General features: G+C 67.8%; 55 protein-coding genes (2 of these 55 cut by a window edge). 17 read left to right on the top strand and 38 right to left on the bottom strand.

Annotated elements, in window-relative coordinates; all coding sequences use genetic code 11:
* Positions 1-117 carry the end of a signal recognition particle-docking protein FtsY gene (gene ftsY, locus FB600_RS04115; RefSeq protein WP_096750174.1) on the top strand. Its footprint begins 1,068 nt before the window's first position, so the window shows 117 of its 1,185 coding nt (coding positions 1,069-1,185); its start codon lies beyond the left edge, outside the window; its stop codon occupies positions 115-117.
* 72 nt (positions 118-189) lie between these two features.
* Here ftsY and maiA read toward each other — a convergent pair whose 3' ends face one another.
* Entirely contained in the window at positions 190-834 is a 645-nt protein-coding gene (gene maiA / locus FB600_RS04120; RefSeq protein ID WP_145756288.1) for a maleylacetoacetate isomerase, read from the bottom strand.
* 213 nt (positions 835-1,047) lie between these two features.
* Here maiA and ybiB point away from each other — a divergent pair, with 213 nt between their 5' ends.
* Together ybiB and leuA are read left to right on the top strand one after the other, a co-directional pair.
* A complete protein-coding gene (gene ybiB, locus FB600_RS04125) occupies positions 1,048-2,028 on the top strand; it encodes a DNA-binding protein YbiB (protein ID WP_098181561.1) in 981 nt (326 codons plus the stop codon).
* A gap of 499 nt (positions 2,029-2,527) precedes the next feature.
* Entirely contained in the window at positions 2,528-4,180 is a 1,653-nt protein-coding gene (leuA, locus tag FB600_RS04135; RefSeq protein ID WP_096750171.1) for a 2-isopropylmalate synthase, read from the top strand.
* Between the two features lie 182 nt (positions 4,181-4,362).
* Here leuA and FB600_RS04140 read toward each other — a convergent pair whose 3' ends face one another.
* Positions 4,363-4,749 carry a nuclear transport factor 2 family protein gene (locus FB600_RS04140; RefSeq protein ID WP_013699429.1) on the bottom strand — a complete coding sequence of 129 codons (387 nt, stop codon included), beginning with the start codon at positions 4,747-4,749 and terminating at the stop codon, positions 4,363-4,365.
* Between the two features lie 39 nt (positions 4,750-4,788).
* Entirely contained in the window at positions 4,789-5,358 is a 570-nt protein-coding gene (locus FB600_RS04145; RefSeq protein WP_096750170.1) for an acyloxyacyl hydrolase, read from the bottom strand.
* Positions 5,359-5,734: 376 nt separating this feature from the next.
* Here FB600_RS04145 and rpoH point away from each other — a divergent pair, with 376 nt between their 5' ends.
* From rpoH to cydX, 5 genes are all read left to right on the top strand, one after another.
* Positions 5,735-6,670: an RNA polymerase sigma factor RpoH gene (gene rpoH, locus FB600_RS04150; protein ID WP_013699431.1), complete on the top strand. Its 936-nt coding sequence runs from the start codon at positions 5,735-5,737 to the stop codon at positions 6,668-6,670.
* 386 nt (positions 6,671-7,056) lie between these two features.
* Positions 7,057-7,326, top strand: a complete 270-nt coding sequence (cydP, locus tag FB600_RS04155) for a cytochrome oxidase putative small subunit CydP (RefSeq protein WP_013699432.1) — start codon at positions 7,057-7,059, stop codon at positions 7,324-7,326.
* Positions 7,316-8,887, top strand: coding sequence for a cytochrome ubiquinol oxidase subunit I (locus FB600_RS04160; protein ID WP_036049121.1), 1,572 nt, complete (start codon positions 7,316-7,318; stop codon positions 8,885-8,887). Before cydP ends, FB600_RS04160 begins: the two co-directional genes overlap by 11 nt.
* Before the next feature lie 37 nt (positions 8,888-8,924).
* Positions 8,925-10,061, top strand: coding sequence for a cytochrome d ubiquinol oxidase subunit II (cydB, locus tag FB600_RS04165; protein WP_096750168.1), 1,137 nt, complete (start codon positions 8,925-8,927; stop codon positions 10,059-10,061).
* A 66-nt stretch (positions 10,062-10,127) separates the two neighbouring features.
* Entirely contained in the window at positions 10,128-10,247 is a 120-nt protein-coding gene (cydX, locus tag FB600_RS04170; RefSeq protein WP_013699435.1) for a cytochrome bd-I oxidase subunit CydX, read from the top strand.
* 119 nt (positions 10,248-10,366) lie between these two features.
* Here the strand turns inward: cydX and nagE are convergent, their stop codons facing one another.
* From nagE to FB600_RS04220, 10 genes are all read right to left on the bottom strand, one after another.
* On the bottom strand, positions 10,367-12,136 hold the full coding sequence (gene nagE, locus FB600_RS04175) for an N-acetylglucosamine-specific PTS transporter subunit IIBC (RefSeq protein WP_096750167.1): 1,770 nt from the start codon (positions 12,134-12,136) through the stop codon (positions 10,367-10,369).
* Positions 12,137-12,223: 87 nt separating this feature from the next.
* A complete protein-coding gene (gene ptsP, locus FB600_RS04180) occupies positions 12,224-14,806 on the bottom strand; it encodes a phosphoenolpyruvate--protein phosphotransferase (protein ID WP_145756289.1) in 2,583 nt (860 codons plus the stop codon).
* Positions 14,807-14,822: 16 nt separating this feature from the next.
* Positions 14,823-15,830: an SIS domain-containing protein gene (locus FB600_RS04185; protein WP_036036238.1), complete on the bottom strand. Its 1,008-nt coding sequence runs from the start codon at positions 15,828-15,830 to the stop codon at positions 14,823-14,825.
* On the bottom strand, positions 15,823-16,926 hold the full coding sequence (gene nagA, locus FB600_RS04190) for an N-acetylglucosamine-6-phosphate deacetylase (protein WP_013699439.1): 1,104 nt from the start codon (positions 16,924-16,926) through the stop codon (positions 15,823-15,825). The genes FB600_RS04185 and nagA overlap by 8 nt, the downstream gene beginning before the upstream one ends.
* A gap of 509 nt (positions 16,927-17,435) precedes the next feature.
* Entirely contained in the window at positions 17,436-18,350 is a 915-nt protein-coding gene (locus FB600_RS04195; RefSeq protein ID WP_186047129.1) for a helix-turn-helix transcriptional regulator, read from the bottom strand.
* A gap of 2 nt (positions 18,351-18,352) precedes the next feature.
* The gene (locus FB600_RS04200) at positions 18,353-18,988 is read right to left on the bottom strand and encodes a YbhB/YbcL family Raf kinase inhibitor-like protein (RefSeq protein ID WP_046579742.1); all 636 of its coding nucleotides are present in this window, start codon (positions 18,986-18,988) and stop codon (positions 18,353-18,355) included.
* A gap of 149 nt (positions 18,989-19,137) precedes the next feature.
* Complete coding sequence (locus FB600_RS04205; protein ID WP_145756290.1) at positions 19,138-22,380, bottom strand: error-prone DNA polymerase; 3,243 nt, start codon at positions 22,378-22,380, stop codon at positions 19,138-19,140.
* A 4-nt stretch (positions 22,381-22,384) separates the two neighbouring features.
* Entirely contained in the window at positions 22,385-23,851 is a 1,467-nt protein-coding gene (locus FB600_RS04210) for a Y-family DNA polymerase (RefSeq protein WP_096750164.1), read from the bottom strand.
* Positions 23,787-24,497 carry a translesion DNA synthesis-associated protein ImuA gene (imuA, locus tag FB600_RS04215; protein ID WP_047836685.1) on the bottom strand — a complete coding sequence of 237 codons (711 nt, stop codon included), beginning with the start codon at positions 24,495-24,497 and terminating at the stop codon, positions 23,787-23,789. Before imuA ends, FB600_RS04210 begins: the two co-directional genes overlap by 65 nt.
* 161 nt (positions 24,498-24,658) lie before the next feature.
* Entirely contained in the window at positions 24,659-25,474 is an 816-nt protein-coding gene (locus tag FB600_RS04220) for a MetQ/NlpA family ABC transporter substrate-binding protein (RefSeq protein ID WP_096750162.1), read from the bottom strand.
* A gap of 248 nt (positions 25,475-25,722) precedes the next feature.
* Here FB600_RS04220 and FB600_RS04225 point away from each other — a divergent pair, with 248 nt between their 5' ends.
* A complete protein-coding gene (locus FB600_RS04225) occupies positions 25,723-26,013 on the top strand; it encodes a YciI family protein (protein WP_098153587.1) in 291 nt (96 codons plus the stop codon).
* Positions 26,014-26,029: 16 nt separating this feature from the next.
* Here FB600_RS04225 and FB600_RS04230 read toward each other — a convergent pair whose 3' ends face one another.
* The 5 genes from FB600_RS04230 to FB600_RS04250 are packed head-to-tail and all read right to left on the bottom strand — an operon-like array spanning position 26,030 to position 30,138.
* Positions 26,030-26,644 (bottom strand): SCO family protein, encoded by a 615-nt coding sequence (locus FB600_RS04230; RefSeq protein ID WP_145756291.1) that lies wholly within the window; start codon positions 26,642-26,644, stop codon positions 26,030-26,032.
* 8 nt (positions 26,645-26,652) lie between these two features.
* On the bottom strand, positions 26,653-27,555 hold the full coding sequence (gene cyoE / locus FB600_RS04235) for a heme o synthase (RefSeq protein WP_145756292.1): 903 nt from the start codon (positions 27,553-27,555) through the stop codon (positions 26,653-26,655).
* A gap of 12 nt (positions 27,556-27,567) precedes the next feature.
* Positions 27,568-28,677: a COX15/CtaA family protein gene (locus FB600_RS04240; RefSeq protein ID WP_096750159.1), complete on the bottom strand. Its 1,110-nt coding sequence runs from the start codon at positions 28,675-28,677 to the stop codon at positions 27,568-27,570.
* Between the two features lie 37 nt (positions 28,678-28,714).
* Positions 28,715-29,374, bottom strand: a complete 660-nt coding sequence (locus FB600_RS04245; RefSeq protein ID WP_036036262.1) for an SCO family protein — start codon at positions 29,372-29,374, stop codon at positions 28,715-28,717.
* A 35-nt stretch (positions 29,375-29,409) separates the two neighbouring features.
* Positions 29,410-30,138, bottom strand: a complete 729-nt coding sequence (locus FB600_RS04250; RefSeq protein WP_096750158.1) for an SURF1 family protein — start codon at positions 30,136-30,138, stop codon at positions 29,410-29,412.
* Between the two features lie 87 nt (positions 30,139-30,225).
* Here FB600_RS04250 and FB600_RS04255 point away from each other — a divergent pair, with 87 nt between their 5' ends.
* The gene (locus tag FB600_RS04255; RefSeq protein WP_013699452.1) at positions 30,226-30,435 is read left to right on the top strand and encodes a twin transmembrane helix small protein; all 210 of its coding nucleotides are present in this window, start codon (positions 30,226-30,228) and stop codon (positions 30,433-30,435) included.
* Between the two features lie 78 nt (positions 30,436-30,513).
* On the opposite strand, the gene FB600_RS04260 is transcribed toward FB600_RS04255, so the two are convergent.
* The 8 genes from FB600_RS04260 to FB600_RS04295 all read right to left on the bottom strand — a co-directional run bounded on the left by FB600_RS04260 (position 30,514) and on the right by FB600_RS04295 (position 37,522).
* Positions 30,514-31,374, bottom strand: a complete 861-nt coding sequence (locus tag FB600_RS04260; protein ID WP_096750157.1) for a cytochrome c oxidase subunit 3 — start codon at positions 31,372-31,374, stop codon at positions 30,514-30,516.
* Between the two features lie 99 nt (positions 31,375-31,473).
* Entirely contained in the window at positions 31,474-31,662 is a 189-nt protein-coding gene (locus tag FB600_RS04265; RefSeq protein ID WP_025097040.1) for a DUF2970 domain-containing protein, read from the bottom strand.
* Between the two features lie 29 nt (positions 31,663-31,691).
* Positions 31,692-32,276 carry a cytochrome c oxidase assembly protein gene (locus FB600_RS04270; protein ID WP_105819370.1) on the bottom strand — a complete coding sequence of 195 codons (585 nt, stop codon included), beginning with the start codon at positions 32,274-32,276 and terminating at the stop codon, positions 31,692-31,694.
* Between the two features lie 37 nt (positions 32,277-32,313).
* Positions 32,314-32,457, bottom strand: coding sequence for a cytochrome oxidase small assembly protein (locus tag FB600_RS04275; protein WP_013699456.1), 144 nt, complete (start codon positions 32,455-32,457; stop codon positions 32,314-32,316).
* A gap of 69 nt (positions 32,458-32,526) precedes the next feature.
* Positions 32,527-34,134, bottom strand: a complete 1,608-nt coding sequence (ctaD, locus tag FB600_RS04280) for a cytochrome c oxidase subunit I (RefSeq protein WP_013699457.1) — start codon at positions 34,132-34,134, stop codon at positions 32,527-32,529.
* 55 nt (positions 34,135-34,189) lie between these two features.
* A complete protein-coding gene (gene coxB / locus FB600_RS04285; RefSeq protein WP_013699458.1) occupies positions 34,190-35,803 on the bottom strand; it encodes a cytochrome c oxidase subunit II in 1,614 nt (537 codons plus the stop codon).
* Positions 35,804-35,846: 43 nt separating this feature from the next.
* Positions 35,847-36,323, bottom strand: a complete 477-nt coding sequence (locus FB600_RS04290; protein WP_013699459.1) for a DUF2244 domain-containing protein — start codon at positions 36,321-36,323, stop codon at positions 35,847-35,849.
* Positions 36,324-36,559: 236 nt separating this feature from the next.
* A complete protein-coding gene (locus tag FB600_RS04295) occupies positions 36,560-37,522 on the bottom strand; it encodes a methyltransferase domain-containing protein (RefSeq protein WP_046579754.1) in 963 nt (320 codons plus the stop codon).
* An 82-nt stretch (positions 37,523-37,604) separates the two neighbouring features.
* Between FB600_RS04295 and FB600_RS04300 the strand changes: the two genes are divergently transcribed.
* Together FB600_RS04300 and trmL are read left to right on the top strand one after the other, a co-directional pair.
* Complete coding sequence (locus tag FB600_RS04300) at positions 37,605-38,387, top strand: ComF family protein (RefSeq protein WP_052747444.1); 783 nt, start codon at positions 37,605-37,607, stop codon at positions 38,385-38,387.
* Positions 38,388-38,575: 188 nt separating this feature from the next.
* On the top strand, positions 38,576-39,046 hold the full coding sequence (gene trmL, locus FB600_RS04305) for a tRNA (uridine(34)/cytosine(34)/5-carboxymethylaminomethyluridine(34)-2'-O)-methyltransferase TrmL (RefSeq protein ID WP_046580026.1): 471 nt from the start codon (positions 38,576-38,578) through the stop codon (positions 39,044-39,046).
* A gap of 46 nt (positions 39,047-39,092) precedes the next feature.
* Here trmL and FB600_RS04310 read toward each other — a convergent pair whose 3' ends face one another.
* The 5 genes from FB600_RS04310 to FB600_RS04330 all read right to left on the bottom strand — a co-directional run bounded on the left by FB600_RS04310 (position 39,093) and on the right by FB600_RS04330 (position 42,164).
* Positions 39,093-39,614: an O-acetyl-ADP-ribose deacetylase gene (locus FB600_RS04310; RefSeq protein WP_046579756.1), complete on the bottom strand. Its 522-nt coding sequence runs from the start codon at positions 39,612-39,614 to the stop codon at positions 39,093-39,095.
* Between the two features lie 239 nt (positions 39,615-39,853).
* The gene (locus FB600_RS04315; RefSeq protein WP_025097046.1) at positions 39,854-40,852 is read right to left on the bottom strand and encodes an NAD(P)H-dependent glycerol-3-phosphate dehydrogenase; all 999 of its coding nucleotides are present in this window, start codon (positions 40,850-40,852) and stop codon (positions 39,854-39,856) included.
* Between the two features lie 28 nt (positions 40,853-40,880).
* On the bottom strand, positions 40,881-41,363 hold the full coding sequence (gene secB / locus FB600_RS04320; RefSeq protein WP_013699465.1) for a protein-export chaperone SecB: 483 nt from the start codon (positions 41,361-41,363) through the stop codon (positions 40,881-40,883).
* Between the two features lie 121 nt (positions 41,364-41,484).
* Positions 41,485-41,745 (bottom strand): glutaredoxin 3, encoded by a 261-nt coding sequence (grxC, locus tag FB600_RS04325; RefSeq protein WP_013699466.1) that lies wholly within the window; start codon positions 41,743-41,745, stop codon positions 41,485-41,487.
* On the bottom strand, positions 41,742-42,164 hold the full coding sequence (locus FB600_RS04330) for a rhodanese-like domain-containing protein (RefSeq protein WP_025097047.1): 423 nt from the start codon (positions 42,162-42,164) through the stop codon (positions 41,742-41,744). The genes grxC and FB600_RS04330 overlap by 4 nt, the downstream gene beginning before the upstream one ends.
* 136 nt (positions 42,165-42,300) lie before the next feature.
* Between FB600_RS04330 and gpmA the strand changes: the two genes are divergently transcribed.
* The 3 genes from gpmA to FB600_RS04345 all read left to right on the top strand — a co-directional run bounded on the left by gpmA (position 42,301) and on the right by FB600_RS04345 (position 45,925).
* Positions 42,301-43,047: a 2,3-diphosphoglycerate-dependent phosphoglycerate mutase gene (gene gpmA / locus FB600_RS04335; RefSeq protein WP_046579759.1), complete on the top strand. Its 747-nt coding sequence runs from the start codon at positions 42,301-42,303 to the stop codon at positions 43,045-43,047.
* A 420-nt stretch (positions 43,048-43,467) separates the two neighbouring features.
* Positions 43,468-45,030, top strand: coding sequence for a S41 family peptidase (locus tag FB600_RS04340; protein WP_098181548.1), 1,563 nt, complete (start codon positions 43,468-43,470; stop codon positions 45,028-45,030).
* Positions 45,031-45,172: 142 nt separating this feature from the next.
* Positions 45,173-45,925: a HesA/MoeB/ThiF family protein gene (locus FB600_RS04345; protein ID WP_013699470.1), complete on the top strand. Its 753-nt coding sequence runs from the start codon at positions 45,173-45,175 to the stop codon at positions 45,923-45,925.
* 96 nt (positions 45,926-46,021) lie between these two features.
* Here the strand turns inward: FB600_RS04345 and ptsP (FB600_RS04350) are convergent, their stop codons facing one another.
* The 7 genes from ptsP (FB600_RS04350) to FB600_RS04385 all read right to left on the bottom strand — a co-directional run bounded on the left by ptsP (FB600_RS04350) (position 46,022) and on the right by FB600_RS04385 (position 53,505).
* Positions 46,022-47,794, bottom strand: coding sequence for a phosphoenolpyruvate--protein phosphotransferase (ptsP, locus tag FB600_RS04350; protein WP_145756293.1), 1,773 nt, complete (start codon positions 47,792-47,794; stop codon positions 46,022-46,024).
* A 201-nt stretch (positions 47,795-47,995) separates the two neighbouring features.
* A complete protein-coding gene (locus tag FB600_RS04355; RefSeq protein WP_013699472.1) occupies positions 47,996-48,265 on the bottom strand; it encodes an HPr family phosphocarrier protein in 270 nt (89 codons plus the stop codon).
* Between the two features lie 81 nt (positions 48,266-48,346).
* Positions 48,347-48,817, bottom strand: coding sequence for a PTS sugar transporter subunit IIA (locus FB600_RS04360; protein ID WP_013699473.1), 471 nt, complete (start codon positions 48,815-48,817; stop codon positions 48,347-48,349).
* Positions 48,818-48,992: 175 nt separating this feature from the next.
* A complete protein-coding gene (gene gshB, locus FB600_RS04365) occupies positions 48,993-49,949 on the bottom strand; it encodes a glutathione synthase (RefSeq protein ID WP_013699474.1) in 957 nt (318 codons plus the stop codon).
* A 60-nt stretch (positions 49,950-50,009) separates the two neighbouring features.
* Entirely contained in the window at positions 50,010-51,299 is a 1,290-nt protein-coding gene (gene gshA / locus FB600_RS04370; protein WP_013699475.1) for a glutamate--cysteine ligase, read from the bottom strand.
* Positions 51,300-51,633: 334 nt separating this feature from the next.
* Entirely contained in the window at positions 51,634-53,130 is a 1,497-nt protein-coding gene (locus FB600_RS04380) for an ammonium transporter (RefSeq protein WP_175427764.1), read from the bottom strand.
* Positions 53,131-53,166: 36 nt separating this feature from the next.
* A complete protein-coding gene (locus tag FB600_RS04385) occupies positions 53,167-53,505 on the bottom strand; it encodes a P-II family nitrogen regulator (RefSeq protein ID WP_006398175.1) in 339 nt (112 codons plus the stop codon).
* A gap of 348 nt (positions 53,506-53,853) precedes the next feature.
* Between FB600_RS04385 and FB600_RS04390 the strand changes: the two genes are divergently transcribed.
* Both FB600_RS04390 and FB600_RS04395 read left to right on the top strand, forming a co-directional pair.
* A complete protein-coding gene (locus FB600_RS04390; protein WP_013699477.1) occupies positions 53,854-54,111 on the top strand; it encodes an accessory factor UbiK family protein in 258 nt (85 codons plus the stop codon).
* A gap of 129 nt (positions 54,112-54,240) precedes the next feature.
* Positions 54,241-55,334, top strand: the 5' portion of a protein-coding gene (locus FB600_RS04395) for a YifB family Mg chelatase-like AAA ATPase (protein ID WP_098181547.1). 655 nt of this gene lie beyond the right edge of the window; the window shows 1,094 of its 1,749 coding nt (coding positions 1-1,094); its start codon is at positions 54,241-54,243; its stop codon lies beyond the right edge, outside the window.

Below are 55,334 nucleotides of genomic sequence, written 5' to 3' on the forward strand. Positions count from 1 at the left end.
CTCGCCGCGATCGCGCGGCAGCGGCCGGTACCGGTCTACTTCATCGGCGTCGGCGAGAAGGTGGAGGACCTGCAGCCCTTCAATGCCGAGGAGTTCACCGACGCGCTGCTGGGCTGAGCCCGGCCTCGTCAGGAAACAGGAAAGGACGCCTCGGCGTCCTTTTTCCTTTTCGTCGCCACCCTCGCTTCGTTATTCCGCATCCGGCTGCGCCTCAGGCGCCGCCGCGCGAAATGCATCGAGCGTCATCGCATGCGCGTGGATGCGCGCCAGCGTCGGATAGGGCGCCAGGTCGAGCTCGAAACGCTGCGCGTTGTAGATCTGCGGGATCAGGCACAGGTCGGCCTGCGTGGGCGTATCGCCGTAGCAGAGCTTGCCGGTGCGTGGATCCGCGGCGAGCTTGGCCTCCAGCGTCGCGAAACCCTGCTCGATCCAGTGCCGGTACCAGGCGTTCTTGGGCTCCTCGGCCACGCCGAGCGTGCGCTTCAGGTAGCGCAGCACGCGCAGGTTGTCGAGCGGATGGATCTCGCAGGCGATCTGCAGCGCGATCGCCCGCACATGCGCGCGATCGGCCGGCGAACGCGGCAGCAGCGGCGGCTCGGGCACGGTCTCGTCGAGATACTCGAGGATCGCCAGCGACTGCTGCAAGGTAACGGCGCCATCGACGAGGGTCGGCACCAGCGCGTCGGGATTGAGCGCGCGGTAGTCGTCGCGCAACTGCTCGCCGCCGCCACGCAGCATGTGCACGGCCTGGTAGTCGAAGGGCAGCCCCTTCAGGTGCAGCGCGATGCGCACGCGAAACGAGGCGGAGCTGCGGAAATAGCCGTAGAGCTTCATCGGTTGCGGTCCCTCATGGAATCGACGCGGGAATGGATGCGTCATTGTGCCGGTTTCCGTCACGGCGCCTAGGCCTGGAGCCCGCCTTCGACCATGGCGCAACCGGGCCGCGTGCTTGCCAGAATCCGGCAAATGCGGTACTCAGTGGGCTTCCCGCAGATCCGGGCGACGGCGCGTCAAGGCGAGGCCCGAGCCCCAAGCCCCCACGCCTCGATGACCGACGTCCGCCCCCACTCCGCCCCGCTCGAACCGTTTGCCTGCGCCCGCTTCATCAAGGAGATCGGCCGCGGCCCGCATGGCGCCCGCGCGCTGTCGCCCGAGGACACCTTCGCGCTCTACCAGGCCATGCTCGACGGCCGCGTCTCGGACGTCGAGCTGGGCGCGGTGCTGATCGCCTACCGGCTCAAGGGCGAGACGGCCGAGGAGCTGGCCGCGATGCTAGCGGCGGCACAAGCCTCGTTCGCGCCGCTCGCGAGCGAGCGCGGCGCCTATCGGCCGGTGTCGATCCCGAGCTACAACGGCGCGCGCAAGCAGCCCAACCTGGTACCGCTGCTGGCCCTGCTGCTGGCTCGCGAGGGCGTGCCGGTGCTGGTGCATGGCGTCAGCGTCGATCCGGGTCGCGTGACCAGCGCCGAGATCTTCGCCGAACTGGCGATGCCGGCTGCGGCCTCGCATGCCGATGCCGAGCGCGACCTGGCCGCGCGCCGGGTCGCCTTCATGCCGCTCGAGGCGCTGGCGCCGAAGCTCGCGCGACTGCTCGCGCTGCGCCGCGTGCTCGGCGTGCGCAACTCCACGCATACGCTGGTCAAGCTGCTGCAGCCGTTCGCGCCGCTCGGGCTGCGGCTCGTCAACTACACGCATCCGCCCTACCGCGACAGCCTCGCTCAGTTGTTCCGCGAACATCCCGAGGCGGCCGCGGGCGGCGCGCTGCTCGCGCGCGGCACCGAGGGCGAAGCCGTGGCCGACACGCGCCGGCAGGTGCAGGTCGACTGGCTGCACGACGGGCTCTGCGAGACGCTGGTCGCGCCGGAGCGCTCCTCGCCCGACGCGCCGCCGGTGGAGCTGCCCGAATCGAAGGACGCGGCCACCACGGCCGCCTGGACGCGCGCGGCGCTGACCGGCGAGGTGGCCGTGCCCGAGGCGCTGGCGCGGCAGGTCGAGACGATCCTGCGCGTGGCGCGCATCGAGGCCTGAGCCGGGCTGCCGTCGAAACTCGGGCGCCGGCAGCCGGTGCCTCCCCAGGCATCGCCTGCCGGACCACCTATTCGGGTCTCGATCGCATCGTCCTAACTCTTCTCGTCCGATCCGCGGCAAGACCTGTCCGAATCGCGACAGGCTGCCGCCACTCGACCGATTGACAACGCGAAACGACATCGCATAAAGTTGTCGCCATGCGTTCCTTTCCGAACCCCCTCCGAATTACCTCCGGCCGCCTAGCGCGGTCGCTATCGCTACGACTAGCGTAAAGCTGTCGTCGCGCCGTGCACCCCGCACGGTCCCCCCTGAGCAGTTCTCGCAGTTCCTTCTCGTCGTTTTTTAAAACCCGTAGTCGTCAGCCGTCGTCCGTCCATCCGTCGGGCGACCGCGAAGATCCGCCGCATCGTCACGCGAACTCGCGCGGCCGTGCGCAGGCAGCGCCACCTGATCCGTTGCCGCCCATCTTCGCTCGCGACTGAATCGCCTCGAGGCCAAGATGAAGCGCAACCCCGCCGACAAGTACCGCCCCTTCGAACCCGTCCGACTCACCGGCCGCAAGTGGCCGACCCGCAGCATCGAGCAGGCGCCGATCTGGATGAGCACCGATCTGCGCGACGGCAACCAGTCGTTGATCGAACCGATGAGCATCGAGCAGAAGCTCGAGTTCTTCGAGATGCTGGTCGCGATCGGTTTCAAGGAAATCGAAGTCGGTTTTCCCTCGGCCTCGCAGACCGACTTCGACTTCGTGCGCAAGCTGATCGACGAGAAGCGGATTCCCGACGACGTGACCATCGAGGTGCTGGTGCAGTCGCGCGAGGATCTGATCGCCCGCACCTTCGAAGCGCTCGACGGCGCCTCGCGCGCGATCGTCCATCTCTACAACGCGATCAGCCCGTCGTTCCGCAAGATCGTGTTCGGGCTCTCGAAGGACCAGGTCAAGGCGCTCGCGGTGGACGGCACGCGCATGATCAAGGAGCAGGCGCAGGCGCGCCCCGGCACGCACTGGACCTACCAGTACTCGCCCGAAACCTTCAGCATGACCGAGCTGGCCTTCGCCCGCGAGGTGTGCGACGCGGTCGCCCAGACCTGGCGCCCGACGCGCGACCACAAGATGATCGTGAACCTGCCGGCCACCGTCGAGGCCGCCACGCCGAACGTGTTCGCCGATCAGATCGAATGGATGGACCGCAACCTCGGCTACCGAGACAGCATCGTCCTGTCGGTGCATCCGCACAACGACCGCGGCACCGCCGTGGCCGCCGCCGAGCTCGCCCTGCTGGCCGGCGCCGATCGCATCGAAGGCTGCCTGTTCGGCAACGGCGAGCGCACCGGCAATGTCGATCTCGTCACGCTCGCGCTGAACCTCTACACACAGGGCATCGACCCGGGCCTCGACTTCTCCGACATCGACGCGGTGCGCCGCGTGGTCGAGCGCTGCAACCAGTTGCCGGTGCACCCGCGCCATCCCTATGCGGGCGACCTGGTGTTCACGGCCTTCTCGGGCTCGCACCAGGATGCGATCCGCAAGGGCCTCGCCCAGCAGCGTCCCGACGCGATCTGGGAAGTGCCCTACCTGCCGATCGACCCGGCCGACCTCGGCCGCAGCTACGACGCCGTGATCCGCGTCAACAGCCAGTCGGGCAAGGGCGGGGCGACCTATCTGCTCGAGCGCGGCATGGGCTTCACGCCGCCGCGCCGCGTGCAGATCGAGTTCAGCCACGCGGTGCAGACGGTGGCCGATCGCTCGGGCGAGGAGGTGACGGGCGACGCGATCTGCTCGCTGTTCCGTCGCGAGTATTTCGAGACCACCGGGCCGGCCGCGCGCAACGGCGGCACCATGAGCTGGCAGCGCCACGAGATTGCCGCGGGTGCCGCGATTCCCGGCGACGCCGGCGAGGAAGCGGTGGTCGCGCATGCCGCCGCGGCATTCGCGAACGCGGCAGGCACCACGATCGAGATCGTCTCGGTCGAGTCGGCCCGCACCGTCGACGGCCGCGTGGCCGTATTCGTCGGCGCCAGGATGGGCGACGCGCCGATGCGTTACGGCGTCGGCGCGCACGAGGAGGCCGTGGTGGCCGCCATCGATGCGCTCGCCAGCTCGATCAACCGCTCGGACTGGCATTGCTCGGATCGCCGCGCGGCGGCCTGAACCCGATCAAGCCTCATCAACCATGGCCCGGCCGGCCCCGACAACCCGGCCGGCACGCCTTGCGCGACCGGCGCGACGTCGAGCGATCCTCGGCGCCGCGCAATGAAAAAGCGGCCCAGCAGGCCGCTTCGAATGCCGATGAATGCCAACCGCATTCACCAGCGTCCCGCCACCGCGGGGCTTCAGGCTTCGGTCGCGCAGCGCGTGGCATGCCAGGCCAGCAAGCGCCACTGCCCGCTTTCCTGGGCCTGTAGCGCGGTATAGGCGATCGGGAAGACGATGCCGCCGTTGTTCGCCTCGAGCTCGACGATCACGCGGCCGGTGACGACAAACGCCTCGCCGCCGACCGGCATCACGTCCTGCGACTGCACTTCGATCTGACGATAACGGCGCCGGCCGGCGGTGATCGCGTCGATGAACTGCTGTTTCGACTCGCGCTTGCCATTGGTATGCACGTAGTAGACGTGTTCCGAGAGCAAGGCGTCGAGCGCCTCGCCATCGCCATCGACCATCGCGCGGAACCGGTCGCGCTCCAGTGCACGGATCGCCTCGATCACTTTCGCCATCATCGCCGCACTCCCAGACTCCGCGCGCCGGGCGCGTGCCGTTCAGAAGTTGTACTGCACGTAGATTTGGCTGAAATTTATACCAGGATTCGGATCTTTGATACTGGCGTTCGACTCGTGCTGGAAGCGAAAGCCGGCCTGGTACTGCTGGTGGCCGCCGAACTGCGCGCCGACGCCGACCATGTCGGCGAACTGGAACGCCGTCGACATCGTGTAGTTGGTCGCGATGGTCGGGTGGGTCAGCAGGCGCAGGCCCACGCCGGCCTCGAAGAACGGCCGGATCGCGCCGCTACGCTTGATGAAGCGGAACACCGGCGTGACCCCGAATTCGCCGATGTTGGCATTGACGGCATGATCGCCGCCGTAATGCCAGTACGAGGCGTGGCCTTCCATCACGAAGGTGAAATGCCAGTCGCCCATCTGCCACCAGGACCAGCCCGGATCCCAGACCACGCCGAGATCGACCTTCTTCATGTCGTGGTCGGCGATGCCGCCCGCGAGCTGTACCCCCCAGCGGTCGGCGAACGCGGCGTTCGAGCCGCCCGCCAGGGTGGCGGCCAGCACCGTGCCGGCCAGCCACCGTCCCGCCCTGAGATTTTTCTTGTTCTGCATCCTTCACTCCAGATTCCGGGGTTGAATGGAGCGCCGGCGCGGGTCTCGCGTCCGGCTCAAATCGAACAGCATCTTATGGTAAAGGACATTTCTGATCGGCATCGTCTCGCGAAATGGTTTGCTTCGCAATCGACAAGAATCGAAATCCTGTGCCGGAAAGTGATTGAAAAAACGTCAAATTGAATTGACCACGATCCGCTGCGCCTAGGTAGAAACGAGTAGTATCTATCGACATGACAACTTCGATAGAGCTGCGGGAACTCGAATGGCCCTGCCCCCTCTAAGTCTTTAGCACTCACTTGGCGAGAGTGCTAAGATAGCTCGGTGGAATCGCCTTGTAACGGGGCTTGTCCCTGATTCCAAAGGAGTTTACTAAGTGAGCAACGCTCTGACCCTTCCGAATACGCTTGGCCCGGTGCCTGCGAAGGCCTCGTCGGCAGGCTCGCTGGCGCTCGCGTCCCAATCGATGCTGCCCGGCCAGTTGGGCAATATCGACGCCTATATCCAGTCGGTGAACCGGATCCCGATGCTGACGCTCGAGGAAGAGCGCCAGTACGCGACCGAATTTCGCGACCAGAACAATCTCGAATCGGCCCGCCGGCTGGTGCTGTCGCACCTTCGCCTGGTGGTGTCGATCGCGCGCAACTACCTCGGCTACGGGCTGCCGCACGGCGACCTGATCCAGGAAGGCAATATCGGCCTGATGAAGGCCGTCAAGCGCTTCGACCCGAACCAGAACGTGCGCCTGGTCTCGTATGCGATCCACTGGATCAAGGCCGAGATCCACGAATACATCCTGCGCAACTGGCGCATGGTGAAGGTCGCGACCACCAAGGCGCAGCGCAAGCTGTTCTTCAACCTGCGCAGCCACAAGAAAGGCATGCAGGCGATGACGCCGGAGGAAATCGACGGCCTCGCCCAGGAGCTGAACGTCAAGCGCGAGGATGTCGCCGAGATGGAGACGCGACTGTCCGGCGGCGATATCGCACTCGAGGGGCAGGTCGACGACGGCGAGGAATCCTTCGCGCCGATCGCCTACCTGGCCGACTCGCACAACGAGCCGACCGCCGTGATCGCCTCGCGCCAGCGCGACCGCCTGCAGACGGACGGCATCTCGGAAGCGCTGGAGTCGCTCGACGCGCGCAGCCGCCGCATCATCGAGGCACGCTGGCTCAATGTCGAGGATGATGGCTCGGGCGGCTCGACGCTGCACGACCTGGCCGCCGAATTCGGTGTATCGGCCGAGCGGATCCGCCAGATCGAGGCCAGCGCGATGAAGAAGATGCGCGCCGCACTCGCCGCCTACGCATGACGCGAGCGGCCGGCTGATCGCCGGCCCTCCACGCAGCCCCCAAGGCCCGCTGTCTCACGACAGCGGGCCTTTTCCTTTTGCGCCTCGCTTTCGATCAGCAATCCTGATCGCTCCGGCGCGAAATGCCATCTACCTGACAAGGACCGGATTTCGACCTATAAATTGGGATATTCGGCAATCGACCCTACCGCTTCTCAAAGCCGGACACGATTCGATCAAGACTTGCGACACATCAAATGCGGCAGGCCATTTCGCGACCGTCCGCCGCAGATGAATTCGCAAATATCGCACCGCACAATTTTAGAATTTTGGTGTTCTCCCCACGGCGCCGGCCAGCGCCACGATCGTCTCAAAACCAACGACTTCAGGGCGCCGTCCACCAGATCATGCCACTGATCCTCACCCGCAAATCCGCCTCGCAGGACGCCAGGCCCACGCTGCGTGCACGCGTCATCGCCTGGGCCCGGGGGCCCACCCTGGTGCGCGACCTGTCGGTCGTGCTGGCCGTCAAGCTGGTGCTGCTGATGGCCCTCAAGTACGCGTTCTTCAATCACCCGCAGGCCGAGCACATGCAGTTGCCGCCCGCCGTCGTCGCCGCCCGCCTGCTCGGGCCGACGGCCCCCGATTCCTCCAAGGGAGCCCACCATGATCAGTAGCGAAGTCGTCGACCTGTCGCGTCTGCAGTTCGGCATCACCGCGCTCTACCACTTCCTGTTCGTCCCGCTCACGCTCGGCCTGTCCTGGCTGCTCGTGATCATGGAAACCGTCTACGTGATGACGGGCAAGCAGGTCTACAAGGACATGACCCAGTTCTGGGGCAAGCTGTTCGGCATCAACTTCGCGATGGGCGTGACCACCGGCATCACGCTCGAATTCCAGTTCGGCACCAACTGGTCCTACTATTCGCACTACGTCGGCGACATCTTCGGCGTGCCCCTCGCGGTGGAAGGGCTGATGGCCTTCTTCCTCGAATCGACCTTCGTCGGCCTGTTCTTCTTCGGCTGGAACAAGCTCTCGCGCGTCAAGCACCTGATCGTCACCTTCCTGGTGGCGCTCGGCTCGAATCTCTCGGCGCTCTGGATCCTGGTGGCCAACGGCTGGATGAACAACCCGGTGGGCGCCGAGTTCAACTACCAGACCATGCGCATGGAACTGTCGAGCCTGTTCGACGTGCTGTTCAACCCGGTCGCGCAGGTCAAGTTCGTGCATACCGTGTCGGCCGGCTACGTGACGGCCTCGATGTTCGTGCTGGGCATCTCCTCCTGGTACCTGCTGCGCCGCCGCGACACCGCCTTCGCGCTGCGCTCGTTCGCGGTGGCGGCCGGCTTCGGCCTGGCCTCGACGCTGTGCGTGATCGTGCTCGGCGACGAATCGGGCTACACCACCGGCGAAGTGCAGCAGGTCAAGCTGGCCGCGATCGAATCGGAATGGGAAACCACGCCAGCGCCGGCCGCCTTCACGATTTTCGGGATCCCGAACCAGGCCGAGCAGCGCACCGACTACGCGATCCGCATTCCCTATGCGCTGGGCCTGATCGCCACCCGCTCGATCGACGAGCCCGTGGTCGGCCTCAACGAGCTGATCAAGCGCAGCGAGGACCACATCCGCAGCGGCATGATCGCCTACGCGGCACTCGAGAAGCTCAAGGCCGGCGATACCAGCGCGGCCACCCAGGCCAGCTTCGACGCGCACAAGACCTATCTCGGCTACGGGCTGATGCTCAAGCAGTTCACCGCGAACGTCACCGACGCCACGCCGCAGCAAATCGAGCAAGCCGCGAAAAAAACCATCCCGCCGGTGGCGCCGGTGTTCTTCTCGTTCCGACTGATGGTGCTGCTCGGCTTCATGTTCCTCGCCACCTTCGTGCTCGCCTTCTGGTTCTGCGCGCGCCGCGAACTGCTGCTGCCCAAGCGCCGCTGGTTCCTGCGCTGGGCCGTGTGGGCGATCCCGCTGCCTTGGCTGGCCGCCGAGTTCGGCTGGGTGGTGGCCGAGGTGGGCCGCCAGCCCTGGACTATCGCCGGCATCCTGCCTACCCACCTGTCGGCCTCCAGCCTCACGCCCACCGATCTCTACCTGAGCCTCGCCGGCTTCATCCTGTTCTATACGGCGCTATTCGTGATCGAGATCACGCTGATGTTCAAGTACGCGCGCCTCGGCCCGTCCTCGCTGCATACCGGCCGCTACCACCACGAACAGCAGGCAGCCCCGGCGGCCTGATCGCGCCCGGCTCACCGAAACCGCACAAGGAATCGTCATGGACTACGCAACTCTGAAGGTGATCTGGTGGGTGCTGGTCGGCACGCTGCTGATCGGCTTCGCCCTCACCGACGGCTTCGACATGGGTGCCACCGCCCTGCTGCCCTTCCTCGGCAAGACCGACGACGAGCGCCGCATCATCGTCAATACGGTCGGCGCCACCTGGGAAGGCAACCAGGTCTGGCTCATCACGGCCGGCGGCGCGATGTTCGCGGCCTGGCCGCTGGTCTACGCCGCCTCGTTCTCGGGCTTCTACTTCGCGATGCTGCTGGTACTGTTCGCGCTGTTCTTCCGGCCGGTCGGCTTCGACTACCGCAGCAAGCGCAGCGATCCGCGCTGGCGTGCCGGCTGGGACTGGGGGCTGTTCATCGGCGGCTTCGTACCGGCCCTGGTCTTCGGCGTGGCCTTCGGCAACCTGCTGCAGGGCGTGCCCTTCGCCTTCGACAGCGATCTGCGCGTTACCTACACGGGCAGCTTCTGGGCGCTGCTGAACCCGTTCGCGCTGCTCTGCGGGCTGGTCTCGCTGAGCATGCTGGTCGCGCACGGCGCCGCCTTCATCCGCATGAAGACCGAAGGCGTGATCGCCCGCCGCGCGGCCCGCGCGCTGCGCGTCAGCGCGATCGTCGCGATCGTGTTGTTCGCGCTGGCCGGTGCCCTGATCTGCACCTCGATCGGCGGCTACCAGATCACCCAGGCCGCGCCGTTCGATACCGTCGCCAATCCGCTGCTCAAGCAGGTCGCGGCCGGCCATGCGCTGTGGCTGAGCAATTACCACAGCTATCCCTGGATGACGATCGCGCCGGCCATCGCCTTCGTCGGCGGCCTGCTGGCCGCGCTGCTGGCCTGCTCTCGCTTCGAGAAGAGCGCCTTCCTGTCCACCAGCCTGCTGATCATCGGTGTGATCCTGACGGCCGGTTTCTCGATGTTCCCGTTCATCATGCCGTCCTCGCTCGACCCGCGCAGCAGCCTGACGGTCTGGGATTCCACCTCCAGCCACATGACGCTCGAGGTGATGCTGGTGGCCGTGATCGTGTTCCTGCCGCTGATCCTGATCTACACGAGCTGGGTCTATCGCGTGCTGCGCGGCAAGATCACGCCGAAGGTGCTCGAGGACAACAGCCATTCGCTTTACTGACCCATGCGTCGGGCCCCTCGTGGCCCGGCTTGCAGCAACCGACCCGCTCTCTTCCGGAGACTGACTATGTGGTACTTCACCTGGATCCTCGGCATCGGCGTGGCGCTGTCCTTCGGCGTCATCAATGCGATGTGGCTCGAGTCGCAGGAAGCGCTCGACGCGCAGAAGCAGAAAGGCCAGCACTGAGCTTTCCGCTCCCTGGCAGAAACGACAAAAGGCACCCGAGGGTGCCTTTTGTTCTTGATGCGCCACTGGAAACCGCTGGTCGGGCGGTACGCTGCCCGACCGGGTTTCCCTGGCCCGGATCAGGCCGGCTGGGCCGCCGCGCCGCCGGTGCCGGTCGACGGCAGACGCGTCGACAGTTGCTGCGCGTAACGCGATGCCGCCGAGCCGCAGACGATGTGGAAGGTGTCGGTCGAGACCCAGGCCACGTCGAGGCTCGCCAGGCGATCGCGATCGACGGCCGACGGATCGCGCACCACCACGCGCAGCCGCGTGGTCGCCACCGCGTCGAGCGACAGCACGTTGGTCGCGCCGCCGAACACGGCCAGCCAGCGCATCGGATCCGGATCGAGCGGGCCCGCCTCGCCGGCCGGCACCGCCGCCGCTGCCGCCGGCGCGCTGACCGCGCCCGCTGCTGCGCCGCTGCCGATCGCCGAGCGGATCTCATCGGCGATCAGGTCCGCTTCCGGCCCGATGATCACCTGCACGCTGCTGCCGCCGCGCTTGAGCACGCCGCGCGCGCCGATCGCCTTCAGGTTCGCTTCCGAAACCTTCTCGGGATCGACCACCGACAGACGCAGGCGCGTGGTGCAGGCATCGACCACCGACAGGTTGGCCGCGCCGCCGAGCGCCGCGATATAGCGGATCGCGCGCGGTGCCGCATTGCCGGCAAGTGCCGCCGCGCCGGCCGGCGCCAGGCCGCCAGCCGCGCCGCTCGTCGCCGCATCCTCGGTCGTGGCCGGCTCGCGGCCCGGCGTGGCCATGTTGAACTTGCGGATGAAGAAGCGGAACAGGCCGTAGTAGGCAACCGCGTAGGCCAGACCCAGCGGAATCGCGATCCAGCCCTTCGTCGACAGCCCGTAGTTCAGCACGTAGTCGATCGCGCCGGCCGAGAAGGTGAAGCCGAGCTTCACGCCGAGCAACTGGCAGATCGCCAGCGACAGCCCCGTCAGCACCGCGTGGATCACGTAGAGCACCGGCGCGAGGAACATGAAGCTGAATTCGATCGGCTCGGTCACGCCCGTCAGGAACGAGGTCAGCGCCATCGAGAACAGCAGCCCCCCCACCACCGCGCGGCGCTCCTTCGGTGCCTCGTGGAACATCGCCAGGCACGCGGCCGGCAGGCCGAACATCATGATCGGGAAGAAGCCCGCCATGAAGCCGCCCGCGGTCGGGTCGCCGGCGAAGAAGCGGTGCAGGTCGCCCGTCACCGCCGCGCCGCCGCCCGGCGGCGTGAAGCTGCCGAACACGAACCAGGCCAGCGAGTTGATGATGTGGTGCAGGCCGGTGACCAGCAGCAGCCGGTTCAGGAAGCCGTAGACGAAGGCACCGATCGCGCCGGCCGTGGTCAGCCAGTGGCCGGCCGCGTCAATCACGCCCTGGATCGGCCCCCAGATGTAGCCGAACACGATCCCCAAGATCACGCACACCAGGCCTGTGACGATCGGCACGAAGCGCTTGCCGCCGAAGAAGGCCAGGTAGTCCGGCAGCTTGATGTCCTTGTAGCGGTTGTAGAGCATCCCCGCCACGATGCCGGCGATGATCCCGGACAACACGCCCATGTTCAGCTTCGGGTCGATGTCCTTCATGATCGCGGTTTCGATCAGATAGCCGATCGCGCCCGCGAGCGCCGCCACGCCGTTGTTGTCCCTGGCGAAGCCGACCGCCACGCCGATCGCGAACAGCAGCGGCAGGTTGTCGAACACCGCGCCGCCGGCGTCGGCGATCATCTTGATGTTGAGTACATCGGACTGTCCCAGGCGCAGCAGGATGCCGGCGACCGGCAACACCGCGATCGGCAGCATCAGCGCCCGGCCCAGGCTCTGTATTTTCAGAAACGGATTCCCGTCCATTCAGATCTCCAAATCGTCTCGTCTTTCGTTGTTGATGTGCATGTGTTGCGGGGAGGAACTACGACGCGAATCCGGCTGCCGCCGCGCTCAATCCTGCGGCCAGATTTCGCGACTGGCCGCGCGAACCGCCTGGGCGGAATCGAGCGACAACAGATCCTGGGCGCGCTGGCGGCACAGCGCGTAATCGAGGCCGCGCACGCGCGCCTTGATGCCCGGCACCGAGACCGGGTCGACCGACAGCTCGGTGACGCCGAGCCCGACCAGCACCGGCACCGCCGCCGGATCGCCGCCCAGCGCGCCGCATACGCCGACCCATTTGCCGTGCTTCTCGGCGCCGCGCACGGTCGCATCGACCAGGCGCAGCACGGCCGGATGCAGGCCGTCGGCGAGCGCCGCCAGATCGGCCTGGCAGCGGTCCATGGCGAGCGTGTACTGGGTCAGGTCGTTGGTGCCGATCGAGAGGAAGTCGGCATGCTGGGCGAGCTGGTCGGCCAGCAGCGCCGCCGACGGCACCTCGATCATCACGCCGACTTCGATCGGCTCGGTGCGGCCCAGCGCTCGGGCGAAACCGTCGATGCGCTCGCGGATCCGCACCAGTTCGCCGGCATCGGTCACCATCGGCAGCAGGATGCGTACCGCGCCGAACGGCTTGACCGCCAGCAGGCCCTGCAGCTGGTCGTCGAGCAGGTCCGGGCGCACCTGGGCCAGGCGGATCCCGCGCAGGCCCAGCGCCGGGTTCGGCTCGGGCGGCAGGCTCAGGTAGTCGACTTCCTTGTCAGCGCCCACGTCGAGCGTGCGGATGATCGCGGTACGGCCCTGCAGCGCGTCGACGATCGATTGATAGCTGTCGCGATGCTCGTCGGTGGTCGGCGCGGCCTGGCGATGGATGAACATCAGCTCGGTGCGCAGCAGGCCGACCGCGTCGGCGCCGTTTTCCACGGCGGTCTTCGCGTCGTCGAGCGTGGCGATATTGGCGGCCACCTCGATATGGCGCGCGTCGGTGGTGCTGGCCGCCTCGCCCGACAGGCGGCGATTGGCCTCGCGCACGCCGGCCAGGCGCTGGCGCTCCAGGCGCGCGCGCTCGACGTCGAGCGCGGTGGGCGCATGTTCGATCCGGCCGCCGGTCGCATCGACCACCACCTGGGTGCCGTCGGGGATCGCGAACAGCGCGTCGCCCACCGCCACCAGCGCCGGAATGCCGAGCTGGCGCGCGATGATCGAGGCATGCGAGGTCGCGCCGCCGCGCGCCATCACCAGCGCGGTGACGCGCTGGCGGTCCAGCGAGGAAAGGTCCGACGGCGTGAATTCCTCGGCCGCGAGCACGGCCTCGTCGGGCAGCTCGTGCACGGCGCCGGCGCTCAGGCCCAGCGCGCGCAGCACGCGCTTCTCGATGTCGCGCAAGTCCGAGGCGCGCTCGGCCAGCAGCGGATCGTCGAGCTTGCCGAGCACGGCGATCTGCGCGCGGATGGTTTCGCGCCAGGCGAAACCGGCGCTCTTGCCGAGGCTGATCAGGTCGCGCGCCGCGTCGATCAGCGCCGGGTCCTCCAGCAGCACGCGATGCACGGCGAAGATCCCGGCCTCGCCCACCGCGCCGCGCTGCGAGGCGCTGCGCACGGTGTGATCGAGTTCGGCATCGACCGCGCCGAGCGCCTGGTCGAGCAGGCGGCTCTCGGCCGCCGGCGTGCCGGTCGCCAGCTCGGGCGGGACGATTTCGGCCTGGTCCCAGCGCACCAGTTGGCCGACCGCGATGCCGGGCGCGGCGCATACGCCGGCCAGCGTATTCGGCGCGAGCGGCTGGCCCGGATTGCGCGGCGCGCTCGCCGGCGCCGGGAAGGCCTGCCGCGTCGGGCGCTCTTCCACCTCGCCGTGCGCGGCGCGCAGCAGTTCCTCGGCGATCGCGTCGACTGCCTCGGCAGCCTGCGGGCCAACGCCCACCAGCTCGATCACGGCGCCTTCGCCCGCGCCCAGCGCGAGCAGGCCGACCACGCTCTCGATCGCGGCCTTGCGCTCGCCGAAATGGATGTGCACCTTGGCGTCGAGCCCACGCGCCGCTTCCCGGGCGCGCGCGGCCGGCCGCGCATGCAGCCCGCCCGCGTGGGGCAGCGTGATCTGGCGACGCGCTTGCATCGCGTCGGCCACGTCGCGCGCGGCGGCGGCCACTTCCGTGGAGCTCGCGCGCAGCGTCAGCAGCGGCGTCTGGCCGGCACGCACCACGCCGCGGCCGGCGCGCTCGACGATCTCGAAGGCTTCCGAATTCGCGATGGCGATCACCGAAACCAGGCTCGGCGCGGCCTGCGCGACCAGATCCGGATCGAATTCGACCAGCACGTCGCCGGGGGCCACCCGCGCGCCCGCATCGACCCTCGGCGTGAAGCCGCGGCCGCTCAGCTCGACCGTGTCGATACCGATATGCAGCAGCACCTCGGCGCCCTCGGCGGTGGTGATGGTGACCGCGTGGCCGGTGCGCGCCAGGTGCGTGACGATGCCCTCGCAAGGCGCGACGAGACGGCCCTCGAGCGGATCGATACCGATCCCGTCGCCGAACATGCCGCCGGAGAACACCGGGTCCGGCACGTCGGCGAGCGGCACGACGGGCCCCGTCAGCGGCGCGAGCAGCACGAACTGGTCAGGGGATGGCTTCTTCAACTGGGACTCCTCGGCACGTCTCATCGTCAATCTCGCGGGATCAGTGAGTTTCGGTGACTTTGTTCAGGTGACGCGGCGCATCCGGATCGCGCCCTCGCGCCACCGCCAGGTGCGCGGCCATCACGTAGAAGGACAGGATCGCGGCGATCGGATCGAGCGCCGTGTGGGCCGCGCGTTCCAGCGGCAGGGTCGCCTCGGGCGTGCCTTCCGGCGCGGCCAGCAGCACCCGCGCGCCGCGCGCGCGCATGTCGGCAGCGAGCTGCAGCAGGCCGGCCTGTTCGGGCCCGGGCGGCGCGAACACCAGCAGCGGGTAGTCGCGGTCGATCAGCTCCATCGGGCCGTGGCGCACCTCGGCACTCGAGAAGGCCTCGGCCTGGATGCCCGAGGTTTCCTTGAGCTTGAGCGCGGCTTCCTGGGCGATCGCCAGGCCCAGCCCGCGACCGATCACGATCATGCGCTCGACCTCGCGCAGCTCGTCGATGGCGCGGGTCCAGTCGAGCGTGCCGGCCTTGGCGAGCGTTTCGGGCAGGGCGCGCAGGCCCGTCATCAGCGCCGCGTCACGCTGCCAGAGCGCAACGATCTGCGCCGACAGCGACAGCATGGCGATATAGCTCTTGGTGGCGGCCACCGACAGCTCGGGGCCCGCGCTGATCGGCAGCGCGTGTTCGCAGGCGTCGCCCAGCGGCGAGGGCAGCACGTTGACGGCAGCCACCGTCAGCGCGCCGGCCTCGCGCAGCGCGGCCATGGTGTTGACCAGGTCGGGGCTCTTGCCCGACTGCGAGAAGGCGATCGCGAGCTGGTCGCGCACGCGCAGCGGCGCCTGCTGCAGGGTCGCGACCGACATCGGCAGCGAGGCCACCGGCACGCCGAGCCGGCTCATGGTGAGGCTGGCGAAATAGCTGGCCGCGTGGTCCGAGCTGCCGCGCGCGACCGTCAGCGCGACTTGCGGCGGGGTGGCCAGCAGGCGCTCGGCGAGCGCCTCGACACGCGACAGATCGGCCAGCTGGGCGGCCACTACCTGCGACGCCTGGCGCGCCTCTTCAAGCATATTCGACAATCGATTCTCCTTCGACATAGGTCGCGGTCAGGTTCAGGTCGCGGTCGAACACCGCGACGTCGGCCCAGGCGCCGCGCGCCAGGCGACCGCGGTCCTCGATGCCGAGGTAGTCGGCCGCGTAGCGCGACATGCGGTTCGAGACGTCGGCGATCGGCAGGCCGATCGAGACCAGGTTGCGGAACGCCTGGTCCATGGTCAGGGTGCTGCCGGCCAGCGTGCCGTCGGCCAGGCGCACGCCGCCCAGGCACTTGGTGACGTGCTGGCTGCCGAGCCGGTATTCGCCGTCGGGCATGCCGGTGGCCGAGGTGCTGTCGGTCACCACGTACAGGCGCGGGATCGAGCGCAGCGCGGCGCGGATCGCGCCGGGATGCACGTGCAGCAGGTCGGGGATGATTTCCGCGTATTCGGCATGCGCGAGCGCCGCGCCGACCAGGCCCGGATTGCGGTGGTGCAGCGGCGACATCGCGTTGAACAGGTGGGTGAAGCCACAGGCGCCGTGCTTGAGCGCGGCCACGCCGTCCTCGTAGGTGGCCAGCGAATGGCCGAGCTGCACGCGCACGCCGCGCGCGGCCATCTCCGAGATGATCTCGATATGGCCGGCGATCTCGGGCGCCAGCGTGACCACCCGGATCGGCGCGATCGACAGGTAGCGCAGCACCTCGTCGAGCGCGGCGGAAACCGCCGCGTCGGGCTGCGCGCCGAGCTTGCCGGGATTGATGTAGGGACCTTCCAGGTGCACCCCGAGCACGCGGGCGCAGCCCGGCGTGCGGTGGCGCGCGCGCTCGCCCAGTTGCGAGACCACGTTCATCAGCTCGTCGCGCGGCGCGGTCATGGTGGTCGCCAGCAGGCTGGTGGTGCCGTAGCGCGCATGGGTCCGGCCGATCGTCTCGATCGCGTCGCCGCCCTCCATCACGTCGGCGCCGCCGCCGCCATGCACGTGCAGGTCGATGAAGCCCGGCACGATGTAGGGGTCGTCGTTGCGCGAGGGATCGACCGGCCGGCCGCTCAGCGACGTGATCCGGCCATTGCCGAATTCGATCGTGCCGTGGCGCCAGCCCTCGGGTGTCAGTAGATTTCCGGTCAGCATCGCGTTCACTTGACTCCGGTATTGCGGTTGCGAGAGGAAGCCGGCCGGCGGGCCTCGATGGACTTGGCATCGAGCCTCGATGCGGGCGGCTGATGGACGGGACAGCACGATCGGCGGCGGGTTCCCCGCCTGGCGCCTAGCGATGCGCGTGCCCGCCGTCCGGACGGGCGATGGCGGCCGACGGATCGTCCTGCCACTGCCATGTGCGTCGCGGACCGGTTCGCCGCGACGGGCCCACCCGTCCGAAGCGAGGTGATTATATAACCAAACTAATACCAGTCAATTTTGATGGGCGAGCCGCCGAGCCATCTTGAAAAGCCGTGCCCGGCAAGCGTTTTAGTGCGAAATTGGCTTTGTTTATCGGGCTTTGGCGACTCGGGATTTACCCGTAGGGCGAATAGCAGTGACTCGCGGGAGGAGATAAAAGCGGCGTGTTCGGCAAGCGAACCATACCTGCATAGGACCAGTTCGACGAACTGGTATCTATCGATGGGGGGAGACAGGAGGGTTTATCTGACCGTCGAGGGCAGGCAACCGAAACGCGCCTGGAAGCGCTCCGTGAAACGGGCGCGAGATCGGTAGCCGCAAGCCTCGGCGATATGCGCGATGCCCCAGGCCGTGGTCTGCACCAGCATCATCGCGTGGTGCATGCGCACCTCGATCAGCAGGTCCTCGAAGGCCGCCTGCTCGGCCACCAGGCGCCGCCGCAAGGTGGCGGCGCTCATCGCCAGCGCCCTGCCGGCCGTCTGCGCGGTCCAGTGATGTGCCGGCGCCTCGGCGATCAACGCGCGCAAGCGCGCGGCCGTGCTGCCGGCGTCGAGGCGGGCGAAGCGCTGGCCGCGCTCGGCGAGCGCCAGCAGCAGGTCCAGCAGGCGGAGGCGCAGGCGCTCGTCGCTGATCGCGGGAGCGGCGATGCTGTCGAGCACATGGCGTAGCGTGGCGGCGAGATCCGTATCGAGCGGCACGCAGCGCCATGGCGCGTTCGGTGCCGGCGCGCGCGGACTCGGTGCGGCGCGCTCCAGATCGTCGAGCAAGGCGCCCGACAAGCCCAGGAAGACCGAGCGAAAACGCCGCTCGGCACCGCCCGGTGTCTTCAGCAGGTCGGCGCGACTGCCCGGGTCGACCAGCACCAGCGAATCCGGCGCATCGACCGAAAGCGGCGCGAGGCCGTCGTCGATGTCGAGCCGGCCCGCGGCGATCAGCAACAGGGTCGCGTCATGGAACACGAAATGCGAGGTGGCCTGGGGCTGACTCAGGCAAGGCTGGCCCAGTGCGCAGAGCGCGCGCCGGAACAGCGGCTCGCCCGAAGGCGAGCGCCAGGCGGCCGGGTCCGCCTCGACGGGACGAGCGGCGCCGTTTTCCCCGCCGCCGGCCGCGATACGCGCCGGCGGCGTCGCGGCCGAACCCGGATCCCGCGTATCCATCCTCAGCCGATCGTCACGGCGGGATTCAGGCTGTAGAGGCCCGTCAGGCTCGCCTGCCCGAGCACCGGCGCCTTGGCCAGCGCGGCGCGCACGTTCGCGCCCGTGAGCGGGCCGTCCACCTCGAGCCTGGGCGCGCCCAGCGCATACACGGTGAACACGTAGTGATGGACGATCTCGTCGTTCCACGGCGGGCAGGGGCCGTCGTAGCCGTAGTAGTCACCCTTCATCTGCTCGTCGCCGGCGAACCAGCCGGTGTAGTCGTTGATGCCGTGGCGCAGGCCGGCCGGCGCCTGCGGGCCCGGCTTGCCGCGCGGCGTGACGCCGTCGGACTGCGCGCCGGCCGCGATCTCGGTGGTGCCGGCCGGGATGTCGAGCAGCAGCCAGTGGAAGAAATCGACACGCGGCAGCGAGGCCGGCACCACGCGCCCTTCCTGGTTCACGTCGTCGCCGCGGCTCGGCACGTCGGGATCGTGGCAGACCAGCACGAAGGATTGCGTGCCCGCGGGCACGTCGCGCCAGGCGAGCTGCGGATTGCGGTTGGCCGACAACGCGACATGGCTGGCCGCGTCGGGCACGGCGAAGGCGAATTCGCCGGGGATCGGCTGGCCGTCTTGGAAATTCTGGCTGCTGAGCTGCATGGAAGAGTCCGTCCAGGTGGGTGATCGGGGCAGCGGCAAAGCCGCATGCATGACCACGTATTGTAGGAAGCTCGGGCGCATCGATGATCGCAAATACGATCACGGATGCGCCAATTCGGATCTTTTTGATTGTCTGGAGCGCATCGCGTTCAATGAAACTCGCGGCTCGAGGTGCGCAGGCTGCCCAGCAGCGGCGTCAGGTCCTCCAGGTATTGCGCGATCAGGTGCTGGACCTCGTTCTCGGATTGCCAGACGCCGTAGACGGCCAGCAGCCGCGAATCGAGGATTTCACGACGCTGCCGTTCGAGCAGTTCGCGCCGAACGATGATGTTGACGCTGCCGGTCTCGTCCTCGAGCGTGACGAAGAGCGTGCCCTTCGCGGTGCTCGGCATCTGCCGCGCCGTCACGATTCCGCAGGCGCGGGCCAGCCGGCGATTGCGATGCTGCGCCAGCTCCTGCGCGGAAGCCAGCCGCCGCGCACGCAGTTGCTCGCGCAGCAGCGCGACCGGGTGGCGGTTCAGCGTCAGGCCGATGGTGCGATAGTCGGCGACGATGTCGTCGGCCTCGGACGGCGCGCCGAGTTCGGGCCGCACCGGCTCGTCGATCGGCGCCATCGCCAGCAGGTCGCGCGAGGGCGCGGCAGCCACCGCCTGCCACAAGGCGTCGCGTCGGTTGCCGGCCAGCGTGGCGAAGGCGTTCGCGGCCGCCAGTGCCTCCAGGTCGCGCCGTTCGAGCCGCGCGCGGCGCGCGAGATCGTCGACGCTCGCGAAAGGGCCCTGCTGGCGTGCTGCCTCGATTCGCAGCGCGGCTTCGCGGCCCAGTCCGGCAACCAGCGACATGCCGAGACGTACCGCCGGGCGGCCTTCGGGCGGCGGCTCGTCGGGCAGCGGTTCGAGCGAGGCATCCCAGTTGCTCGCCGTCACGTCGATCGGGCGCACCGTCACGCCGTGTCGCTTGGCGTCCTGCACCAGTTGCGCGGGCGGATAGAAACCCATCGGCTGGCTGTTCAGCAGCGAGGCGAGGAAGATCGCCGGCTCGTGGCACTTGAGCCAACTGCTGGCGTAGACCAGGATCGCGAAGCTCGCCGCGTGGCTTTCCGGGAAACCGTATTCGCCGAAGCCCTTGATCTGCTCGAAGATCTGGCTGGCGAACTCGGACGGGTAATGACGCTCCGCCATGCCCTTGACGATCTTCTCGCGATACTTCTCCAGATTGCCCTTGCGTTTCCAGGCTGCCATCGCGCGCCGCAGTTCGTCGGCCTCGCCCGGGGTGAAGCCGGCCGCGATGATGGCGATCTGCATCACCTGTTCCTGGAAGATCGGGACGCCGAGCGTGCGTTCGAGCGCGGGTTTCAGATCGTCCTTCAGGTAACTCACATCCTCCTTATTTTGGCGCCGCTTCAGGTATGGATGCACGGCGCCGCCCTGGATGGGTCCCGGTCGCACGATCGCGACCTCGATCACGAGATCGTAATATTTTCGCGGCCGCAGCCGCGGCAACATCGACATCTGCGCGCGCGACTCGATCTGGAATACACCAACCGTATCGGCATTCGAGATCATGTCGTAGGTTGCCTTGTCGCCCTCGTGAATGTCGTCGATCCCTATCCGCTTGCCACGCCACTCACCGACGAAATCGAACGCACGTCGCAAGGCCGTCAACATGCCGAGGGCGAGCACGTCGACCTTCATCAGCCCGAGTGCCTCGAGATCGTCCTTGTCCCACTGGATCACGCGCCGCCCTTCCATCGCCGCGTTCTCGATCGGCACCAGCCGCGTGAGCTTGTCACGGCTGATCACGAAGCCGCCCGAATGCTGGGAAAGGTGACGCGGAAAGCCGAGCAACCTCGAAGCCATCTCGGCCCAGGCCTGGATGATCGGCACCTCGGGATCGAGTCCGACCGAGGCGAAACGCGCAAGCAAATCCGCGCGGCCGTCGAACCACCGATGCTCCTTGGCGACACGCTCGACCAGCATCAGATCGACACCGAGCGCCTTGCCGGTTTCACGCAATGCGCCGCGCGGGCGGTAGGTGGAGACAGCCGCCGCGAGCGCCGCGCGATCCTCGGTGTATTTCTCGTAGATATACTGAATGACTTCTTCACGTCGCTCATGTTCGAAATCGACGTCGATATCGGGCGGCTCGCCACGCTCGCGACTGATGAAGCGTTCGAAAAGCATGGTGGTACGACCGGGATCCGCCGCAGTCACGCGCAGGCAGTAGCAGACCACCGAGTTCGCGGCCGATCCGCGGCCTTGGCAAAGAATCTCCTTGCTGCGGGCGAACTTGACGATGTCGTAAACGGTGAGAAAAAACGGTTCGTACTCCATCTCGGCAATCAGACCGAGTTCGTACTTGATTTGTCTCCTTACCGATTTGGGAATACGCTTCGCGAAGCGTTCCTGCGCTCCTTTCCAGGTTTCCTGCGCCAGATATTGGGTCGGCGTCATGCCATCGGGGACGATCTCGAGCGGATATTCATACTTCAGCTTGCTCATATCGAAACGGCATTCACCAAGCACCCGACAACTCTCCGCAAGCGCCTCCGCCGGAAACAACCGCCCGATCCGCCCCAGCCTGCGCAGATGCTGCTCGGCATTCGACGCCAGCGCATAACCGCATTCACCGACCGGCTGCCCGACGCGAATCGCCGTCATGATGTCCTGCAAGGGCTTGCAGGAACGCGCATGCATGGTCACGTCACCGAGCGCGACCAACGGCATCGCGCGCTGCACACTCGCGGCCTCGATCGTCTCGCGATAGACGCCATCGAGCGCTCGCCCCAACTGCACGAGTCCGAGCCGCGCCTGCTCGCCGAAGACGTGCTTGAACCACGCCACCTGCGCATCGAGCACGTCGGCACGCACGGGATAACTCGGCACGAGGATCGCGAAGCAATCGGGCACGCCGCGCAGATGCGCGAACTCGGAAGGCGGGGCAGCCAGCATGCGCGGCGTCAGCGTGTAAGTGCCCTTCTTCGACGCCATGCGCCGCCACGAGATCAGCTCGGAGAGGTTGCCGTAACCCTCGCGATTGCGCGCGAGCAGCACCAGCCCGAAGGCGCCAGGGCCCGGATCGCCGCCCGGCGCCACCACATCGGCCGTCACCTCGAAATACGAGCCGATCACCAGGCGCAGCGGCTCGGGCTTGCTTGCCGGATCGCTGCCCGCCTCCTCCCATTGCTTGAGCAAGGCTTCGGCATTCGCCTTCGCGGCCACGTGCATGCGCGGCGCGCCTGCCAGCGAGCACTCGTCGGTGATCGCGATGCCGCGATAGCCAAGCGCCTGCGCGCGCTCGACCAGTTCCTCGGCCGCCGAGGCGCCGTGCAGGAACGAGAAGTTCGATCGGCAGAACAGCTCCGCATAAGCGGGCAAGGCATTCGGACTCCCCATCGCCTCACCCGAACAGGCCGTGCAGGAACCAGCGCCGCGCCTCGCCCTCGCGATCCTGATAGATCCAGTAACAGGCCCCGTCCTCGTCCTGCGCGACGTGGTAGTCCCGCAGGACGATCCGGCCGTCGAACCAGCCGCCCTCGATACGCTCGAAGCTCGACATGATGCGAAGCTGCCCGCGATAGCAGGGCCGTTCATCGCGCATCGCGAGCGGAATCGGCTCGGCCAGCAGCCAGGCCGGACGCGGCGACGCGACCGGCTGCGCCGGCAAGCGCCCGGCCGGCGCATGCAGGGGCAGCCATCGGTTCGCGGTTTCGGGGCGATAGTCGGCCGAAGGCACGGCGCGCAGCACGTTGTCCGCGCCGAGCCGGGCGCTCAGCAACTCGACGAGCCGCGCGCGGGCCTCGCGCGTGCGCCCCGGCTCGGGAAACAGGTCGACGGGCGGCGGCGCGACCGATTCGACGCGTATCGCGACGAGCCGCACCGCGAGCACCGCGCCCGGCAATTCGAGGCACGCGAGCCGTTCGCCGAGCACGCGCAGGCAATGCGTTTCGTCGCGCGTCGGTTCGGCAAAGGCAAGCTCGATGGCGGTGGGCGGCACCGCCGCGCGGCCGCGTTCGTGATCGAGATCGAAGCGCAGCACCGCGACCGACAACTGCCGCGCGGCCAGCCAGCCGCCGAGCTGGGCGACCAGACGGCGCGCGACGAACAGCACCGCCTCGGCATGCTCGACGCGTTCGGGCAGTTCGAGCCGCACATTGAATTCGGGGGGAATCGGCAGCCAGGCAAAGGGCTCGGGCAAGTCGCCATAGGCGCGATCGAGCGAGGCCAGCAGTGTCGGCCCGCAGCGCCGCTGCAAGCCGGCACGCGGCAGCCGGCGCAGATCGGCCAGCGTCGCGCAGCCGAGCCCGTCGAGCCAGCCGGCGTAATCGCGCGCGGCCGGCATCAACTCGCAAGGCAACGCATCGAGCGAGCGCCGCAGCGTGGCCTCGCGCATCACGCGCCGGCGCCGCCCCGGACGTGGCCGGGCGCGTGCCAGCAACCAGGCGCCGCGGCCGGTCGGCGCGGCACCCAGGCGCGCCGCGTAACCCAGCGCGTCGAGCGCCACCCGCACCTGGCGGCACAAGGAAGGCAGCCCACCGAACAGGCGCAGGCTCGGGCCGACATCGACGATCAGCGTCGCCTCCTCGTCGAGCGCGACCGAGGGCGAGAAGCGCAGCAGCGCGATCGCCACCGCGCGCAGCGCATCGGCCTCGCGCGCGAGATCGCGCTCGACGAGCCGCGTCTCGGGCGCCAGTGTCAGCACGCCGCCGCGCTTCATGCCGGGGCGCACGCCGCCGGCACGGGCCGTGGCATCCGCCATCAGCACCACGCCCTGCTCGAGCACCGCGCTGCCCACGCCGTCCTCAGACGGCGGTGCGCACACGTCGAGCGGCAGGCGCGGCAGATGGATGCCGAGCAAGACGCGCATAACGACCCTCCACGATCGGCGACGGCAAGGCCAGCTCGAGCGGTGCCGCCGCGGCCGGCCCGCGGCGCTTGACGATGTCGATCGTCACGCCGCCCGGCACCGGCTGCAGGGCGAGCCGCAGCACGGCCGGCGAAGGCTGCCGCGCGGCCGCGAGCGGACGAAGCATCACGAACAGCGTGTCGCCGGCACGCGCGGCGGCCAGATGCAGGCGCCGCAGCACGTCGGCGGGCGCGGCCTCGACCTGCCAGAACAGCAGCGCGCCACAGCATCCCGTCTTCAGCGATTGCTCGGCTGTCCACAGCGCATCGCGACGATTCCCTGTGCGTAACCACAGCAGCGCATCGAGCGGCACGCCGAGTTCGGCCAGCGCCGCCGCGTGCGGCGGATGCGGCGGGGCGACCAGCGCCAGCGGCCGCGACTCGGCCACCGTGCCGGCCAGCCCGGGCGCGAGCAGCCTCATCTCGCCGCAGCCCGCATGCGGCACCAGCAGCTCGACCAGCCCGCCCACCGGCCAGCCGCCGCCCGGCAATTCGGCCGACAGCGCCGGATAACCCGTCGCGATCGTGCGCGGGCCGCCCCGGGCGAGCTGGGAGCCTCGCCAGAGAGACGGATGCAGCGATTCGAGGGGAATGGGAGACGCAGACATTGGGCGGACGATTACTGTACGTTTATACAGTATAGGGGAAGCCGCCCGGCCTCGTACAGATTTCGAGATGGAAAGCCTGGAGGGCCGGAACCCATCACGCCACAAACGACGAAAGGCCCCGCGGGGCCTTTCGAGAAGAAACGATGGGGTCGATCCGACGCTTAGAACGACGGGACCATCGAACCCTTGAACTGCTTGTTGATGTAGTCCTTCACTTCCGGCGACTGGTAGGCGGCCACCAGCTTCTTCACCCAGGGCTGGTTCTTGTCCTGGGCGCGCACGGCGATCAGGTTCGCGTAGGGGCTGGTCAACGATTCCAGCGCGATCGCGTCCTTGGTCGGCTGCAGGTTCGCCGCGATCGCGTAGTTGGTGTTGATCACGGCCGCGTCGACGTCGCCGAGCACGCGCGGCAGTTGCGCCGCATCCAGCTCGGTCAGCTTCAACTTCTTCGGGTTGCTCGCCACGTCGAGCACGGTCGCGTTGTTGCCGCCCGTGCCGGCGCCGGCCTTCAGCTTGATCACGCCCTGCGCCTGCAGCAGCAGCAGCGCGCGGTTCTCGTTCGACGGATCGTTCGGCACCGCGAGCTTCGCGCCTTCCGGCAGGTCCTTCAGCGACTTGTACTTCTTCGAATAGACGCCGATCGGCGAGATGTAGGTCAGGCCGGCGCTGACGATCTTGTAGCCGCGCTGCTTGACCTGGCTGTCGAGGTAGGGCTGGTGCTGAAAGCTGTTCGCGTCGAGGTCGCCCGCGTCGAGCGCGGCGTTCGGCTGCACGTAGTCGTTGAACTCGATCACCTTCACGTTCAGGCCTTGCTTCTCCTTGGCGACCTTCTGGACCACCTGCCAGACCTGCGCGTCCGGGCCGGCGACCGTGCCGACCTTGATCACCTTGTCCTGCGCCTGCGCGCCGAGGGAAAGGCCGAGAGCCGCGCTGGCCGCGACGGCGGATACCACCTTGAAGAGATTGCGACGCTTCATCTGTTGTTCTCGCTTGCTGTAGTGCTGTTGCCGTACCGATTGGATCGAAGGAGCGGCGCGGCTCATGGCTGCCCGCCCCCAAAGGCTGCACATGGTGTCACAGGATGCAGGCCAAGTGAAATACATCCCGCTCATATGGGTATGCACCGCAACGGGGAAGACCTGCGCGCTGTTCAGGGCCGGGCCGCCGTGCTAAAACGCTTCGGCGCGGCACCCGATGAACGCGCCGCTTCCGCACAGGACCTCGCATGTACGTGATCGACATCCATTACATCGCGCCGCTCGAGCGCGTCGACGCCGCCCTCGACCGCCATCGCGCCTATCTGCAGGTGCAGTTCGAGAACGGCGTGTTCATCGCCTCGGGGCCGAAGGTGCCGCGCAGCGGCGGCGTGATCCTCGCCGCGCGCATCGAGCGCGAACGGCTCGACGCGATCCTGGCGGCCGATCCCTTCGTGATCGAGGGGCTCGCCACCTACATCGTGACCGAATTCAAGACCACCCGCGTGGCCGCCGGGCTCAACCTGCCCGCGCTGCCCTGAGCGAGGCGCTCGCCGCTCAGCCGAGCAGCAGCTTGAGGTCGTGCACCCACAGCCCCGGCCCTTGCCCGTCACGCACGAACAGGCGCAGCTTGCCGTCAGGATCGAACACGTAGCTCGCGGCCGTGTGGTCCATGGTGTAGCTGCCCGGCGTCTTGCCGGCCGCTTTCGCGTAGTAGATCCGGAAATCCTTGGCGACCTGCCTGAGCTGCGCATCGTCGGCGGGACGCAGCGCGATGAACGAAGGATCGAAGGCGGCCACGTACTGGGCGAGCAGCGGCGCCGTATCGCGCTCGGGATCGACCGTCACCAGCAGCACCTGCACGCGCTTCGCCTCGGGCCCGAGCTGCTGCATGGCCTGCGCGAGCTCGGCCAGCGTGGTCGGGCAGACGTCGGGGCAATGCGTGTAGCCGAAGAACAGCACCACCGCACGGCCCTTGAAATCGGCGAGCGTGCGCAGCTTGCCCGAACTGTCGGGCAAGGAGAAATCCTTGCCGAACTGGGTATTGCCGGTGATGTCGAGATTCTGGAAGGCCGGCTGCTGGTCGCAGCCGGCCAAGCCGCCCGCGAGCAGCAAAGCGCCCGCGCAGGCAGCCAGCCAGCGGCGGCGCGAAAATCGGGACGCGAGGCTCACGTGCGGAGTCAGAAGCCGAGCAGCGGACGCGCGTAGTGGTCCACCAGCAGCTCGGCGAACAACAGCGACAGGTAGACGATCGAGTAGCGGAACGCGCGGCGCGCGAGCGCATCGGAATAGTCGACGTAGACCTTCCACGCGTAGGCGAGGAAGATCGCGCCGAGCACCACCGCGCTGGCCAGGTAGACCACCCCGCTCATGCCCGAGATGAAGGGCATCAGCGTCACCGCGAACAGGATCACGGTATAGAGCAGGATGTGCAGGCGCGTGAACTTCGAACCATGCGTGACGGGCAGCATCGGCAGGCCCGAGTTCTCGTAGTCCTTGACGCGATAGAGCGCGAGCACCCAGAAATGCGGCGGGGTCCAGACGAAGATGATCAGCACCAGGATCCAGGCGTCGCCGGGCACGCTGCCCGTCACCGCCGCCCAGCCGAGCGCCGGCGGCATCGCGCCCGAGGCGCCGCCGATCACGATGTTCTGCGGCGTGGCGGGCTTGAGCAGCAGCGTGTAGATGACCGCGTAACCGACGAAGGTGGCGATCGTCAGCCACATCGTCAGCGCATTGGTGAAGGTGTAGAGCGTCCAGGCGCCCGCGCCACCCAGCACCGTCGAGAAGGCCAGGATCTGCGGCGTGGTGATCTCGCCGCGCGCCGAGGGGCGCCAGGCGGTCCGGCGCATCTTCGCGTCGATCTTCTGTTCGACCAGGCAGTTGATCGCGAACGCGGCGCCGGCCAGCAGCCAGATGCCGATGGTGCCGCCGATCAGCACGCGCAGCGGCACCATGCCCGGCGTGGCGAGGAACATCCCGATGACCGCGCAGAACACCGCGAGCTGGGTGACGCGCGGCTTGGTCAGCGCGAAATACTGCGACAGGCGGCTGCCGGGGGACTGGGAAAGCGTGGATTCCATGTGCGTGGGGCGTCAGGCGGGCGCGATATCGCGCGCGGGGAGCACGGCTCGGCCGGGACGACTTGAAAGGATTCGAAAGTTTAACATGACCAGCAACAGCAGCAGGATCGCGGCGCCGCCGTTATGCGCCACCGCGACCGGCAGCGGCCACTGCAGGACGATATTGGTCAGACCCGTGACGAACTGGATCACCACCACCAGCAGCACGCCGTCGGCGGGCCGCCGCAGCGAGGCATAGCGGCGCATGCGCCAGGCGAAGGCCACCAGGTAGGCGATCACCACGAAGGCGAAGGTCCGGTGAGTCCAGTGGATCGCCACCAGCGCGTCCTGGGTGATCACCTCGCCGTCGGCCGACATGCCCAGCGCGCGCCACAGGTGGAAACCGTGCGCGAAATCCATCGGCGGCACCCACTGGCCGTTGCAGGTCGGGAAATCGGTACAGGCGAGCACCGCGTAGTTGGTGCTGACCCAGCCGCCCAGCGCGATCTGCACCACCAGCAGCAGCAAGGCGGCCAGCGCGGCGGCGCGATGGCGCCCCGCCTCGGGCGCGTGGGCGGGCAGCGGCGTCATGCGCGCGGCCAGCCAGCCGAGCGCGCCAAGCAGACTGAGGCCGAGCAGCAGGTGGATGGTGACGATCACCGGCTGCAGCTTCATGGTGACGGTCCAGGCGCCGAACGCGCCCTGCACCAGGATCAGCAGCAGCAGGCCGGTGGGCCACCACGGCGACACCGACAGCGGCCGGCGCCGCGCGCGCGCCACCCAGGCGATCAGCACCTGGGCGATGATCAGCACGCCGATCGCCATCGCGAAGTAGCGGTGGATCATCTCGATCCAGGCCTTGCCCATGCTGACCGGGCCCGAGGGCATCGCCAGGTGCGCGGCCGAGATCGCCGCGTGCGCGATGAAGGGCGAGGAGGTGCCGTAGCAGCCGGGCCAGTCGGGACAGCCGAGCCCGGAATCGGTCAGGCGCGTGAAGCCGCCGAACATCACGAGGTCGAGCGTGAAGAAGGTCGTCATCCAGACGAGCTTGCGGAACTTGTCGTCGTCGGCCTTCACCCACACGTAGGACAAGGGCAGCAGCGCGATGGTCAGGCCGATCAGGCCCAGTTGCAGTAGGTACATCCCGGGATTCTCGTTGAGCCGCGGCCGCCGACCGGCCTCAGCCGATGCTCGACCACTTGAGCAGCTTCGTCATGTCGTTCTTGATCTTGCTGGGGTCGGGGTCCTTCGGGAAACGCATCATCAGGTTGCCGCTCGGGTCGACCAGATAGATGTGATCCCGTGCCTGCGTGCCCTTGTCGGCCGGCAGCCAGGCCTCGACCGCGGCAGGATCGACGATGAAGCGCCGCGTGTCCGGATAGGCGGCGAGGAGCTTCGCGTCGACGCTGCCGGCATCGCTGCGCAGCCAGACCATGGTGATCCGCTGCCGCTCGCCGCCCTGCGTCGCGCGTACCTGCCGCATGAAGTACAGTTTCCGGGCGCACGCATCATCGCACAAACTGCCGTTTTCCATCACCAGCAGCCAGACCCCGCGCAGCGAGGCGAGTGCCACCTCGCGGCCGCTTTCGTCGGTGCCGGTCAGCGTCGGCGGGATCGGCCTTTGCGGATCGATCAGCGCGCCATAGTTCGTGGAGCCGCCACGGGGCTTGATCACGTAGTAAGTGAAATAGGACGCGATGACCGGCGCCGCGCAGATCAGGAACAGCGCGAGCACCACCCAGCGGCCACGTTGCCAGGAGCCTTTCTGCGACGATGTGCCGCGCCCTGACTGGGCCGGCGCGGGACGGGATGACTGGGTCGACACGGGGTTCCTCTTCATATCAATCATGGCGGGGCGGCCGGCGTTCGCGCACCTCAGGCCGGGCCCGAGGAAGCTTCACGCGACGGTTTCCTGGCCGCGCGGCGTGCCGCGTAAAGCCCGAAACCGGCAGCGGCGGCGGCCATCGCCCACCACTGCACCATGTAGCCGTAGTTGCGGCCGACGTCCTGCGTCGGTTGCGGCCAGTCGCGCACCAGGCCGTCGCCGCTGTCGCTGGTCTGCTGGATCACGTAAGGCTGCAGCGGCAGCCCAATCTCGCGCGCATACGCGGCCACCTCCAGGTTCTGGCGAATCCGCTGATGCGCGGCCGAACCGCCGCTGCCGAGTTCGAAGGCGCGCGAGGCATCGGCGCGCGCGATGCCCTCGATGCTCACCTCGCCGCCCGGCGTCGTGAACGGCGCGATCGCCGTGCGATCCGAACTGTTGCGCGGCAGCCAGCCGCGATTGACCAGCACCGTGCCGCCGTCGGCGAGCCGCATCGGCATCACCACGTAGAAACCGGGCTGGTCGCGATAGGGGCGATTGTCGAGGAACACGGCCTGGCCGGGCAGGAAACGGCCGCTGGCCCGCACGCGACGGAACTCGACCGCCTTCAGGACCACCGGCGCCGAACCCGCCACGAACGGGGTCGCATGCTCGTAGCGCAGCACGTTCGCCTCCAGCGCCTCCTTCTGATGCGCGCGATCGCGCTGCCAGAAGCCGAGCCGCACGGTCAGCGCGATCACGGCGAGGATCAGCAGCGCGGGCAGCCAGCGCAGCTTCATGTTCGGACTCCGGAACGATCCCGCGCGCGCGAGCGAAGTGAGATAATCCCCGGGTCATCGACGCCACGCCGCTCAACGGCCAGTTCCATGCACATCCTCGTTCCCATCGCCTTTGCGCTGATCCTCGCGAGCCTCGCCTCGGCCCTCTATTTCATGATGCACGACCGGGGTCAGACGAAACGGATGGTCTGGTCGCTCGCCACGCGTGTCGGCCTGTCGATCTCCCTGTTCCTGTTCATCCTGTTCGCGAACTGGATGGGCTGGATCCATTCGACCGGCATCCCGCTCGGCCGCTGAGGCGCCCTCCCTCGTTCGCCATCCGCTCCTGCAGCGGGCCGGCATGTTCATGCCGGCCGCGGCCCTGCCCGCCCCCGCTTAGGACAGCCAGTACACCACCACGTAAAGCCCCAGCCACACCACGTCGACGAAGTGCCAGTACCAGGCGGCGCCCTCGAAGGCGAAATGGTGATCGGGCTTGAAGTGCCCGCGCAGCATCCGCACCAGCACCACCGTCAGCATGGTGCCGCCGAGGAACACGTGGAAACCGTGGAAGCCCGTCAGCAGGAAGAAGGTCGAGCCGTAGACGCCCGAGGCCAGCGTCAGGTTCAGCTCGTGATAGGCGTGGAAATACTCGAAGCCCTGCAGGAACAGGAAGCACACGCCGAGCACGATGGTGGCCGCCAGCCAGGCGATCGCCTTGCGGCGGTGATCCTCGCGCAGCGCGTGGTGCGAGACCGTCAGCGTCGCGCCCGAGCTCAGCAGCAGCGCGGTGTTGATGGTCGGCACCGGCCACGGGCCCATGGTGCGGAAGTGCCCGGCCAGCGCCGCCGGCCCCTCGTTGGGCCAGACCGCGCTGAAGTCTGGCCAGATCAGCCGGTAGTCGAGGCTGCCGAGCTGGTGCATGGCGATCTCGCGGGCATAGAACAGCGCCCCGAAGAAGGCGCCGAAGAACATCACCTCGGAGAAGATGAACCAGCTCATGCTCCAGCGATACGACTTGTCGACGCGCTGGCCGTACATGCCGCCTTCCGATTCGGAGATCGCGTCGCCGAACCAGTGGTAGAGCACGAACAGCACCCACAGCAGGCCGAGCACCACGGTGATCGGCGCCCAGCCGTGGCCGTTGATCCAGAGCGCCACCGAACCGAGCATGACGAGCAGGCCGAGCGCCGCGCTGATCGGATGCCGTGACGGATGCGGTACGAAGTAGTACGGGATTTCGTTATGACCGCTCATGCTTGATTCTCCATTTCAGTCCTGTTGTTTCCGGAATGCTCCGGACCGCCTCGCGTCCCTGTCTCATTCATGTCCCAGCCTCATGCCTGCACCGCCGAGCTAGCCGACCACCGCATGCACCACCAGCAGCAGCACGCCGATGAACAGCGCCGCCGCGATCAAGGCCGCCAGCAGCACGTGCAGCGGATTGAGCGACTGCGCGTCCGCCTCGAGATCGCTGCGCTTGCGCACGCCGAAGAACGACCACATCACCGCCTTCAGGGTCTTGCCGATCGAACCTTGCGCCATGACGTCTCCCGCCCTCGTGACCGCGCCGCTCACACGCCCGGCTTGGGCGGCGCGCCCGCCGCCACCGAGGCCGGCGTATTCAGTTCGAAGAACGTGTAGGACAAGGTGATGGTCTTCACGTCCTTCGGCAGCGCCGGGTCGATCACGAACACCACCGGCATCCGTCGCGACTCGTTCGCCTTCAGCGTCTGCTGCGTGAAACAGAAACACTCGATCTTCTTGAAATACTCGGTCGCCTGCTTCGGCGCATAGCTCGGGATCGCCTGCGCCACCACCGGGCGGCCCTGGCCGTTGGTGACGTCGTAGACCACCGTCATCACCTCGCCGGGATGCACGTCGAGGCTGCGTTGCTCGGGCCTGAAGCCGAGCGGGCCGCGCGCATTGGCGTCGAGCTCGACCGAGATGGTGCGGCTCATGTCGACCTGCGTATTGCGCGCCTCGCGCGCGCTGACGTCGCGCTGCACCAGGTTGTTGATGCCGGTGACCTGGCAGATCGCGCGATAGATCGGCACCAGGGCGAAACCGAATCCGAACATCAGGGCCGCCACCACCACGAGCTTGAGCAGCATCGCGCGGTTGAACAGGCTGTCGGCATCGGCAAGCGGTTTCGACATGGTGAGGAATCCTCTCCGTCAGGCGATTACGTCGGCGTCATGAGGTCGAAGCGATCCACTGGTTGACGACGGCGATGGTGAAGAAGGCAGCGACCACGGCCAGCAGGATCAGGCCGAGACGCCGATTGCCCGCGCGGATCTGCGCGGGGGTGCGTGCTGCCGGGCTACGGTTGCGGTTCATCGGCTCGGGCGCCTCGGGCGCTGGGTTGGGCGCCACCGCCCGGGCCGGGCGGCCAGCGCGTGTGCTGCGTCAGTCGACCGTCGGCGGGTTCTCGAAGGTATGGAACGGCGCCGGGCTCGGGACCGTCCATTCCAGGCCGATCGCGCCGTCCCAGGGCTTGTCGGCCGCCTTCTCGAGTTCGCCGCCGCCGCGATAGGCGGGCAGCGCGACCGCGAACAGGAAGTAGACCTGGGCCAGGCCGAAGCCGAACGCGCCGATCGTGGCGATCTGGTTGAAGTCGGTGAACTGCGCCGGGTAGTCGGCGTAACGGCGCGGCATGCCGGCCAGGCCGACGAAGTGCATCGGGAAGAAGGTGACGTTGAAGAAGATCATCGACGCCCAGAAGTGGATCTTGCCGCGCATCTCGTTGTACATCCAGCCGGTCCATTTCGGCGACCAGTAGTACCAGCCCGAGAACAGCCCGAACAGCGAACCCGCCACCAGCACGTAGTGGAAGTGCGCCACCACGAAGTAGGTGCCGTGGTACTGGATGTCGAGCGGCGCCATCGCCAGCATCAGGCCCGTCAGGCCGCCGAACGTGAACACGAACAGGAAGCCGATCGCGAACAGCATCGGGGTCTCGAAGCTCAGCGAGCCGCGCCACATGGTGGCCACCCAGTTGAACACCTTCACGCCGGTCGGCACCGCGATCAGCATGGTGGCATACATGAAGAACAGCTGGCCGGTGACCGGCATGCCGGTGGCGAACATGTGGTGCGCCCAGACCATGAACGAGAGGATGGCGATGGAAGCGGTGGCGTAGACCATCGAGCTGTAGCCAAACAACGGCTTGCGCGAGAAGGCGGGGATCACCTGCGAGACGATCCCGAAGGCCGGCAGGATCATGATGTAGACCTCGGGATGCCCGAAGAACCAGAAGATATGCTGGTACATCACCGGATCGCCGCCGCCGGCCGCGTTGAAGAACGAGGTGCCGAAGTGGCGATCGAACAGCACCATGGTGATCGCGCCGGCCAGCACCGGCATCACGGCGATCAGCAGGTAGGCCGTGATCAGCCAGGTCCAGGCGAACATCGGCATCTTCATCAGCGTCATGCCGGGCGCGCGCATGTTGAGGATGGTCACCACGATGTTGATGCCGCCCATGATCGACGAGGCGCCCATCAGGTGGACCGCGAAGATCGCGAAGTCCATGCCCGGGCCCATCTGCGTGGACAGCGGCGCGTAGAGCGTCCAGCCGGCCGCGGTCGCACCGCCCGGCGCGAAGAACGAGCCCACCAGCAGCACCGCCGCCACCGGCAGCAACCAGAAGCTAAAGTTGTTCATGCGCGCGAAGGCCATGTCCGAGGCGCCGATCTGCAGCGGCACCATCCAGTTCGCGAAGCCCACGAAGGCCGGCATGATCGCGCCGAACACCATGATCAGCCCGTGCATGGTGGTGAGCTGGTTGAAGAACTCGGGACGCATGATCTGCAGGCCCGGCTCGAACAACTCGGCGCGGATGCCGAGCGCCATCACGCCGCCCGACAGGAACATGACGAACGAGAACAGCAGGTACAGCGTGCCGATGTCCTTGTGATTCGTCGCGAACAGCCAGCGTCGCCAGCCATGCGGAAGCTCGTGCGCGTGATCGTCGTGCGCGTGTCCCGCGGTTACGTCGTGTCCAATGCTAGACATGGATGTCTCCTGATCCGTATTCCGATTGACGTCGACCCAGACGACGAACGATCCGTCAGGCAGCCGGCCCGATTTCGACGCGGCGTGCTTCCTTCGCGTCGGCGCCGCCGGTGATCGTCTGCGGCTTCTTCAGCACGATGCGATCCTCGGCCACGCCAGCGGCCTTCAGCGCGTCGCGCACGGCCTGCGCGCGATGCTTGGCGAGTTCGGCATTGGCCGAGGCCGAACCGGTCTTGTCGGTGTAGCCGGACAGCGCGAGCTTGGCGTCCGGATGCGCGCTGGCGTACTGCGCCGCCGCATCGATCGCGGCCTTGGCATCGCCCGGCAGGTCGCTCTTGTTGGTATCGAAGTAGATGGTGGCCGGCAGCGCGGCGGCCTGGGCCCCGGCATTCGAGCCCGCATCCGAGGCGGCGGCAGCCGGCGCCGATGCCTCGGCGGCCGATGCGCCTGCCGCCGGCGCGGCCGCGGCCTGCGTGCCGCCGCCTTCGGGCATCTTGCCGTTGCGCGCGTCGGTGACCTGCCTGGGTTGCAGCACGTCGCCGGTATGGTTGCCCCAGGAATTGCGTTCGAAGGTGATCACCGAGGCCAGGTCGACGTCGGACAGCGAGGCCCAGCTCGGCATCGCGCCCTTGCCGTGCAGCACGATGCTGACGTGCTCGGCGATCGGGCCGTTGGCGATCTTGCTGCCGTCGAGCGCCGGGAACGCGCCCAGGCCCTTGCCGTTGGGCTGGTGGCAGGCCGCGCAATTGGCCTTGTAGACCTCCTCGCCGTGCGCGATCAGCTCGGCGCTGGTCCAGACCTTGTTCGGATCGAGCACGGTGGCGGCCGCCTTGGCCTTCTCGTCCTTGACCCACTTGTCGTAGTCCTCGGCCGACACCACCTTCACCACCACCGGCATGTAGGCGTGCTCCTTGCCGCACAGCTCGGTGCAGAAGCCGCGATAGGTGCCGACCTTCTCGGCCTTGAACCAGGTATCGCGCACGAAGCCGGGGATCGCGTCCTGCTTCACGCCGAAGGCCGGCACGTACCAGGAATGCACCACGTCGTTGGCGGTGGTGATGATGCGAACCTTTTTATCGACCGGCACCACCAGCGGGTTGTCGACTTCCTGCAGGTAGGTGTCGCTGATCGGCTGCTGACCGTTCACCTCGCTGCGCGGGGTGGTCAGCGTCGAGACGAAGCTGATGCCCTCGCCCGGCCCCTTCACGTAGTCGTAGCCCCATTTCCACTGGTAGCCCGTGACCTTCACGGTCAGGTCGGCATTGGTGGTGTCCTTCATCGCCACCACCGACTTGGTGGCCGGCAGGGCCATCAGCACCACGATCACGAACGGCACGATGGTCCAGATGATCTCGACCGTGGTGCTCTCGTGGAAATTGGCGGCCTTGTGGCCGCGCGACTTGCGGTGGGCGAAAACCGAATAGAACATCACGCCGAACACGCCGACGAAGATCACCGTGCAGAGGATCAGCATCATGGTGTGCAGGTCGTACAGTTCCTGCGCGATCTTCGTGACGGGGGGCTGGAGGTTGATCTCGTTGACGCGGGGGCCGCCCGGGCTGTCGCCGACAGCCAGTGCCGCACCGGACGCGATGAGTCCGCAGACTGCCAGCAAACCAGTGAGGGCGCGCTTGATTGTTTTCATGGCTTCCTTACCCAAAATTGTCATTCCTACCCTCCCCGCCGCCGGCAGCTCGCGGCGGCCGCCTCGATCAGCCGCAACGCATCAACCACAGACGCAACTCGCGAGCGAACTGGGCTCGCCGATGCTGCGCGAGATGCTGCCCGACCACGACGCTCTGCCCGCGCGACACGATCCGCACCGGATCGCGCGGCGTGAGCCCCGCCTCGACCCGCACCCAGCGCGGATTGAACTCGAGGCGCGTCATGCGCTCCGCACTCATCCGCTCGATCAGCAGCCGATGAGGAAACAGCCTGATACGTTCGTAATCGACTGCGTGACGCGCATACATGGCGAATGCAACGCCGACTGCCAGCAGCTCGACGCCGGTGAACGGCAGCACGAGCCAGGCACCGCGCCACGACAGCAGCACGGCGATCGCAAGCGAGAAAGCGGCCAGCGACGCGTAGCACGCGACGAACTGGCGCGGAGACACCGAACAATTACGCTTGATGAGCCAGTCCATCAGAACTGTTTCGGTGTCCGTGAAACCCATCGTTCCATCCATCGCTGCCTCTCGCGATCGGCATCGAAGCTGGCCCGCATCGGCCTCTGCCGCCCTGTATTGTGGGACGCTTGCAGGACGGCAAACTGACGCATTATAGGCGTGAAAAACCGCATCCACAAGCAAGCGCCTATTGCCCGCAAACCCAAGCTGGGCAAGCGTTCCAGCCATTTTATAAGGTTTTTCGGAGTCGTTTTCCAGTGCTAATTTCAAGCATAACGAAACCCCTCTTTACCGCGTCAAGGATTCTTGGGACGACCTCGCCCGATATCCTCGATCCGCACGATGCCATGGCCATCGGCGGTGGTGCGCGGCACGGCCTTCCAGGCGTGCCCGTAGATCACTTCGAACGTCAGCGCGATCGTGCCGTCGTCGCGGCGACGGGCCTCGAGCGCGTCCTTCAGGGCACGCAGCGTGCGCGCCGGCAGCCTCTCGCCGCCTTCGCGCGGGAACGGATAGGCGCCCCAGCGGCGCACGTCGGCCAACAGTGATTCGGGCGACTTGTAGGTGATGGTCAGCACTTCCTGGTCCATTACCGGGATTTCGAAGCCGCTTTCGACCAGCATGTCGCCGAGATCATGCATGTCCACGAAGTCGATCACATGCGCGCGCGGCGCGCAATCGGTAACAGCCTCGGCTTCGGCATAAGCGGCACGCAATTCGCGCAGCGTATCGGGGCCCAGCGTGCTGAACATCAGCAGCCCGCCCACGCGCAGCACGCGTTGCCATTCGGGAAACACCAGGTCGGGGCGTGCATGCCAGTGCAGCGCGAGATTCGACCAGAGGAAGTCGAAGGCCGCGCCGGCGAACGGCAGGGCCGCGAAATCGGCCTGAGCCAGGCGCGGGCCGCGCTGGCCCAGCGCCTTCGACAGCGTGGCCGGCAGGAAGCGCCGCCAACTGGTGTCGGCCGCCTCTTGCGTGGCGGCGCGCGCGAGCATCGTGGCGGATAGATCGATTCCGTAGACCGGCGCCTCGGGAAAACGCGCGCGCAGCAGCGGGAGATCGTCGCCGATGCCGCAACCGGCATCGAGCACGCCCGAAGGCGCCACCTTGATGTAGTCGAGACGCTCGCCCATGCGCTGCGCGATCTCGCGCGGCAAGAACGACACCGCGTCGAACGCGGCGGCACGGCGATCGAAGATCCGCCGCAGGTGCCGGGGATCATTGGCCGGACGGCCGGAAGGGGCGGGAAGGGAGGACATGTCGGGCAAACTGGCGAAGTGCCCGAAGTATACTCGCTCGCCTCGCGGGCTTCAGCGCGGGCGGCCCTGGCGGAGAAGCTCCATGCGGAAGCCTGGAATATTGCCGTGCAGCACGTCGCGCGGCCGTTTCGCGACAATACGCCGGGCCTGCGAACGGCTGCTCGTCGCTGCGTTGCCGAATCTCTGCCTGTTATGCGGCAATTCGTCACGCAACTTGATTTGCGAGGCCTGCGACATCGCATATTGGAACGAATCGCGGCTGCGCTGCCTGCAATGCGCGTTGCCGCTCGCGGCGGATCGCGCCGGCCAGGGGGCCCGCCTCGGCTATCGCTGCGAACGCTGTCGCGCGGCACCGCCGCCGTTCGATGCGACGCTCGCGCTGGGCGACTACCGGCCGCCGCTCGACACGCTGGCGCTGGATCTGAAGTTCGGCGCGCGGCTGGCCGTCGGCAGGCTGTTCGGCGAACGGCTTGCGCGTGCCGCGGCCGACTTGCCGTCCGGCTCGGCCCGCGTGGACCTGGTGCTGCCGGTGCCGCTCGCGCGGCGACGCCTGATCGAGCGCGGCTACAACCAAGCCTGGGCGATCGCGCGGCCGTTCGCGCGCGCCCTCGCGGTGCCGGCAGACGCGCGGCGGCTGGCGCGCAGCGTGGATACCGCGCCGCAGTCCCGGCTCGACCTGGCCGCGCGGCGCGCCAACGTCGAGCACGCCTTCGCCCTGAGCGGCGAAGTGCGCGGGCTGCACCTGGGGCTGGTCGACGACGTAATGACCTCGGGCGCCACGCTCGCCGCGCTGGCCGCCTTGCTCAAACAGGCCGGCGCGCGACGCGTGACGAATTTCGTCGCGCTGCGCACGCCGCGCGATTAGGCTGGACGGCAAGCGATCTGCGCGAGATCGTTGCCGGCGTATCGGCCTCGCCAAAGCGTGCATCGAGGTGACGATACGGTGACGCGTCGCCGCCGCGTCATGCAGGGACGATGTATGGAGTGCCGTCCAGACACCGCCGGCACGACTGCATGCAGTCGAGGAAACATTTCAAGCAACTGGAAACGCACATGTTCAACGTCGTACTCGTCGAACCCGAAATCCCGCCGAACACCGGCAACGTGATCCGTCTGTGCGCCAATACCGGCGCGCGGCTGCACCTGATCGAGCCGCTCGGCTTCCCGCTCGACGACGCGAAGCTGCGCCGCGCCGGGCTCGACTATCACGAATACGCGCAGATGCAGGTGCATCGCGACTGGGATGCCTTCCTCGCCCAGGAGCAGCCGGACCTGGCGCGCCTGTTCGCCTTCACCACGCGCGGTTCGGGGCGCTTCCACGATCACGCCTTCACGCCCGGCGACTGGTTCGTGTTCGGCGCCGAGACGCGCGGCCTGAGCGAGTCCATGCTGGAGCGCTTTCCGAACGAGCAGCGCGTGCGGCTGCCGATGCGGCCCGGCAATCGCAGCCTCAACCTGTCGAATACGGTGGCGGTGGTGGTGTTCGAGGCCTGGCGCCAGGCCGGCTTCGAGGGCGGCGCATGATGCGCTGCCGCATCGATGGCAAGCAATCCCAAATGATCGCCCGGCCTCAGAGCCGGGCGAGTTCGATCTTGTAGTGCCCGAGCATGGCCTCGTCGAAGCAGGCGAACACGATGCGCGTGAAACCGGCGCCCGGCAGCATCGACACCACGGTGCTCACCGCGATCTGGACCGCGATCTCGGGCGGAAAGCGATACACGCCGCAGCTGATCGCCGGGAACGCGAGCGAGGCGCAGCCCGCCGCGGCCGCCACCTCGAGCGAGCGCCGGTAGCAGGAGGCGAGCTGTTCGGCCTCGCCGGACATGCCGCCGTGCCAGACCGGCCCGACCGTGTGGATCACGTGCCGTGCCGGCAGATGGTAGGCACCGGTGAGCTTGGCGTCGCCGGTCGCGCAGCCGCCCAGGCTCCGGCATTCGGCCAGCAGTTCGGGGCCCGCGGCGCGATGGATCGCGCCGTCCACGCCGCCGCCGCCGAGCAGGGACTCGTTCGCCGCATTGACGATCGCATCGAGCGCGAGCGTGGTGATGTCGACCACGCGCGCGTCGACACGGGTGGCACCGATCATGAGCATGCTGGCCTCCGCCGGGCAGGCGCCGGATAGTCGGGATAAGCGCAAGCGTAGACGCGATGCGGGCGGGGCGCCAGCCGAGGGGAGCCCGGCCGGCACTTCGCGACGAATTCAAATGCCTCGCATCGGCGAAATTGAGCGACGAAGCGAGACGATCGAAGGATATTCAGGAAAACGAGAGGAATCCGGCACCGACTCGGGCGACAGGCACGCAACACCCTCGCCGGCCCAAGCCAACAGGCTCATTCGGCCTTGGCGTCGCGGCGCAGCAACCCGCTCACGGCGTCGCGCGGCGCCACGCCGTCGAACAGCACGCTGCAGACCGCCTCGGTGATCGGCATGTCGATCGCCTGGGCCTGCGCGAGGCCCAGCACCGCGCGCGCGCAGCGCACGCCTTCGGCGACATGGCCGAGCGCCTGGAGAATTTCCTCGAGCGACAGGCCCTGCGCCAGTTGCTGGCCGACCTTGCGGTTGCGCGACAGGTCGCCGGTGGCGGTGAGGATCAGGTCGCCGAGCCCGGTGAGGCCCGTGAAGGTTTCGGCGCGGCCGCCGAGCGCCACGCCCAGCCGCGACATCTCGGCCAGCCCGCGCGTGATCAGCGCGGCGCGCGCATTGAGGCCGAGGCCAAGGCCGTCGGCGATGCCGGTGGCGATCGCCAGCACGTTCTTGACCGCCCCGCCCACCTCGACGCCGACCACGTCGTCGCCGGTATAGATGCGCATCGCGCCATGGTGGAAGGCCTGCAGCGTGCGATCGCGGCAGGCCGCCGAGCCGCTCGCCACGGTCAGCGCCACCGGCAGCCCCTGGGCCACCTCGCGCGCGAAGCTCGGCCCCGACAGCACGCCATGGCTGGCATGCCCCGGCAGCGCCTCGGCGATCATCTGGTGCGGCATCAGTTCCGTATCGGGCTCGAAACCCTTGCAGACCCATACCAGGTGCGCCGGCACGCAGCCGGCATCGCGCATCGCCGCGCACATCGCGCGCAGCCCGGCCACCGGCGCGCCGATCACGCACAGCGCGTCGTCGGCCGCGCCATGCGCGAGCGCCGCCGCGAGCTCGGGCTCGCAGCGCAGCGCGGCGGGCAGCGGCACGCCAGGCAGATAGCGGGAATTTTCATGATGGGCATCGAGCCCGGAGAGGAGCGCGCGATCGCGCGCCCACAACAGCGTATCGTGCCGCGCGGCCAGATGCGCGGCGAGCGCGGTGCCCCATGCACCGGCGCCGAGAACAGCGACTTTCATACCCAGCACCGGTTCGTGGGACGCGTGCTCAGTTCAGCGTGGTGCCGTTCGGCGCGCCGTTGGCGGCACCGGCCTGCTGCTGGATCTGCGCGAGGCGTTGCTCGTAGAGCGCCTGGAAGTTGATTTCCGCGAGGTGGATCGGCGGGAAGCCGGCGCGCGTGATCGCATCGGCGATGTTCGAGCGCAGGTACGGGAACAGGATGGTCGGGCAGGCGATGCCGACCAGCGGGTCGAGCTGCTCTTCCGGGATGTTGCGGATGTCGAAGATGCCGGCTTGCTTGGCTTCGATCAGGAACGCGACCTTGTCCTTGACCTTGGCGGTGACGGTACCCGAGACGACCACTTCATAAACACTTTCGGCCAGGCGTTCGGCCTTCACGTCGACTTCCACTTCAACCGACGGCATGTCCTGTTCGAGGAAGATCGCCGGCGAATTCGGCTGCTCGAGCGACAGATCCTTCAGGTAGATGCGCTGGATGTTGAAGAACGGCTGGTTTTCGACGTCGGACATGTTGGCTCCCTAAAATTGATGTGGCGGCGGCCGGTTTCCTCCGGCCACCCGGTTGTCTTGTCGTGCCCGCACGGCACGCAGCCCCGTCCCGGCGCCCGGGAGAGGCGTCATTCTGCCGGAATCAGGCTGCTTCCAGAAGCGGCAGCAGGCCACCTTCGCGGTCGAGCTTGGACAGGTCGTCGTAGCCCCCGACGTGGGTTTCGCCGATGTAGATCTGCGGAACCGTGCGACGGCCGGTACGTTCCATCATCTCCGCCCGGCGCGTCGGCTCCTTGTCGATCAGCACCTTCTCGATCTGCTCGACGCCGCGCTGCTTGAGCAGGCGCTCGGCCATCATGCAGTAAGGACAGACCTGGGTGCTGTACATGACTACTTTATTCACTTCGCCACTCCTTGTTTGACGACCGGCATGCCGGCCTTCTGCCACTCGGCGACACCGCCTTGCAGCACATGGACCTCGCCGTAACCGGCTTCGCGCACGGCCTTGGCCGCCTTGTTCGATTGCTGGCCGTTCTGGCAGACCAGCAGCACCGGGGCACTCTTGTTCTTGGCGACCTGGCCGAGCCGGGAAGCCAGCTCGGCGTACTCGACCGAGCGCGCCGAGGGCAGGTGCCCGGCGGCATACTCGGCCGAGGGCCGCAGGTCGATCACGATCGCATTGCGCCGGTTGATCAGTTGAGTCGCCTCGGCGCTGGACAGGCCGCCGCCCCCGCGCCGCAGCGCGGGAACCACCAGCAGGCCGCCGGAAACGAGCAGAATCGCGATGAGCGCAAGGTTGGTGTAATCGGTAAAGAACGTCACGGAGGATCCGCCGCTAAAAAAGAGAAATCGAAAAGGACAATCCCGCCATTATAAAATATCCGTCTGACGCGATGGCGACCCGGCTACGGACCCGCCCTTTGCGGCCCGCTTCCTTACTACCGACCAGCAAGCACTCATGTACAAGCTCGTTCTCATCCGCCACGGCGAATCGACCTGGAACAAGGAAAACCGCTTCACCGGCTGGGTCGACGTCGACCTGACCGAGCAAGGCAACAACGAGGCCCGTCAGGCCGGCGTCCTGCTCGAGGAAGCCGGCTACGCGTTCGACATCGCCTACACCTCGGTGCTCAAGCGCGCGATCCGCACGCTCTGGCACGTGCAGGACCAGATGGACCAGATGTACCTGCCGGTGGTGCACTCGTGGCGCCTCAACGAGCGCCACTACGGCGCGCTGTCGGGCCTCAACAAGGCCGAGACGGCCGCCAAGTTCGGCGACGAGCAGGTGCTGGTTTGGCGCCGCAGCTACGACACGCCGCCGCCAGCGCTGGAGCCGAGCGACGAGCGCGCGCCCTTCGACGACCCGCGCTACGCCAAGGTGCCGCGCGAGCAGCTGCCGCTCACCGAATGCCTGAAGGACACCGTGGCGCGCGTGCTGCCGCTGTGGAACGAGTCGATCGCGCCCGCCGTCAAGGCCGGCAAGCAGGTGCTGATCGCCGCGCACGGCAACTCGCTGCGCGCGCTGATCAAGTACCTGGACGGCATCTCGGACGACGACATCGTCGGCCTGAACATCCCCAACGGCGTGCCGCTCGTCTATGAACTCGACGAGAACCTGAAGCCGATCCGCCATTACTACCTGGGCGACCAGGAGGCGATCGCCAAGGCCCAGGCCGCCGTCGCGCAGCAGGGCAAGGCCAAGTAAGCCGGCGCTCATGTCGTGCCGGCCCGGGCCTCGAGCCTGGACCGGCGCGGCAGCGGCCCTTGCCATCCTCCGGCACGAACGGCTCTTGCTCGTCACCGCGCCCGCTCGGCAGCTTCTGCCCTCCCGATCGCGAGATGCCGAGATCCGGCGGACGAAGCGCCGGGTTCGGCTCGTCGCGGCCGGCGCCGCCGCCAGCCGCACGCCGGTTTCGCGCCAGCCGGCCGCCGCTCCCGCCTCGGCAAGCCCGCGCCGGGCATCATCGCGCGAGATCGGGCGAACCCGGCCGCGCCGCCGCTGTCGAACCCGCTTCGTCGCCGCTTTCACCCGCCACGGCGGAGCATCGGGACGAACGGAGATATACTTGACCGTCCTCCCACCTTCACGCCATAGCCACACGCGCTTTCCGACGCACACGATCCTATGCGAATGAAATTGAAGAATATCGGCCTCGTTGCCGCGGGCCTTGCCACCGGTGTATTCGCGACGCTGCAGATTTCGGCGTCGGCCCAGCAAGCCACGATCACGACGCCGCTGCCGCTCGACCAATTGCGGCTGTTCGCCGAGGTGTTCGGCCAGATCAAGCGCGAATACGTCGAACCCGTCGACGACAAGAAGCTGTTGACGGCCGCGATCAAGGGCATGGTGTCGAGCCTCGATCCGCACTCGTCCTACCTCGACAAGACCGACTACCAGGAACTGCAGGAACAGACCAAGGGCCGCTTCGCGGGCCTGGGCATCGAGATCTCGCAGGAAGACGGCCTAGTGAAGGTGATCTCGCCGATCGAGGACACGCCCGCGTTCCGCGCCGGCATCCGTCCCGGCGACCTGATCACGCGCATCAACGACAAGCCGGTACGCGGCATGACGCTCGACAAGGCCGTCAAGCAGATGCGCGGCGACCCGGGCACCAAGGTCACCCTGACGATCTTCCGCAAGACCGACGACCGCACCTTCCCGGTCACCGTCACGCGCGCGATCATCAAGGTGCAGAGCGTGAAGATGAAGATGCTCGACCCGGGTTACGCCTACATCCGGATCACCAGCTTCCAGGAACGCACCACCCCCGACCTGGCAGCGCGCCTGCAGGACATCGCGCGCCAGCAGCCGAACCTGAAGGGCCTGGTGGTCGACCTGCGCAACAACGGCGGCGGCCTGCTGCAGAGTGCGGTCGGCGTGGCCGGCGCGTTCCTGCCGCCGAACTCGGTGGTGGTCTCGACCAACGGCCAGATCCCCGATTCCAAGCAGGTCTATCGCGACGACTACGACAACTACCGTCTGCCGACCTTCGATTCCGATCCGCTGAAGGGCCTGCCGGGCATCTTCAAGACGGTGCCGATGATCGTGCTGACCAATGCCTACTCGGCCTCGGCCTCGGAAATCGTGGCCGGCGCGCTGCAGGATTCGCACCGCGCGCTGATCATGGGCAAGACCACCTTCGGCAAGGGCTCGGTGCAGACGGTGCGCCCGCTCACCGCCGACACGGCACTGCGCCTGACCACGGCCTACTACTACACGCCGAGCGGCCGCTCGATCCAGAACAAGGGCATCGTGCCGGATATCCCGGTCGACCAGTTCGCGGACGGCGATCCCGACGACGTGCTGGTGACGCGCGAAGTGGACTACACCAACCACCTCGCGAACACCCAGGATCCGAACGAGAAGAAGGAGCTGGAGGCCCGCGAACAGCGCCGCCTCGACCAGCTGCGCATCCTCGAGGAGCAGAACGACAAGAAGACGCCGGAGCAGCGCGAGAAGGATCGCAACCGCAAGCCGGTGGAATTCGGCAGCGCCGACGACTTCATGCTGCAGCAGGCCCTGAACAAGCTGGAAGGCAAGCCGGTGCAGGAATCGAAGTCGCTGCTCGCGGAAAGCACCTCGAAGCCGCTGACGGCGGGCGCGGCCGCGCCCTCGGCCTCCGCGCCGAAGGCCGCCACCGCGCCGGCCAAGGCCTCCTCGGCCAAGCCGGCCTCGGCGCCGAACTAAGCGGCAGCCGGCGCCCGACACGGGCCATCGCGGCAGTGCCGCGGTGGCCCGTTTCTTTTGGCGCGGGCTTCGGCAACCAAGGCCCGCGGAGAACGGGCCTAGAATATCGGCACGCAACCCAGGCTTCTCCCCTTCCCCCGCGATGAACGACGAACAACTGCTCCGCTACTCCCGCCACATCCTGGTCGACGAGATCGGCATCGAGGCGCAGCAGCGCTTCCTCGACGCGCATGCACTGGTGATAGGCGCGGGCGGCCTCGGCTCGCCGGCGGCGATGTACCTGGCGTCCTCGGGCATCGGCGCGATCACCCTGGTCGACGCCGACACGGTCGACCTCACCAACCTGCAGCGCCAGATCCTGCACGTCACCGAATCGGTCGGCCGCCGCAAGGTGGAATCGGGCCGCGACGCGCTCGCGCGCCTCAATCCCGAGGTGGTCGTGCATGCCGTGGCCGAGCGCGCCGATGCGGCCTGGCTCGACGCCGCCGTGCAGCGCGCCGACGTGGTGCTCGACTGCAGCGACAACTTCGCGACGCGTCACGCGATCAACCGCGCCTGCGCCGCGCACGGCGTACCGCTCGTCTCGGGCGCGGCGCTGCGCTTCGACGGCCAGATCAGCAGCTTCGATTTCCGCGATCCGGCCTCGCCCTGCTACGCCTGCGTATTCCCCGAGGACCAGCCCTTCGAGGAAGTGGCCTGCTCGACCATGGGCGTGTTCGCGCCGACGGTCGGCATCATCGGCGCGATGCAGGCGGCCGAGGCGCTGCGCCTGGTGGGCGGCTTCGGCGAGCCGCTGGTCGGGCGACTGATGATGCTCGATTCGCTGCGCATGGAATGGAACACCATGCGCATCGCGCGGCAGGCCGATTGCCCGGTCTGCGGCGGCCGTCACTGAGGCGCCCGCCCGGCTTCCCGTTTCCCTCATCCCATGAAAAAGGCGGGGCGTCCGAACCGGATGCCCCGCCTTTCTCGTTTCGTCCCGCCAGGCTGCTCAGGCCGCCAAATCCGCCTTCGGCTCGGCCGCCGCGAGCTGCTTGAGCGCGAGCTGCACGTCCTCGGGCTCGTAGGAGGCGAGCACGTCGGCGGTCGGCTTCTCGATCGCCTTCAGGTGCGCGCGCAGGATCTCCTGCTTGACCACCAGCAACTGGCTCGGGTGCATCGAGAACTCGGTGAGCCCCATGCCGAGCAGCAGACGCGTCATCGCGGGGTCGCCCGCCATTTCCCCGCAGACGGATACTGGCACGCCGGCGCGCTTCGCCTCGCGCAGCGTGTAGGCGATCAGGTGCAGCACGGCCGGATGCAGCGGATCGTAGAGATGCGCGACCGCATTGTCGGCGCGGTCGATCGCCAGCGTGTACTGGATCAGGTCGTTGGTGCCGATCGAGAGGAAGTCGACCCGCTTGAGGAACAGCGGCAGCGCGATCGCGGCCGCCGGAATCTCGATCATCGCGCCCACGCGCACGTTCGGATCGTAGGCCAGGCCGGCGTCGTCGAGTTGGCGCTTGGCCTCGCGGATCAAATCCAGGGTCTGGTCGATCTCCTGCGCGTGCGCGAGCATCGGCACCAGGATCTTGACCGGCCCCACCGCCGAGGCGCGCAGGATCGCGCGCAGTTGGGTGAGGAACATCTGCGGCTCGGACAGGCTCCAGCGGATCGCGCGCAGGCCCAGCGCCGGGTTCGGCGCGGTCTCGTAGCCTTCCTCGAGCGCCTCGAGCGGCTTGTCGGCACCCACGTCGATGGTGCGAATCGTCACCGGCCTGCCGTTCATCAGCTCGACCGCGCGCCGGTAGGCACGGAACTGCTCCTCCTCCTCGGCCAGCGCGTTCGCGTCGTTCATGAACAGGAACTCGGTGCGAAACAGGCCGACGCCCACCGCACCCGCGTCGACCGCCGTCTTGGCGTCGTCGGGCAGCTCGATATTGGCCAGCAGGTCGATCTGGGTGCCGCACAGGGTCTGGGTCGGCGAGAACTTGAGGCGCTGCAGCTTGCGCTGCTCGAGCGCCATCTCCGATTGCCGGTACGAGTATTCCTCGAGCACGATCGGCGCGGGATCGACGATCACGATGCCCCGGTCGCCGTCGACGATGATCAGGTCGTTCTGCCGGATCAGCGCGCTGGCGTGCTGCACCCCGACCGAGGCCGGGATGCCGAGGCTGCGCGCCACGATCGCGGTATGCGAGGTGCGCCCACCCAGGTCGGTGACGAAGGCACGGAAAGCCTGGTTCTTGAACTGCATCATGTCGGCCGGCGCGATGTCGTGCGCGACCACGATCATGTCGTCCTTGCCGCCGGCCGCGCCGCCCAGCGCCTGCGAGGCCGAGGGCGCGCCGGCCAGCGCCTTCAGCACGCGCTCGACCACCTGCTCGATGTCGGCCTTGCGCTCGCGCAGGTACTCGTCCTCGATGTCGTCGAAGTGGCCGCTGATCACGTCGAGCTGCTCGGTCAGCGCCCACTCGGCGTTGTAGCGGCGCACCCGGATCAGGTCGACGGTTTCCTGCACCAGCATCGCGTCGTTGAGGATCATCGAATGCACGTCGATGAAGGCCGCCACCTCGCTCGGCGTGTCCTCGGTGAGATCGGCGCGCAGCACGTCGAGCTCGCCGCGCACGGTCAGCAGCGCGCCGCGCAGCCGCTCGATCTCGGCCTCGATCTGCTGCGCCTCGACGAGGTAATGGGCGACGTCGAGCGCCGCAGGCGCGATCAGATACGCGCGACCGATCGCGATACCTCTCGAAACGGGAATTCCCTGCAGCGTGAAGGACACGCGCACCTCCTGTCAGTCCGATCATGCGCAGCCCGCCGCCGCGCCCATGACCCCGATTCGCGATTATAAATTCCGCGAACCCGGCGTGACAGCATGCGTCGCAGCATCGGCGGGCAATGATCTGTTGTCTGAATAAACGCAAATGCCGCGTGAACTTCTTCACGCGGCATTCGCTGCAAGACGGGAACGTGATGGAAAGGCTTACTGGCCTTCGCCGAACTTGTCGGCGATCAGCGCGAGCAAGGCGTCCATCGCTTCCTTCTCGTCGGCGCCCTCGGTCTCGATGGTCACCGTGCTGCCGATGCCGGCCGCCAGCATCATCACGCCCATGATGCTCTTGGCGTTGATGCGCCGGCCGTTGCGGGTCATCCAGACTTCCGACTGGAAGTTGCCGGCGAGCTGGGTCAGCTTGGCGGACGCGCGAGCATGCAGCCCCAATTTATTGACGATGGTCGTTTCTTGCTGAAGCATGGTGTTCCGTTCAGGTAGGGACAACCGGCGCCCCCGCGCCGGCGGAAGAAGGACGGCCGCTCGCGCCGGGCGAGCGGCCGCTCAATGCGTTTCGGTCTGCGGCTTGGGTTCGGGCGGAATCGGCGCGCACTCGCCGCAGCCGAGGCCCGGGCGCGGCGGCGGCGTGCCGGCCGCGACCTCGTGGATGCCCTTGGTCGAACCGGCCAGCGCCTTCTCGACCAGCGTGTCGATCGGGGTGGTGCGGTAGCAGACCGAGCGCACCAGCATCGGCAGGTTGACGCCGGCCAGCACGCGCACCCCGTCGAGCTTGGCGAGCTGGCCGGCGATATTGGCCGGCGTGGCGCCGTACATGTCGGTCAGCACGAGCACGCCGTTTTCCTCGCGCAGCCGCGCGATCTCCGAGTGGGCGTATGCCATCACCTGGGCCGGATCGTTATCCGCGAGTACGTCGATGGCGCCGATGCGCGCCGGCAGGCCGCCATAGATGTGGGAGATGCACTCCCGCAACGCGGTGGCCAGCGGAGCATGAGCAATGATCAGGATGCCTGCCATGTCAACCTTGCAACAATGTCGGCCCGACCGCCGGACCGGATGCCAGGAATAAACCTACCGGGCGAACGGGCATTGTAGCAGGCCGGTTTCGGGGCCAGTCCACATCGTGGGCCGGCCGCGCTGCCGATCCGGCGGCGGGGGACCTGCGCGGCCGCCGCCGGTGCAAAGCGGAATCTCAGCCGACCGCGCGCTCCAGCGCGTCGACGAACATCGCCGCCACGTCGAAGCCGGTCTGCTCCATGATCTCGCGGAAGCAGGTCGGGCTGGTCACGTTGACCTCGGTGAGCCAGTCGCCGATCGCGTCGAGCCCGACCAGCAGCAGGCCGCGCGCGGCCAGCACCGGTCCGAGCGCGGCAGCGATCTCGCGATCGCGCTCGGTGAGCGGCTGGGCTACGCCCACGCCGCCGGCGGCCAGGTTGCCGCGCACCTCGTTGCCTTGCGGGATCCGCGCCAGCGAATACGGCACCGGCTCGCCGCCGATCAGCAGGATGCGCTTGTCGCCCGCCTTGATCTCGGGAATGAACTTCTGGATCATCAGCGAGCGGCGGCCGTCCTCACCGAGCATCTCGACGATCGAACCCAGGTTCATGCCGTCGGCCTTGACGCGGAACACGCCCATCCCGCCCATGCCGTCGAGCGGCTTGACGATCACGTCGCCGTGCTCGGCGTGGAAGGCACGCAGCCGCGCCACGTCGCGCGTGACCAGGGTCGGCGCCACGAACTGCGGGAATTCGCCGATCGCGAGCTTCTCCGAATGATCGCGGATCGCCTGCGGGCGATTGACGATCCTCGCCCCGGCGCGCTCGGCCATCTCCAGCAGCCAGGTGGAGGTCACGTACTCCATGTCGAACGGCGGGTCCTTGCGCATCAGCACCGCGCCGAAGGACGTCAGCGCGCGCGACTCGGCCGCGCCGGCCTCGAACCAGGTGTCGCGATGGAGGTCCGCCGTGTCGCCGACGATCGTCACGCGCCGCACGTCGGCCTCCACCGAGCTGCCGGTCCAGGCCAGCTGCTGCGGCTCGCAGGCATGGATCGTGTGCCCGCGCCGCGCCGCCTCGGCCATCATCGCGTAGGTCGAATCCTTGTAGATCCGGAAACGATCGAGCGGGTCGGCGATAAAGAGAATGTCCATGCGGGTCCTGGTGATGGCTGGCTGAGTGTGGCTGTCTTGATCTCGCGCGGGCGGGCCCGCTCAGACCTGGATCGCCTCGGGATCGGTCTTCTCGAGCTCGATCGAGGAGGCGAGCAGGCCGAGCCGGCCGACCACGCCATACATGTAGAAGCGGTTCGGCGGCGCGGCGCCCGGCTTGGCGTGCGCGTCCGGCAGGGCGGTGTGCTCGAAGCCGAGCGGCACATAGTGCATGCCCGGCGCATTGAGGTTCTGGTCGCGTTCGCGCGCCGAGTGGGTGCGGTAGAAGCCGCCCACCACGTAGCGGTCGATCATGTAGACCACCGGCTCGGCCACGTCGTCGCCGATCCGCTCGAAGGTATACACACCTTCCTGCACGATCACGTCGCTGACCGGCAGCCCGGCCTTGGTCTCGGACATCTGGGCGCGCTCGAGCTTGGTCATGCCGCCGATCTCGGAAGCATCGTGCACGGTCATCACGCCGCGGCCCGCGGTGCCCGCGTCGGCCTTCACCACCACGTAGGGCTTCTCGCTGATGCCGTATTCGCGATACTTGCGCGCGATCTTCTTGAGCACCGCGTCGATCGCGTCGGCCAGCGCCTCGCCGCCGTTGCCGGCCTGCCAGTCGATGCCGCCCACGTGGGCGAAATAGGGATTCACCATCCAGGGGTCGACGCCGACCATCTTCGCGAACTTCTTGGCCACGTCGTCGTAGCAGGCGAAGTGGGTCGACTTGCGACGCACCGCCCAGCCCGCGTGCAGCGGCGGCAGCAGGTACTGCTCGTGCAGGTTCTCCAGCACGTCCGGAATTCCGCCCGACAGATCGTTGTTGAGCAGGATCGAGCAGGGATCGAAATTCTTCAGGCCCAGGCGGCGCTGCGAGCGCTCGAGCGGCTCGAGCACGATCTTCTGGCCGTCGGCGAGCGTGATCGGCGTGACATCGGTCACGCTCGGGTCGAGCGAGCCGAAACGCACGTTGAGCCCGGCCTGGCGCATGATGGTGGCCAGCCGCGCGACGTTCTCGAGATAGAAGGCGTTGCGCGTGGGCAGTTCCGGGATGACGAGCAATCCTTTCGCATCCGGGCAAATTTTTTCAATCGCGGCCATCGCCGCCTGCACGGCGAGCGGCAGCACTTCCGGCGGCAGATTGTTGAAACTGCCGGGAAACAGATTGGCATCGACAGGCGCGAGCTTGAAGCCGGCGTTACGCAGGTCGACCGAACAATAGAACGGCGGCGTGTGTTCCTGCCACTCGAGGCGGAACCAGCGTTCGATCGCCGGCGTCGCGTCGAGGATTTTCCGCTCCAGCTCGAGCAGCGGACCGTTTAACGCCGTAACGAGGTGGGGAACCATGAATCACTCGCGAACAGGAGAAAAAAGATTGTAGAGCAATTACCCTGCCCATTTGGGGATTGTTCCCGGCTTCGCAAGGAAACACCGTATCTTTTTCTCGCTATTGACCCGATAGCCGAAAGGGTTATCCCGGCACGGGATCGCGCGATTCACGACAGGGACATGACCGGCAGATGGGGCTGGCGCCGGCCCTTCAAAACACCTGGTCGAAAAAAAACCCGCCGGGAAGGCGGGCCGAAGTCGCTGCGCTCATTCTTTCGATCGGGCGGCGCGCCGTTCGGCGCCGCCGCCCGGGCCCCGGGACCTGGGGTCCTCGGGGCCTTCCATCCGATCATTACTCGACGTGTTCGCCGTGCAGGATCACGTCCAGGCCTTCGCGCTCCTCTTCTTCCGTGACGCGCAGGCCCATCACCATGTCGATCACCTTCAGGATGATGAAGGTCACGATGCCGCTGTACAGCAGCGTGATCGCCACGCCCTTGGCCTGCACCAGCAGGCTGCCGTCGAAGCCGCCGATGTCCTTGACCGCAAACACGCCGGTCAGCAGGGCGCCGAGGATACCGCCCACGCCGTGCACGCCGAACGCGTCGAGCGAGTCGTCGTAGCCGAGCTTGATCTTGAGCCAGGTGGCCGACCAGAAGCAGACCACGCCAGCGGCGATGCCGATCACCAGCGCGCCGCCCACGCCGACGAAGCCGGCTGCCGGGGTGATCGCCACCAGGCCGGCGACCGCGCCGGAGACGATGCCGAGCACCGAGGGCTTGCCCTTGGCGATCCACTCCGCGAACATCCAGCCCAGCGCCGCGCAGGCCGTGGCGATCTGGGTGGTCAGCATGGCGAAGCCGGCACGGCCGTCGGCGGCCACCGCGGAACCCGCGTTGAAGCCGAACCAGCCCACCCACAGCATCGAGGCACCGATCAGCGTCAGCACCAGGTTGTGCGGGGCCATCGCCTCGCGGCCGTAGCCGACGCGCTTGCCCAGCACCAGGGCCGCGACCAGGCCGGCGATACCGGCGTTGATGTGCACCACGGTGCCGCCCGCGAAGTCGAGCACGCCGTCCGAAGCCAGCCAGCCGGTCGGCTCCCAGACCATGTGCGCGATCGGCACGTAGACCACCAGCGACCAGATCGTCATGAACACCAGCATCGCCGAGAACTTCATGCGGTCAGCGAAGGCGCCGCAGATCAGGGCCGGCGTGATGATCGCGAAGGTCATCTGGAACACGCAGTAGACCGATTCCGGGATGGTCGTGGCCAGGTGGCTGACGGTCAGCGTGGTGGCCGTATCGCCCTTCACGTAGGCCATGCCCGAGAGCAGCACCCGCGAGAAGCCGCCGATGAAGCCGTTGCCCGGCGTGAACGCGAGGCTGTAGCCGACCACCGTCCAGAGCACCGTGATCAGCGCGGTGATCGCGAAGCTCTGCATCACCGTGGCCAGCACGTTCTTCTTGCGCACCATGCCGCCGTAGAACAGCGCCAGGCCCGGGATCGTCATGAACAGCACGAGCGCGGTGGAGGTCAGCATCCAGGCGGTGTCGCCCGAGTTGATCTTCGAGGAATCGACCGAGACGGGCGCGGTCGGTGCGGCGGGCGCGGCGGCGGCCGAGGCACCCGAAGCCGGGGCGGCGGCGGCGCTCGCGTCGGTGGCCGCGGAAGCGGCGGCCGGAGCAGGTGCCGCGCTGGCGGCCGCCGGCGCGCTGGCCGTGGTATCGGAGGCCACGGCAGCCGAGGCTGCGGCGGGGGCGGACGAGGCGTCGTCGGCCATCGCGGCGCCGATCCCGGTCGCCGCCAGCGAGCCGGCCATCAGCAATGACATCAAAAATTTGCGCATCTTGGGTTTCCTCTTGTCGCTTGTCGTTTTATTGACTTACAGGGCGTCGGCGCCCGTCTCCCCGGTGCGAATCCGGATAACCTGTTCGATCGGCGTGACGAAGATCTTGCCGTCGCCGATCTTCCCCGTGCGGGCCGCCCGCTCGATCGCCTCGACCGCCTGGTCGACCAGGTCGTCGGACACGGCGGCCTCGATCTTCATCTTCGGCAGGAAATCGACGACGTATTCGGCGCCCCGATAGAGCTCGGTATGGCCCTTCTGGCGGCCGAAGCCCTTCACCTCCGTCACCGTGATGCCCGAGACGCCGAGCGCCGAGAGCGCCTCGCGCGTCTCATCGAGCTTGAACGGCTTGATGATTGCGGTAATCAGTTTCATGAAGTCCTCTCGCTTTTCTGGTGGTCCGGGCGGTGGTCCGACTCACCGCGTTCCGTGGGTAGCGGGACACACTCAGCAACTCGCGTGCCATGTCGCGGTCCGAACCATCGCGCGCGCCGCCCGGCGGCCCGGAATACCCGGCCGAACGGCCAGCGCGGCGGCACTTCGCTGGCGTGCGTAATGGAAGGTTGTTAGAGTGCACGCACGTCCGGGGCATCCGGCGCGCCGCAACGGGGCGCGCGATGCCCGGAAACGGGCCGGCGGCGCGCACCAAATCCGCTCATGCGCGCCTTGTCGGCACGAACGCAACGGAATTTGCACATTTTTTGTGCAGAGAAGGGGAACACCATGAAACAACCCAGCGACGTTTTCAACGATCTGCAGTCGCGCGTCAGCGATCTGCTGAAGAATTCGCCGGCCAAGGATGTCGAACGCAACGTCAAGGCCATGCTCACCCAGGGCTTCTCGAAGCTCGACCTGGTGACGCGCGAGGAATTCGACACCCAGACCCAGGTGCTGGCCCGCACCCGCGCGCGCCTCGAGGAGCTCGAGCGCCGCGTCGCCGATCTCGAACGCAAGCTCAACGAGCGCCCCTCGGGCCTCTGATCCCCCGTCGCGGCCCCGGCCGCGACTCCCCGCAGCACCCGCCCGCGCCACGCCGGCAAGCGCGCACCCGCTCAACGGAATCCCCGAACGGCAGCCCGAGCCTCCCTCGGCCGCCTCCAGGAGTGCCCCATGTCGCTTGCCGTCGTGCGCTCGCGCGCGCCCGCTGCCGGCCGTGCGCCGGAAGTCACCGTCGAAGTCCACCTGGCCAATGGCCTGCCCTCGTTCTCGATCGTCGGCCTGCCCGACCTGGAAGTACGCGAGAGCCGCGAGCGCGTGCGCGCGGCCCTGCAGAACTGCGGCTTCGACTTCCCGGTGCGCCGCATCACCGTCAATCTGGCCCCGGCCGACCTGCCCAAGGAATCGGGACGCTTCGACCTGCCGATCGCCCTCGGCATCCTGGCCGCGAACGGGCAGTTGCCGCCCGGCGTGCTGGCCGGCCGCGAATTCGCCGGCGAGCTGTCGCTGACCGGCGCGCTCAGGCCGATGCGCGGCGCCTTCGCGATGGCTTGCGGGACGGCACGCGGGGAGCTGGCGGAAGGCCGGCGGCGCGAGGCGGCGGCAGCGAACAATGTCGGGGCGGGTGAGGACGTGGGCACCGACGAGAACATGGGTGCGGGCGAAAGCATCGATGCGGATGAGGGCGGCGCGGGTGGACGCAACGACGGCGACGCCGAAGCCGGCCAGGGCGCCGCGCCGACCGGCAACGCCGGCGCCCGCCGCCGTCGTGCGCCGCGCGGCCTGCCCCCGCCATCCAGGGGACCCGAGCTGTACCTGCCGCTGGACAGCGCGGCGGAAGCCGCGCTGGTGCCGGGCGTCACCGTCTACGGCGCGCCCGACCTGCCCGCGCTCTGCGCGCACCTGGCCGGTGCCGACGAGGCGCGGCTGTCACCGATCGCCGCGCCATCGTCCAATTCGACGCCCGCAGCCAATGCTCCCGACCTGGCCGAGGTGGTCGGCCAGCAAGGCGCCAAGCGCGCGCTGGAAATCGCCGCGGCGGGCGGCCATCACCTGCTGATGATCGGCCCGCCCGGCGCCGGCAAATCAATGCTGGCCGCGCGCTTGCCGGGGCTGCTGCCGCCCATGACCGACGAGGAGGCGCTGGTTTCGGCGGCCCTGCTGTCGGCCAGCCGCGTGGGTTTCTCGCCCGCTTCATGGCGGCGCCGGCCGTTTCGCACGCCGCATCACTCCTCGAGCGCGGCGGCCCTGGTCGGCGGCCGCAATCC

The sequence above is a fragment of the Burkholderia sp. SJZ089 genome (assembly GCF_007828315.1).
GTDB classification, from domain to species: Bacteria; Pseudomonadota; Gammaproteobacteria; order Burkholderiales; family Burkholderiaceae; genus Burkholderia; species Burkholderia gladioli.

What these genes read in the sequence shown, in the direction of transcription:
- maiA (WP_145756288.1), bottom strand. Translation starts at nt 834, where the DNA reads ATGAAGCTCTACGGCTATTTCCGCAGCTCCGCCTCGTTTCGCGTGCGC.
- ybiB (WP_098181561.1), top strand. Translation starts at nt 1,048, where the DNA reads ATGACCGACGTCCGCCCCCACTCCGCCCCGCTCGAACCGTTTGCCTGC.
- leuA (WP_096750171.1), top strand. Translation starts at nt 2,528, where the DNA reads ATGAAGCGCAACCCCGCCGACAAGTACCGCCCCTTCGAACCCGTCCGA.
- FB600_RS04140 (WP_013699429.1), bottom strand. Translation starts at nt 4,749, where the DNA reads ATGATGGCGAAAGTGATCGAGGCGATCCGTGCACTGGAGCGCGACCGG.
- FB600_RS04145 (WP_096750170.1), bottom strand. Translation starts at nt 5,358, where the DNA reads ATGCAGAACAAGAAAAATCTCAGGGCGGGACGGTGGCTGGCCGGCACG.
- cydP (WP_013699432.1), top strand. Translation starts at nt 7,057, where the DNA reads ATGCCACTGATCCTCACCCGCAAATCCGCCTCGCAGGACGCCAGGCCC.
- FB600_RS04160 (WP_036049121.1), top strand. Translation starts at nt 7,316, where the DNA reads ATGATCAGTAGCGAAGTCGTCGACCTGTCGCGTCTGCAGTTCGGCATC.
- cydB (WP_096750168.1), top strand. Translation starts at nt 8,925, where the DNA reads ATGGACTACGCAACTCTGAAGGTGATCTGGTGGGTGCTGGTCGGCACG.
- cydX (WP_013699435.1), top strand. Translation starts at nt 10,128, where the DNA reads ATGTGGTACTTCACCTGGATCCTCGGCATCGGCGTGGCGCTGTCCTTC.
- nagE (WP_096750167.1), bottom strand. Translation starts at nt 12,136, where the DNA reads ATGGACGGGAATCCGTTTCTGAAAATACAGAGCCTGGGCCGGGCGCTG.
- ptsP (WP_145756289.1), bottom strand. Translation starts at nt 14,806, where the DNA reads ATGAGACGTGCCGAGGAGTCCCAGTTGAAGAAGCCATCCCCTGACCAG.
- FB600_RS04185 (WP_036036238.1), bottom strand. Translation starts at nt 15,830, where the DNA reads ATGCTTGAAGAGGCGCGCCAGGCGTCGCAGGTAGTGGCCGCCCAGCTG.
- nagA (WP_013699439.1), bottom strand. Translation starts at nt 16,926, where the DNA reads ATGCTGACCGGAAATCTACTGACACCCGAGGGCTGGCGCCACGGCACG.
- FB600_RS04195 (WP_186047129.1), bottom strand. Translation starts at nt 18,350, where the DNA reads ATGGATACGCGGGATCCGGGTTCGGCCGCGACGCCGCCGGCGCGTATC.
- FB600_RS04200 (WP_046579742.1), bottom strand. Translation starts at nt 18,988, where the DNA reads ATGCAGCTCAGCAGCCAGAATTTCCAAGACGGCCAGCCGATCCCCGGC.
- FB600_RS04205 (WP_145756290.1), bottom strand. Translation starts at nt 22,380, where the DNA reads ATGGGGAGTCCGAATGCCTTGCCCGCTTATGCGGAGCTGTTCTGCCGA.
- FB600_RS04210 (WP_096750164.1), bottom strand. Translation starts at nt 23,851, where the DNA reads ATGCGCGTCTTGCTCGGCATCCATCTGCCGCGCCTGCCGCTCGACGTG.
- imuA (WP_047836685.1), bottom strand. Translation starts at nt 24,497, where the DNA reads ATGTCTGCGTCTCCCATTCCCCTCGAATCGCTGCATCCGTCTCTCTGG.
- FB600_RS04220 (WP_096750162.1), bottom strand. Translation starts at nt 25,474, where the DNA reads ATGAAGCGTCGCAATCTCTTCAAGGTGGTATCCGCCGTCGCGGCCAGC.
- FB600_RS04225 (WP_098153587.1), top strand. Translation starts at nt 25,723, where the DNA reads ATGTACGTGATCGACATCCATTACATCGCGCCGCTCGAGCGCGTCGAC.
- cyoE (WP_145756292.1), bottom strand. Translation starts at nt 27,555, where the DNA reads ATGGAATCCACGCTTTCCCAGTCCCCCGGCAGCCGCCTGTCGCAGTAT.
- FB600_RS04240 (WP_096750159.1), bottom strand. Translation starts at nt 28,677, where the DNA reads ATGTACCTACTGCAACTGGGCCTGATCGGCCTGACCATCGCGCTGCTG.
- FB600_RS04245 (WP_036036262.1), bottom strand. Translation starts at nt 29,374, where the DNA reads ATGAAGAGGAACCCCGTGTCGACCCAGTCATCCCGTCCCGCGCCGGCC.
- FB600_RS04250 (WP_096750158.1), bottom strand. Translation starts at nt 30,138, where the DNA reads ATGAAGCTGCGCTGGCTGCCCGCGCTGCTGATCCTCGCCGTGATCGCG.
- FB600_RS04255 (WP_013699452.1), top strand. Translation starts at nt 30,226, where the DNA reads ATGCACATCCTCGTTCCCATCGCCTTTGCGCTGATCCTCGCGAGCCTC.
- FB600_RS04260 (WP_096750157.1), bottom strand. Translation starts at nt 31,374, where the DNA reads ATGAGCGGTCATAACGAAATCCCGTACTACTTCGTACCGCATCCGTCA.
- FB600_RS04265 (WP_025097040.1), bottom strand. Translation starts at nt 31,662, where the DNA reads ATGGCGCAAGGTTCGATCGGCAAGACCCTGAAGGCGGTGATGTGGTCG.
- FB600_RS04270 (WP_105819370.1), bottom strand. Translation starts at nt 32,276, where the DNA reads ATGTCGAAACCGCTTGCCGATGCCGACAGCCTGTTCAACCGCGCGATG.
- FB600_RS04275 (WP_013699456.1), bottom strand. Translation starts at nt 32,457, where the DNA reads ATGAACCGCAACCGTAGCCCGGCAGCACGCACCCCCGCGCAGATCCGC.
- ctaD (WP_013699457.1), bottom strand. Translation starts at nt 34,134, where the DNA reads ATGTCTAGCATTGGACACGACGTAACCGCGGGACACGCGCACGACGAT.
- coxB (WP_013699458.1), bottom strand. Translation starts at nt 35,803, where the DNA reads ATGACAATTTTGGGTAAGGAAGCCATGAAAACAATCAAGCGCGCCCTC.
- FB600_RS04290 (WP_013699459.1), bottom strand. Translation starts at nt 36,323, where the DNA reads ATGGATGGAACGATGGGTTTCACGGACACCGAAACAGTTCTGATGGAC.
- FB600_RS04295 (WP_046579754.1), bottom strand. Translation starts at nt 37,522, where the DNA reads ATGTCCTCCCTTCCCGCCCCTTCCGGCCGTCCGGCCAATGATCCCCGG.
- FB600_RS04300 (WP_052747444.1), top strand. Translation starts at nt 37,605, where the DNA reads ATGCGGAAGCCTGGAATATTGCCGTGCAGCACGTCGCGCGGCCGTTTC.
- trmL (WP_046580026.1), top strand. Translation starts at nt 38,576, where the DNA reads ATGTTCAACGTCGTACTCGTCGAACCCGAAATCCCGCCGAACACCGGC.
- FB600_RS04310 (WP_046579756.1), bottom strand. Translation starts at nt 39,614, where the DNA reads ATGCTCATGATCGGTGCCACCCGTGTCGACGCGCGCGTGGTCGACATC.
- FB600_RS04315 (WP_025097046.1), bottom strand. Translation starts at nt 40,852, where the DNA reads ATGAAAGTCGCTGTTCTCGGCGCCGGTGCATGGGGCACCGCGCTCGCC.
- secB (WP_013699465.1), bottom strand. Translation starts at nt 41,363, where the DNA reads ATGTCCGACGTCGAAAACCAGCCGTTCTTCAACATCCAGCGCATCTAC.
- gpmA (WP_046579759.1), top strand. Translation starts at nt 42,301, where the DNA reads ATGTACAAGCTCGTTCTCATCCGCCACGGCGAATCGACCTGGAACAAG.
- FB600_RS04340 (WP_098181548.1), top strand. Translation starts at nt 43,468, where the DNA reads ATGCGAATGAAATTGAAGAATATCGGCCTCGTTGCCGCGGGCCTTGCC.
- FB600_RS04345 (WP_013699470.1), top strand. Translation starts at nt 45,173, where the DNA reads ATGAACGACGAACAACTGCTCCGCTACTCCCGCCACATCCTGGTCGAC.
- FB600_RS04355 (WP_013699472.1), bottom strand. Translation starts at nt 48,265, where the DNA reads ATGCTTCAGCAAGAAACGACCATCGTCAATAAATTGGGGCTGCATGCT.
- FB600_RS04360 (WP_013699473.1), bottom strand. Translation starts at nt 48,817, where the DNA reads ATGGCAGGCATCCTGATCATTGCTCATGCTCCGCTGGCCACCGCGTTG.
- gshB (WP_013699474.1), bottom strand. Translation starts at nt 49,949, where the DNA reads ATGGACATTCTCTTTATCGCCGACCCGCTCGATCGTTTCCGGATCTAC.
- gshA (WP_013699475.1), bottom strand. Translation starts at nt 51,299, where the DNA reads ATGGTTCCCCACCTCGTTACGGCGTTAAACGGTCCGCTGCTCGAGCTG.
- FB600_RS04380 (WP_175427764.1), bottom strand. Translation starts at nt 53,130, where the DNA reads ATGCGCAAATTTTTGATGTCATTGCTGATGGCCGGCTCGCTGGCGGCG.
- FB600_RS04385 (WP_006398175.1), bottom strand. Translation starts at nt 53,505, where the DNA reads ATGAAACTGATTACCGCAATCATCAAGCCGTTCAAGCTCGATGAGACG.
- FB600_RS04390 (WP_013699477.1), top strand. Translation starts at nt 53,854, where the DNA reads ATGAAACAACCCAGCGACGTTTTCAACGATCTGCAGTCGCGCGTCAGC.